The 57,281-nt window shown below is 62.7% G+C and carries 45 protein-coding genes and 6 pseudogenes (2 of these 51 running past the window's edge); 34 read left to right on the top strand and 17 right to left on the bottom strand.

Annotated features, from left to right (window positions below):
* Positions 1 to 501, bottom strand: the 5' portion of a protein-coding gene (locus N0Q91_RS27320) for a dihydroxyacetone kinase subunit DhaK (protein WP_100672462.1). It extends 492 nt beyond the left edge of the window; only the first 501 of its 993 coding nucleotides appear in the window; it begins with the start codon at positions 499 to 501; its stop codon lies off the left edge, out of view.
* A 390-nt stretch (positions 502 to 891) separates the two neighbouring features.
* Here N0Q91_RS27320 and N0Q91_RS27325 point away from each other — a divergent pair, with 390 nt between their 5' ends.
* The 4 genes from N0Q91_RS27325 to N0Q91_RS27340 all read left to right on the top strand — a co-directional run bounded on the left by N0Q91_RS27325 (position 892) and on the right by N0Q91_RS27340 (position 5,662).
* Complete coding sequence (locus N0Q91_RS27325) at positions 892 to 1,878, top strand: ABC transporter permease (RefSeq protein ID WP_100672461.1); 987 nt, start codon at positions 892 to 894, stop codon at positions 1,876 to 1,878.
* A gap of 79 nt (positions 1,879 to 1,957) precedes the next feature.
* Positions 1,958 to 2,959, top strand: coding sequence for an autoinducer 2 ABC transporter substrate-binding protein (locus tag N0Q91_RS27330; RefSeq protein ID WP_275598707.1), 1,002 nt, complete (start codon positions 1,958 to 1,960; stop codon positions 2,957 to 2,959).
* Between the two features lie 89 nt (positions 2,960 to 3,048).
* Positions 3,049 to 4,629 carry a sugar ABC transporter ATP-binding protein gene (locus N0Q91_RS27335; RefSeq protein WP_275598708.1) on the top strand — a complete coding sequence of 527 codons (1,581 nt, stop codon included), beginning with the start codon at positions 3,049 to 3,051 and terminating at the stop codon, positions 4,627 to 4,629.
* Between the two features lies 1 nt (position 4,630).
* A complete protein-coding gene (locus N0Q91_RS27340) occupies positions 4,631 to 5,662 on the top strand; it encodes an ABC transporter permease (RefSeq protein ID WP_275598709.1) in 1,032 nt (343 codons plus the stop codon).
* Between the two features lie 38 nt (positions 5,663 to 5,700).
* Here the strand turns inward: N0Q91_RS27340 and N0Q91_RS27345 are convergent, their stop codons facing one another.
* The 4 genes from N0Q91_RS27345 to N0Q91_RS27360 form a co-directional block, all read right to left on the bottom strand.
* Positions 5,701 to 6,918: a TIGR03862 family flavoprotein gene (locus tag N0Q91_RS27345; protein WP_275598710.1), complete on the bottom strand. Its 1,218-nt coding sequence runs from the start codon at positions 6,916 to 6,918 to the stop codon at positions 5,701 to 5,703.
* 170 nt (positions 6,919 to 7,088) lie between these two features.
* A complete protein-coding gene (locus N0Q91_RS27350; protein ID WP_275598711.1) occupies positions 7,089 to 8,084 on the bottom strand; it encodes a TRAP transporter substrate-binding protein in 996 nt (331 codons plus the stop codon).
* A gap of 28 nt (positions 8,085 to 8,112) precedes the next feature.
* On the bottom strand, positions 8,113 to 9,378 hold the full coding sequence (locus N0Q91_RS27355) for a TRAP transporter large permease (protein ID WP_275598712.1): 1,266 nt from the start codon (positions 9,376 to 9,378) through the stop codon (positions 8,113 to 8,115).
* Complete coding sequence (locus tag N0Q91_RS27360; protein WP_275598713.1) at positions 9,378 to 9,983, bottom strand: TRAP transporter small permease; 606 nt, start codon at positions 9,981 to 9,983, stop codon at positions 9,378 to 9,380. Before N0Q91_RS27360 ends, N0Q91_RS27355 begins: the two co-directional genes overlap by 1 nt.
* 87 nt (positions 9,984 to 10,070) lie before the next feature.
* Here N0Q91_RS27360 and N0Q91_RS27365 point away from each other — a divergent pair, with 87 nt between their 5' ends.
* Positions 10,071 to 10,730, top strand: coding sequence for a GntR family transcriptional regulator (locus N0Q91_RS27365; RefSeq protein WP_275598714.1), 660 nt, complete (start codon positions 10,071 to 10,073; stop codon positions 10,728 to 10,730).
* 21 nt (positions 10,731 to 10,751) lie between these two features.
* Here the strand turns inward: N0Q91_RS27365 and N0Q91_RS27370 are convergent, their stop codons facing one another.
* Positions 10,752 to 11,768 carry a substrate-binding domain-containing protein gene (locus N0Q91_RS27370; protein WP_100672452.1) on the bottom strand — a complete coding sequence of 339 codons (1,017 nt, stop codon included), beginning with the start codon at positions 11,766 to 11,768 and terminating at the stop codon, positions 10,752 to 10,754.
* A gap of 446 nt (positions 11,769 to 12,214) precedes the next feature.
* Between N0Q91_RS27370 and N0Q91_RS27375 the strand changes: the two genes are divergently transcribed.
* The 6 genes from N0Q91_RS27375 (at position 12,215) to N0Q91_RS27400 (ending at position 18,509) form a co-directional block, all read left to right on the top strand.
* Positions 12,215 to 13,486: an ABC transporter substrate-binding protein gene (locus N0Q91_RS27375; RefSeq protein WP_275598715.1), complete on the top strand. Its 1,272-nt coding sequence runs from the start codon at positions 12,215 to 12,217 to the stop codon at positions 13,484 to 13,486.
* Positions 13,487 to 13,572: 86 nt separating this feature from the next.
* On the top strand, positions 13,573 to 14,559 hold the full coding sequence (locus tag N0Q91_RS27380; protein ID WP_275598716.1) for a carbohydrate ABC transporter permease: 987 nt from the start codon (positions 13,573 to 13,575) through the stop codon (positions 14,557 to 14,559).
* Positions 14,559 to 15,389: a carbohydrate ABC transporter permease gene (locus N0Q91_RS27385; RefSeq protein WP_275598717.1), complete on the top strand. Its 831-nt coding sequence runs from the start codon at positions 14,559 to 14,561 to the stop codon at positions 15,387 to 15,389. Before N0Q91_RS27380 ends, N0Q91_RS27385 begins: the two co-directional genes overlap by 1 nt.
* Positions 15,390 to 15,398: 9 nt before the next feature.
* Positions 15,399 to 16,427 carry an ABC transporter ATP-binding protein gene (locus N0Q91_RS27390; protein ID WP_275598718.1) on the top strand — a complete coding sequence of 343 codons (1,029 nt, stop codon included), beginning with the start codon at positions 15,399 to 15,401 and terminating at the stop codon, positions 16,425 to 16,427.
* A gap of 202 nt (positions 16,428 to 16,629) precedes the next feature.
* Entirely contained in the window at positions 16,630 to 17,415 is a 786-nt protein-coding gene (locus N0Q91_RS27395) for a ThuA domain-containing protein (RefSeq protein ID WP_198516742.1), read from the top strand.
* A gap of 11 nt (positions 17,416 to 17,426) precedes the next feature.
* Positions 17,427 to 18,509, top strand: a complete 1,083-nt coding sequence (locus N0Q91_RS27400; protein WP_198516741.1) for a Gfo/Idh/MocA family protein — start codon at positions 17,427 to 17,429, stop codon at positions 18,507 to 18,509.
* Positions 18,510 to 18,621: 112 nt separating this feature from the next.
* Here N0Q91_RS27400 and N0Q91_RS27405 read toward each other — a convergent pair whose 3' ends face one another.
* Positions 18,622 to 18,978, bottom strand: coding sequence for an SPW repeat protein (locus N0Q91_RS27405; RefSeq protein WP_003525746.1), 357 nt, complete (start codon positions 18,976 to 18,978; stop codon positions 18,622 to 18,624).
* A gap of 406 nt (positions 18,979 to 19,384) precedes the next feature.
* Here N0Q91_RS27405 and N0Q91_RS27410 point away from each other — a divergent pair, with 406 nt between their 5' ends.
* Positions 19,385 to 21,043 (top strand): arylsulfatase, encoded by a 1,659-nt coding sequence (locus tag N0Q91_RS27410; protein WP_275598719.1) that lies wholly within the window; start codon positions 19,385 to 19,387, stop codon positions 21,041 to 21,043.
* 266 nt (positions 21,044 to 21,309) lie between these two features.
* On the opposite strand, the pseudogene N0Q91_RS27415 reads toward N0Q91_RS27410, so the two are convergent.
* A pseudogene (locus N0Q91_RS27415) lies at positions 21,310 to 22,419 on the bottom strand (BCCT family transporter); the annotation flags it as partial.
* A gap of 1 nt (position 22,420) precedes the next feature.
* On the opposite strand from N0Q91_RS27415, the pseudogene N0Q91_RS27420 reads away from it, so the two are divergent.
* From N0Q91_RS27420 to N0Q91_RS27435, 4 genes and pseudogenes are all read left to right on the top strand, one after another.
* Positions 22,421 to 23,193, top strand: a pseudogene (locus N0Q91_RS27420) (DUF2950 family protein); the annotation flags it as partial.
* A 227-nt stretch (positions 23,194 to 23,420) separates the two neighbouring features.
* Positions 23,421 to 24,379: pseudogene (locus N0Q91_RS27425) on the top strand (formylglycine-generating enzyme family protein).
* Positions 24,380 to 24,541: 162 nt separating this feature from the next.
* Positions 24,542 to 25,810, top strand: coding sequence for an alpha/beta hydrolase (locus N0Q91_RS27430; RefSeq protein WP_275598720.1), 1,269 nt, complete (start codon positions 24,542 to 24,544; stop codon positions 25,808 to 25,810).
* 157 nt (positions 25,811 to 25,967) lie between these two features.
* Positions 25,968 to 26,756: a hypothetical protein gene (locus N0Q91_RS27435; RefSeq protein ID WP_275598721.1), complete on the top strand. Its 789-nt coding sequence runs from the start codon at positions 25,968 to 25,970 to the stop codon at positions 26,754 to 26,756.
* Positions 26,757 to 26,860: 104 nt separating this feature from the next.
* On the opposite strand, the gene N0Q91_RS27440 is transcribed toward N0Q91_RS27435, so the two are convergent.
* Complete coding sequence (locus N0Q91_RS27440; RefSeq protein WP_102764070.1) at positions 26,861 to 27,454, bottom strand: TetR/AcrR family transcriptional regulator; 594 nt, start codon at positions 27,452 to 27,454, stop codon at positions 26,861 to 26,863.
* Between the two features lie 115 nt (positions 27,455 to 27,569).
* On the opposite strand from N0Q91_RS27440, the gene N0Q91_RS27445 reads away from it, so the two are divergent.
* The 5 genes from N0Q91_RS27445 (at position 27,570) to N0Q91_RS27465 (ending at position 30,036) form a co-directional block, all read left to right on the top strand.
* Entirely contained in the window at positions 27,570 to 28,787 is a 1,218-nt protein-coding gene (locus N0Q91_RS27445) for an MFS transporter (RefSeq protein ID WP_275598722.1), read from the top strand.
* Between the two features lie 91 nt (positions 28,788 to 28,878).
* Positions 28,879 to 29,376, top strand: a complete 498-nt coding sequence (locus N0Q91_RS27450) for a hypothetical protein (RefSeq protein ID WP_275598723.1) — start codon at positions 28,879 to 28,881, stop codon at positions 29,374 to 29,376.
* Positions 29,377 to 29,444: 68 nt separating this feature from the next.
* The gene (locus N0Q91_RS27455) at positions 29,445 to 29,624 is read left to right on the top strand and encodes a hypothetical protein (RefSeq protein WP_275598724.1); all 180 of its coding nucleotides are present in this window, start codon (positions 29,445 to 29,447) and stop codon (positions 29,622 to 29,624) included.
* Between the two features lie 10 nt (positions 29,625 to 29,634).
* On the top strand, positions 29,635 to 29,832 hold the full coding sequence (locus N0Q91_RS27460; protein ID WP_102764066.1) for a hypothetical protein: 198 nt from the start codon (positions 29,635 to 29,637) through the stop codon (positions 29,830 to 29,832).
* Between the two features lie 57 nt (positions 29,833 to 29,889).
* A complete protein-coding gene (locus tag N0Q91_RS27465) occupies positions 29,890 to 30,036 on the top strand; it encodes a hypothetical protein (protein ID WP_100672421.1) in 147 nt (48 codons plus the stop codon).
* 715 nt (positions 30,037 to 30,751) lie between these two features.
* Here the strand turns inward: N0Q91_RS27465 and N0Q91_RS27470 are convergent.
* From N0Q91_RS27470 to N0Q91_RS27495, 6 genes are all read right to left on the bottom strand, one after another.
* Entirely contained in the window at positions 30,752 to 32,965 is a 2,214-nt protein-coding gene (locus tag N0Q91_RS27470; RefSeq protein WP_275598725.1) for a xanthine dehydrogenase family protein molybdopterin-binding subunit, read from the bottom strand.
* Position 32,966: 1 nt separating this feature from the next.
* Positions 32,967 to 33,425: a (2Fe-2S)-binding protein gene (locus N0Q91_RS27475; protein WP_275598726.1), complete on the bottom strand. Its 459-nt coding sequence runs from the start codon at positions 33,423 to 33,425 to the stop codon at positions 32,967 to 32,969.
* A 273-nt stretch (positions 33,426 to 33,698) separates the two neighbouring features.
* Positions 33,699 to 34,655 carry an AraC family transcriptional regulator gene (locus N0Q91_RS27480; RefSeq protein ID WP_275598727.1) on the bottom strand — a complete coding sequence of 319 codons (957 nt, stop codon included), beginning with the start codon at positions 34,653 to 34,655 and terminating at the stop codon, positions 33,699 to 33,701.
* 106 nt (positions 34,656 to 34,761) lie between these two features.
* Positions 34,762 to 37,911 (bottom strand): efflux RND transporter permease subunit, encoded by a 3,150-nt coding sequence (locus tag N0Q91_RS27485; protein WP_275598728.1) that lies wholly within the window; start codon positions 37,909 to 37,911, stop codon positions 34,762 to 34,764.
* Between the two features lie 115 nt (positions 37,912 to 38,026).
* Complete coding sequence (locus tag N0Q91_RS27490; RefSeq protein ID WP_275598729.1) at positions 38,027 to 39,181, bottom strand: efflux RND transporter periplasmic adaptor subunit; 1,155 nt, start codon at positions 39,179 to 39,181, stop codon at positions 38,027 to 38,029.
* 90 nt (positions 39,182 to 39,271) lie between these two features.
* Positions 39,272 to 39,880 carry a TetR/AcrR family transcriptional regulator gene (locus tag N0Q91_RS27495; protein WP_275598730.1) on the bottom strand — a complete coding sequence of 203 codons (609 nt, stop codon included), beginning with the start codon at positions 39,878 to 39,880 and terminating at the stop codon, positions 39,272 to 39,274.
* A 166-nt stretch (positions 39,881 to 40,046) separates the two neighbouring features.
* Between N0Q91_RS27495 and N0Q91_RS27500 the strand changes: the two genes are divergently transcribed.
* From N0Q91_RS27500 to N0Q91_RS27560, 13 genes and pseudogenes are all read left to right on the top strand, one after another.
* On the top strand, positions 40,047 to 40,874 hold the full coding sequence (locus tag N0Q91_RS27500) for a phosphogluconate dehydrogenase C-terminal domain-containing protein (protein ID WP_275598731.1): 828 nt from the start codon (positions 40,047 to 40,049) through the stop codon (positions 40,872 to 40,874).
* Positions 40,875 to 40,943: 69 nt separating this feature from the next.
* Positions 40,944 to 41,886, top strand: a pseudogene (locus N0Q91_RS27505) (D-ribose ABC transporter substrate-binding protein).
* Positions 41,887 to 42,051: 165 nt separating this feature from the next.
* Entirely contained in the window at positions 42,052 to 42,696 is a 645-nt protein-coding gene (locus N0Q91_RS27510) for a DUF2291 family protein (RefSeq protein WP_275598732.1), read from the top strand.
* Entirely contained in the window at positions 42,693 to 44,243 is a 1,551-nt protein-coding gene (locus N0Q91_RS27515) for a sugar ABC transporter ATP-binding protein (protein ID WP_275598733.1), read from the top strand. The genes N0Q91_RS27510 and N0Q91_RS27515 overlap by 4 nt, the downstream gene beginning before the upstream one ends.
* A complete protein-coding gene (locus N0Q91_RS27520; protein ID WP_100672412.1) occupies positions 44,243 to 45,307 on the top strand; it encodes an ABC transporter permease in 1,065 nt (354 codons plus the stop codon). The genes N0Q91_RS27515 and N0Q91_RS27520 overlap by 1 nt, the downstream gene beginning before the upstream one ends.
* A 6-nt stretch (positions 45,308 to 45,313) precedes the next feature.
* Positions 45,314 to 46,347: pseudogene (locus tag N0Q91_RS27525) on the top strand (Gfo/Idh/MocA family protein).
* Positions 46,344 to 48,263, top strand: a complete 1,920-nt coding sequence (gene apnL, locus N0Q91_RS27530; RefSeq protein ID WP_275598734.1) for a D-apionate lactonase — start codon at positions 46,344 to 46,346, stop codon at positions 48,261 to 48,263. The pseudogene N0Q91_RS27525 and the gene apnL overlap by 4 nt, the downstream one beginning before the upstream one ends.
* A gap of 121 nt (positions 48,264 to 48,384) precedes the next feature.
* Positions 48,385 to 49,143: a Tll0287-like domain-containing protein gene (locus tag N0Q91_RS27535; RefSeq protein ID WP_100672409.1), complete on the top strand. Its 759-nt coding sequence runs from the start codon at positions 48,385 to 48,387 to the stop codon at positions 49,141 to 49,143.
* On the top strand, positions 49,140 to 51,893 hold the full coding sequence (locus N0Q91_RS27540; protein WP_275598735.1) for an ATP-binding response regulator: 2,754 nt from the start codon (positions 49,140 to 49,142) through the stop codon (positions 51,891 to 51,893). Before N0Q91_RS27535 ends, N0Q91_RS27540 begins: the two co-directional genes overlap by 4 nt.
* Before the next feature lie 24 nt (positions 51,894 to 51,917).
* Positions 51,918 to 52,283, top strand: a complete 366-nt coding sequence (locus N0Q91_RS27545) for a response regulator (protein ID WP_100672407.1) — start codon at positions 51,918 to 51,920, stop codon at positions 52,281 to 52,283.
* 8 nt (positions 52,284 to 52,291) lie between these two features.
* A complete protein-coding gene (locus N0Q91_RS27550; RefSeq protein WP_275598736.1) occupies positions 52,292 to 53,854 on the top strand; it encodes an adenylate/guanylate cyclase domain-containing protein in 1,563 nt (520 codons plus the stop codon).
* 123 nt (positions 53,855 to 53,977) lie between these two features.
* The gene (locus tag N0Q91_RS27555; protein ID WP_033046208.1) at positions 53,978 to 55,273 is read left to right on the top strand and encodes a hypothetical protein; all 1,296 of its coding nucleotides are present in this window, start codon (positions 53,978 to 53,980) and stop codon (positions 55,271 to 55,273) included.
* Complete coding sequence (locus tag N0Q91_RS27560; RefSeq protein ID WP_275598737.1) at positions 55,260 to 56,045, top strand: COG3904 family protein; 786 nt, start codon at positions 55,260 to 55,262, stop codon at positions 56,043 to 56,045. The genes N0Q91_RS27555 and N0Q91_RS27560 overlap by 14 nt, the downstream gene beginning before the upstream one ends.
* A gap of 88 nt (positions 56,046 to 56,133) precedes the next feature.
* Here N0Q91_RS27560 and N0Q91_RS27565 read toward each other — a convergent pair whose 3' ends face one another.
* Both N0Q91_RS27565 and N0Q91_RS27570 read right to left on the bottom strand, forming a co-directional pair.
* Positions 56,134 to 56,931: a potassium channel family protein gene (locus N0Q91_RS27565; protein ID WP_015008578.1), complete on the bottom strand. Its 798-nt coding sequence runs from the start codon at positions 56,929 to 56,931 to the stop codon at positions 56,134 to 56,136.
* A 126-nt stretch (positions 56,932 to 57,057) separates the two neighbouring features.
* A pseudogene (locus N0Q91_RS27570) lies at positions 57,058 to 57,281 on the bottom strand (inositol monophosphatase family protein); it runs 576 nt beyond the window's last position.

Genomic DNA, 57,281 nt, shown 5'->3' on the forward strand with positions numbered 1-57,281 from the left:
GGCGGCCGCCTTGGCCCCGCCGATCTTCCACATGAAGATTTCTCCGGCGACGCCGCGCCGCTTCTCGCGCTCTTCGGGCGGCGCGGAGCAGACGTCGTCATTGGCGACGACCGTCGCGACTTCGATCCCTGCCTTGGCCGCGAGCTTCACCGCCATCTTCACGTTCATGTTGTCGCCGGCATAATTGCCGTAGAGGCAGACGACGCCCTTGCCGCCGTTCGCTTCACGCATCGCGTCGTGAAAGCTCTTGGCCGTCGGTGAGGAAAAGAGTTCGCCGACTGCAACCGCGTCCAGCATGTTGCGGCCGGTGTAGCCAATGAAGGCAGGCTCATGGCCGGAGCCGCCGCCGGTCACGACACCCACCTTGCCGGCAACCGGCGCGCCCCTGGCGACGATGACGCGCGGATTTTCTCCGAGGCGAACGATGTCGGCATGCGCCTTGACGAAACCCTTGACGGTATCCTCGACGACTTCGTCCGGATTGTTGATGAAACGCTGCATGGCAGTCCTCTTTTGTCCGTCGCTGGCGATACGGCTCAGCGCAACACTACGTTGAATCTAACATCGTCTGCCGGAGCAGATCGGGGTCTGCCGGCGCGGTTCGCGTGCCAGGCCGGCTGGAAAATCTTGATCGAGAGCTCCTCCCTGATGACCAGCCGGATCAGCCGAACTGCGAATTTCCTACATAATTCAAACATGGCTCGACAAATGTCAACATTCACGTTAGATTGCCGGAAATTCGAGAGGGATGGAAGTGGTCATTTCCAAGATTTCCATTATTTCTCATGGACTTGGTCGTCATCCCCTGCGATCGCCCTCGGCGATCGGCTGGGGCGGCGGGAAGTCGACGGGGTGTGAAGCGCCCCTGAAATGCGGTGTGGGAGAGGCTGAATGAAAAGCATGTTTGCCGACCGGCAATTCAACTTTCTTGTGGCGACCAACGCTCTCGTGGTCGCGCTCGCTGCGGTGTTCGCAGGAGACACCTTTCTCAGCCTCTACAATTTCCAGTCGATGTCCGCTCAGGTACCGGAGCTTGCGCTGCTGGCTCTCGGCGTGATGCTTGCGATGATTGCCGGAGGCGGCGGCATCGATCTGTCCGGCATCGCGCTCGCCAATCTTGCCGGGGTAGGTTCCTACCTGCTGGTGCGCGATTGGGTTTCGGCCGATGAAGCGCCACTCGCTTTTTCGTGGCTGTTCGCGGTGGTGGCGCTGATCATCGGTCTCGCCGGCGGCTTGCTGAACGGTGCCTTGATCGCCTTCGCCGGGCTTACGCCGATCATCGCCACGCTTGGCACGCAGCTATTTTTCACAGGTCTCGCCGTTGCTTTCACCAACGGCTCCGCGATCACCCTCGGCTACATCGAGCCCCTCGACAATTTCGGCAATACCCCGGTACTCGGTGTGCCGATGTGCTTCACGCTCTTCGTCGCCATAGCGGTCCTGATCGGTGTCGTGCTCCGCTTCACGCCTTTCGGTTTCAAGCTCTACCTGATGGGCAGCAATGCCAAGGCCGCCCGTTACGCCGGCATTCCGCAGCGCCGGATGCTTCTTCTGACCTATACCGTCTGCGGAGTGCTTGCTTCCATCGCTGGGATCATCATCGCCGCCCGCACCTCAAGCGTGAAGTGGGACTATGGCAGCTCCTACGTCCTCATCGCCATTCTGATCGTCGTGATGGCGGGTGTACGGCCTGACGGCGGGTATGGACGCACGGTCTGCGTCGTCCTCTCCGCGACGGCGCTTCAGATGCTGTCCAGCCTGTTCAATTTCCTCGATATCTCGAATTTCTTCCGCGACTGCGCCTGGGGACTGCTTCTGATCGTGTTCCTGGCAACGTCGCGCGTCGATCTCCGCGCATATCTTTCGCCGCGACGCTGATCCCGAGGTCCCCAAACGGCGCAATGCCCCCCGCCGTCGATTTCTGGTCGGGCAAACAACAAGTGATGAGGAGACACTCATGTCTGTCTACAAGAAGATTGCCGCCTGCACGGTCGCTTTGGGTGCGCTTTGCGCTGCCCAGCTTGCGGTCGCGCAGGACGCCCCCTCCGTCGTTACCGTCGTCAAGGTGACCGGTGAGAATTGGTTCACGCGCATGGAGGAAGGTGTCGTTGCCTATGGCAAGGACAATCCAGCTGTGTCGACGAGTCAGATCGGACCGGCCAAGGCCGACGCGGCCCAGCAGCTTCGCCTCATCGAAGACCTCGTCGCGAAGAACGTCAGCGCAATCGCCGTCGTGCCGATGGACCCTTCCGCTCTCGAAGGCGTCTTCAAGCGGGCGATGAACCGCGGCATCAAGATCATCACGCACGAAGCCGACAGCCTGAAGAACACGCAGGTCGATATCGAGGCCTTCGATAACAAGGTCTTCGGCGCGCGTTTCAACGAGAAGCTGGCTGAATGCATGGGCAAGTCCGGCAAGTGGACGTCGTTCGTCGGGTCGCTCGGCAGCCTCACGCACGTGCAGTGGGCCGACGGCGGTGCGGAGAACGCCAAGAAATATCCGGACATGGAACTCGTTTCGGAGAAGAACGAATCCTTCAACGACGCCAACAAGGCTTACGAGAAGGCGCGCGAGATCCTGCGCAAGTATCCTGACATCAAGGGCTTCCAGGGTGGTTCGGCCATTGACGTGATCGGGATCGGCCGCGCGGTCGAGGAAGCCGGCCTCGTCGGCAAGGTTTGCGTCGTCGGCCTCGGTCTGCCGAAGGACACGGCCAAGTATCTCGAATCGGGTGCCGTCCAGAGCATCTCCTTCTGGGACCCGAAGGATGCCGGCTACGTCATGAACAAGGTCGCCCAGCTCGTGATCGAGGGCAAGGAAATCACGGACGGCATGGATCTCGGGGTGCCGGGTTACAACAAAGTGTCGGTGAAGAAGGGCCCCGGCGACGGCATCATCGTTGTCGGCGAAGCCTGGGTCGACGTCGATAAGTCCAACTACAGCCAGTATCCGTTCTGATCGCGCATCGAAGGGATACGCGGCTGCAGCCGCATCCGCCGGCAGGGATGGCCCTGCCGGCGAACTGACCGCAACTCCGGACCATGCCAATGCAGTCGACTATCATTGCCGAGAAGAAGATGCCCTCCGCAGAGACGCGGAGCGATACGACGCCTTTTCTGGAAGTTCGCGACCTGGAGAAGCGCTTTGGCGGCGTTCGCGCCCTGAAGGGGGTGAGCTTCACGATCGAGCGCGGACGTACCTACCATCTCATGGGCGAGAACGGATGCGGCAAGAGCACGCTCATCAAGATCATCTCCGGCGCCCAGCCGGCAGATGGAGGTGAGCTTGCGATCAACGGTAAAAAGGTCGAGGGCCTGACGCCGATCGGCGCCCTGGCAGCCGGCATCGAGACGGTTTATCAGGACCTGTCGCTTCTTCCCAATCTGAGCGTCGAGGAGAATGTCGCGCTGACGCAGCAGCTGGTTGCCTCCAACGGCAGCCTCGCGCGGCGTCTCGACCTTAAGGGTCTGCGGGAGACGGCCGTCCGTGCATTGAAGGACGTCGGTCTGCCGACGGAGCCCGCCTTCCTGGCGACACCCGTCGAAGAACTCCCCATCGCAACGCGCCAGCTCATTGCCATTGCCCGCGCGATCGCTTCCGATGCCGGCCTGGTCATCATGGATGAGCCGACGACCGCTTTGACGCGGCGCGAAGTGGACAACCTCATTCGCGTCGTGCACGGCCTGCACGCCAAGGGCGTGTCTGTCCTTTTCGTCACGCACAAGCTCGACGAATGCAAGGCGATCGGCGGGCAGGCGATCATCATGCGGGACGGCCTGAAGGTTGCCGAATGCGACGTCGCCACTCAGTCGAAGACCGAACTCGGCTTCTGGATGACGGGCAAGAAACTCGACGACACGCGTTATCGCGTCGATTCGCATGGTGACGAGACGCTGCTCTCGGTGGAGCGGCTCGGGGCCGCCGGCTTCGACGATGTCAGCTTCACGGTCTCCAAGGGCGAGATATTCGGGATTACGGGACTTCTCGATTCCGGGCGAAACGAGCTTGCGCTTTCGCTGGCCGGCGTGGAACCGGCGCGGCGGGGCTCGGTACAGCTCGCAGGCAGACGGGCCGATCTGTCGTCGCCCGCCTCTGCGATCGAGGCCGGCATCGGCTATGTTCCGGAGGACCGCCTGTCTGAAGGGCTTTTCCTTGGGAAATCCATCCGCGAGAATATCGTCATGGCGGTCCTCGATCGACTGCGGGGCGCTTTCGGCCTGCTCGACAGCCGCCGGGCGAAGGCTCTGGCACAGAAAACGGTCGACGATCTGCAGGTTGCGACTCCGGATATCGACAACCCCGTCATGTCCCTTTCAGGCGGCAACCAGCAGAGGGTTCTGATCGGCCGCTGGCTGACGATCGAGCCGAGCCTGCTCATCCTGCATGGCCCAACCGTCGGCGTCGACGTCGGATCGAAGGACACGATATTCCGCGTCATTCAGCGCCTTGCAGGAGACGGCATGAGCGTCGTCATCATCAGCGATGATCTGCCCGAGCTTCTGCAGAACTGCGACCGCGTGATGGTGATGCGCAAAGGTCGGGTCGCCGATATCTTTCCGGCCGAAGGGCTTGAGGAAGACGCAATCTACAAGTCGATGATGGCCGAAGACGGCCAGGGAGTTCAATAACATGGCCGATGTCGCAGCGACCCCCGTCAGCGGGACCGAGGGAGTGCCCGCCGCAGTCCGGACCATGCGCTGGTTTATCCGCCACCCTCCGGCCGTTACCTTCCTCCTCGTCGTGATCGTCTGCATCGTCGTGGGCACGATCAACCCGGACTTCTGGCAGGTTTCCAACCTGTTCGACATGGCACGCTCCACCGTCGTGCGCGGCCTCTTCGCGCTTGGCGTTCTCGTCGTGCTGGCATCCGGCGGGCTCGACGTCTCGTTCACGGCCATTGCTGCGCTGGTGATGTACGTCATCACCATGCTGGTCACGAATTATGCGCCGGATCTGTCCATCTGGCCGATCCTTGGCATCGCAGCCGCCGGCGGCGCGATCCTCGGCATCTGCAACGGCTTGCTGGTCCACGCATTGAAGGCGCCCTCACTGATCCTGACGATCGGCACGCAATATGCGATCCGCGGGTTTCTGCTGACCTTCATCGGAACGGCACTGTTCATGAACATCCCCGAATCCATGGACGCTTTCGGAAAGCTCGCGCTTTTACGGCACGAGGGGGCGAATGGTGCAGTCTCGACTTTGCCCGCCTATTTCCTCGTACTGGTCGTCGCTGCACTCGCCACCTGGTATATCCTCAAGCGGACCCTTATAGGCCGGGCTATCTATGCGGTTGGCGGAAACGCCAGTATCGCTTCGCGTCTCGGATACAACCTGCGCACTGTCCACGTGTTCGTCTTTGCCTATGCCGGTCTGCTCGCCGGGATCGCGGGTATCATGCACGTGTCGAGCAATCGTCTCGCCAACCCTTTCGATCTGGCGGGGTCGGAGCTGGACGTCATTGCCGCGGTCGTCCTTGGTGGCGCGCGCATCACCGGAGGCTCGGGTACGGTGCTCGGAACACTTCTCGGGGTACTGCTGATCACGCTCGTCAACAATGTGCTGATCCTCGTCGGCATCCCGAGCACGTTTCAACTTGCAATCATCGGGCTCTTCATTGTCGCCGCCGGTGCCATGTTCTCCATCAGACCGAAAAGCTGAGCGCTGACGGATGTGAAGACGTGCTGCGATCCGCAGTGTTACTGAAGGCCATCGGCGAGCCATGCTTCGACGCCGCGGGCCGCAGCACGGCCCATGGCGAGGCACGCGGTGAGGAGATAGCCGCCGGTCGGCGCCTCCCAGTCGAGCATTTCTCCGGCGGCGAAGAGGCCGGGGAGCGCCTTCAGCATGTAGCGGTCATCGATGGCGTTCAGGCGGATCCCGCCGGCCGATGAGATCGCTTCGGCGATCGGCCGTGTTGCGAGCACCGGAACGGGCAAGGCCTTGATCACGGCAGCGAGTTGCTCCGGCGCGGCTCGTGCCGCCTCCGTCGAGAGTTCGCGCAGCAATGCCGCCTTGACAACGTCGAGCCCCGCGCCCTTGCGCAGGCGGTTGGAGAAGCTCGCCTTGCGGTCTTGTCGCGCGAGATCCCGCGCGAGCCTGTCGGCCGTGCGGCCGGGTGTGAGGTCAAGGAGGAGCGCCGCCTTGCCGTCCCGGTCCAGCCGGTCGCGCAGGCTTGCCGCATGGGCGTAGACGAGGCTGCCTTCGATGCCGTGGCGGCTCACCACGAATTCGCCCGGGATCGTCCCCGCATCGGATGTTGCGGTAACGCCTTTCAGCGGTTGGCCGGCAAAACGCTCGCGGAAAACCTGCGTCCAGGCGACGTCGAAACCGCAATTAGCAGGGCGGAAATCGCTGATCGGCACGCCTCTTGCCCGCAGCAACGGCACCCAGGCGGCGTCGGAGCCGAGCCGTGGCCAGCTTGCGCCGCCAAGCGCCAGGAGAGCCGCGTCGCAACGAACGACCGTCATTTCTTCCGGCGTATCGAATACGTAGCCGTTCTCCGTGAAACCCGACCAGCGATGGCGTGTTAGAAGCCGGACGCCCTGGGCCTCCAGCCGGCGGAGCCAGCTGCGCAACAGCGGCGAGGCCTTCATAGCCTTCGGAAACACGCGGCCGGAAGAGCCGACGAAGGTCTCCGCGTCAAGTCCGGCTGCCCAGGCGCGCACGTCATGCGGGGTAAAGGCATCAAGGGCCGGGCGCAGGCTTGCCGAAGCATCGCCGAAGCGCGCTGCGAAGTCCCGGTACGCTTCGGAATGGGTTATGTTCAGGCCGGATTTTCCCGCGAGCAGGAATTTGCGCGCCGCGGTCGGCATAGCCTCGTAGACGGTCACCGCATGGCCCGAGCGGGACAAGACTTCCGCGGCCATCAGACCGGCGGGACCGCCGCCGATAATTGCGATTTCTTTTCTTTCCATCTGTGGACCACCCAGGATCTCCTCAGGCTCTCTTGGCCTGCGGCGGGCCAGGGCGCAAGCAGATTGAGGCGATTTGCGTGCCAAGCGGCTGGCGGGATGGGGAAAGGGTGCGCGGTTTTCGCGAACCAAATGGGGAAGGCGGCGCGGGCCGCCTTCCCCATCCGAGAGCGTCAGAGCGTTGCGCCGACCTTGCGAAGTTCGGCGAGAACCGGTGCCTTCGGCAGCCAGATCTTGTCGTATTCGGCGATGATCCGTCCGGCATCGGCGACGGTGACATCCTTGATCGGAATGCCTGCGCCGGCGAATTTTTCGAGGAGGGCCGGCTCGTTGGCGACGGTCGCGTCGATCTGCTCGTCGAGCGCTGCCTTGGTAAGGCGGGCGATGATCTCCCGGTCGGCCTCGGGAAGGGTCTGCCAGACGCGACCGGAGGCCAGCGCGACGCAGGGCATGAAGATGGCGTTCATCTTCAGGATGGTCTTGGACACCTTGTCGAAGCGCTGGTTCCAGGAGAAGTCGAGGTCCGCCTCCAGACCGTCCACCTGGCCGTTCGACATTGCGTCGAAAACGGCCGGTGTCGGGATCGGCGTCGGCGCTGCGCCGAGCAGCTGGTAGAAATCGCGGTAGGCGGGCGTCGTATTGATGCGCAGCTTCATGCCGTTGATGTCGTCGAGCCCGGCGATCTCCTTAGCCGAGAAGACGACGCGCATGGTGGTGATGCCCCAGGCAAGGCCGACCGTTCCGGTCTCGGCCGGAAGGACGTCGAGGAGCTTCATGGCGACCGGCTCGCGCACGAGCTTGGCGACCTTGGCAGTCGAATCGACGACCCAGGGCGCGTTGATCGCGGCAACGGCGGGAATGCGCGAGCCGAGTTCGGCGGTCATGATCCAGCCGAGATCGAGCGCGCCGCTCTGCATCTGCTGCAGCATCGCGGCCTCGTTGCCGAGCTGGCCGGCCGGAAAGACCGAGATCGACAGGCGACCGTTCGTCTCTGCCTTGAGGGCTTCGCCCACCTTGAGTGCGGCATTGTTCCAGGGATGTCCCGGCGGCGTGACGATGCCGAGGCGCAAGGTGCGCGTTTCCTGCGCGCGCACGAGCGACGGCGTGGCGAGCGAGAGGGCTGCGCCGGCGGCAACGCCGCCAAGGAAGGTTCTGCGGGAAAATGTCATGGAAGATCCTCTGGCTGGTTCGTTGTGGTTATCGGGCGAAGAAGGTCGAGAGCGAGGGAATGAGCGACAAGAGCACGAGCATGAGACAGGAGACGAAGAAGAAGGGCAGCGTCACCAGGAACATCTTGCCGGGCTTTGCGCCGGTCACCGCGGCCGCCACGAAGAAGCAGAGCCCGACGGGAGGCGAGAGGAAGCCGAGCACGAGGTTGACGACCACGACGACGCCGAAATGGATCGGGTCGATGCCGTAGACCTCGGTCGCGATCGGCAGGAGGATGGGCACGGTCATGATGAGTCCGGGGGCGCCGTCGATCACCGTGCCGATGACGAGCAGGATGACGTTGACGAGCAACATGAAGGTGACCGGATCCGAGGCGACGGTCTGGACCCAGCCGGCGACCTGCTGCGGCACCATGCCGTAGACAAGTACCCAGGAGAAGACCGCGGCGGCCGCGACGAGGAAGAGGACCACGGCCGAATAGATCCCGGCGCGCAGCATCATTCGAGGAAGATCGGAGAATTTGAGCTCGCCGATCCAGAAGCGGCCGACGAGCACCGCTGCAACGGCGCCGACGGCTGCGGCCTCCGTCGCGTTGGCGAGGCCGGAGAGGATCGAGCCGACGATGACGAAGGGGATGAGAAGCGTAGGCAGCGCATCCAGGACGATACGGGTGCGCTCCTTGAGCTTCATGCGCTCGCCGCGCGGATAGTTGTAGACGCAACCCATCGCCGCGATGACGAGGCAGAAGGCTACAGTCAGCAGAATTCCGGGCACAATTCCTGCGGCCAGCATATCGCTTACCGGAACCTGCGCGAGCACGCTGTAGACGACGAACATGATCGACGGGGGGATGATGGGACCGAGCATGCCCGAATAGGCGGTGAGCCCGGCGGCGAAGGTCTTGTCATAGCCCTTCTTCTCCATCTCCGGCACCATCATCTGCGCCATGACGGCAACCTGCGCCGTGGCCGATCCGAGTATCGAGGCGACGAACATGTTGGCGAGCAGGTTGACATAGGCAAGCCCACCGCGCATCGCGCCGACGAAAGCCATCGTCATGTCGATGATGCGCCGGGTGATGCCGCCGCCGTTCATGATCTCGCCGATCAGCACGAAGAGCGGAATGGAGATCAGCCCGTAATTGTCGACGCCGCCGACGAGCTGCGTCGGAAAGCTCTGGAAGAGCAGGGGATTTCCGGAGGCGAAGATATAGACGATGCTGCCGAGGCAGAGGCAGACGCCGATCGGAACGCCGACGAGCATGAAGAGGAGGAAGGCGGCGGTGGTGACCATCAGTTCACTCCCTCGGCGCTCGAAAGTTCGCGCCGCTCACGCTGAGGCGACAGACCCAGGTCTTCGACGAGATTGGCGGCGCAATGGACGGTCATGGTCACGGCGAAGAGCGGAATGACGAGGCTGATCGCCCAGATCGGCCAATTCAGCGTCTGGCTGCGCTCGGTATAGAGAAAGTTGAAGCTCTCGGCCGCGAAGGCCTTAGCGTCGAAGCCGGCGCGGATGATGCCGACGGGGTCCATCCACATCCAGCAGAATGTCGCAAGCGCAAGGGCGAACAGGAGGACGAGCAGTGTCGAGGCAGCGCGCATCCAGCGCGCCGCCGCGGGCGGCAGGTAATCCGTCAGCAGCGTCACGGCGAAATCAAGTCTGAGACGCGTCAGCGCCGAGCCTCCGAGGAAGGCGAGCCAGACCATGGCGTATACGGCCGATTCATCGACCCAATAGAGCGGATGTCCGCTGTAGCGGGTGACGACGTTCAGGAGGATGAGCGCGAGAAGCACGCACATCAATCCGGCAACAGCGCGCTTTTCGAAGGCGAGCATGGCTTCGGAGAGAGAGACGATGGCGCGCGCATAAAGCGGCGGCGCGACTGACTGGTTCATGACTGTTCCCTGGGTTCCGTATAAAGTAAATTTTATACATTCTTCGAGTCAATATCATTTTTGGCGGTATTCCTGTAGCGAGCGTCCATGGTGTCACATCTCAAACATCGCACCCTCTCCGGGGCATTAATCGAGGAAATCCGGCAGGCGATTCTCTCCGGGCGCTATCCGGCCGGCAGTCAGCTGCGCCAGGATGCGTTGGCCGAAACCTACGGCGTCAGCCGCATTCCGGTGCGCGAGGTCCTGTTTCAGCTCGAAGCCGAAGGGCTGGTCAGGATCGTCCCGCAGAGGGGGGCGATCGTCTCCGAACTGTCGCTCGCCGAGATAAACGACGTTTTCGAGCTGCGGGCGCTTCTGGAACCGCGGCTCTTCCGCAAAGCGGCGCCGCTTCTCGATGGCGACGATTTCGCACGGGTGGAGGAGGTTCAAAACCGATTCCTCAGAGCGACGGCCGCAGGAGAAATCGACTCCTATGGCCAGCTCAATGCCGAGCTGCACCTGGCCCTCTACCGGCGCGCCGAGATGCCCCGGACACAGCAGATCGTCGCGTCCCTGCTGCAGACGAGCGACCGCTACACGCGCGTCCAGCTCTCAAGCGTCGCAGCGATGACCCGAGCGATGGAAGAGCATGCCGAGCTGATCCGCCTCTGCCGTGCGGGCGCTTTCGAGGAGGCGGCCGGCTTCCTGGTCTTCCACCTCAAGGCCGTGCATGAGGACCTGCTGTTCCGGTTGAAGGGACGCGAGTAGAGCCCCGCCAGAGAAGGATGGTCAAGCCTCCGGCGCCCGACCGGTCGACTCGCGCAGGATCAGCTCGACCGGCCAGAGCTCATGAATCTCCGTGGCGGGCCGTCCGGTGAGCAGCTGCAGGGTGAGGTCGGCCGAGCGCGCGCCGGCGGCGCGCAGGGACGACCGGCTCGTCGAAAGGGACGGGACCATGTTGTCGGCCGTGAGATAGGGGAAGACATCGTCATGGGCGATGACGGAGATGTGCTGCCCGACCACAAGGCCGACCGAACGCACGGCGCGATAGACGCCGAGCGCCGTCATCATCGAGCCGGCGACGAAGGCCGTCGGGCGGGGGGACTGCTCGAGGAAGGAACGGGCCGCGCGAAAACCGATCTCGTCGGTGAACTGGCCATGCGTGACGAGGCGCGGATCGAAGGGCAGCCCGCGCTGTTCAAGCGCCTCGCGATAGCCCTTGTCGCGGTGGTGCGTGAAAGTGAGACCGTCGCGGCCGTTGATGAGTGCGATCCGTCTATGGCCGAGGTCTAGGAGGTGCGAGGTGGCGCGGCGGATCGCGCCTTCGTTGTCGATATCGAGCCAGGCGTGCGGCACGTCGGTCTCGGAGCGGCCATGGACCAGAAAGGGAATGCCGAGCTTGTGGAGCAGCAGAATGCGCTCGTCGTTCGGCCTCGGTGAATGGATGATCACGGCGTCGACCCGTCCGCTCGTCGCCAGCCGGCTATAGAGCTGGAGCTCGGCTTTCATATCATGGTCGGCAACCGGGCTCACGAGAATGTCTATATCCTCGCTGTCCAGCCGTTCGGCCATGCCGCTCATGAATTCGGAAAACTGGAATTCGTTGCGGCCCATAACGACGCCGATCGCGCCTGCGCGGCCCGTAACGAGGCGCACGGCGTTGATGTTCGGCCGGTAACCGAGGCGCACAGCCTCCTCGGCAACGCGCTTGCGGGTCTTCTCGCTGACTTCCGGATAGCCGCTCAGAGCACGGCTTACCGTCGTTGGAGAGAGCCCCAACTGTTGGGCGAATTCCTTAAGCTTCACTGTTCTTCCCTGCGCCCCTTCTGCGTATTGTCCGGGGATCGCTTCCGAAGCAAGTCACGCAGCAAATCGAAAAGCTGCATTCGCTCATTTTTGCGCATCGCTTCGATGCTCGGCCCTGCAGACATTCGCGGCCGGACTATACCCGGTTTGCCGGCAGTCACAATCGGTGCCTTTACGTCGCGGACATGATCCAAATCGTTTTAAATTCCTGTGGATGAAGTATTCTTGCAAACTGGTTGAGCGCCGAGCCGGGTTGTGGCGATGCGGCGTTGCGCGTTGGGTTAACGTTCTGATTATACGCCAAAAAATCCGAAATGGCCATGGCATTTATTTCCGCTTCGACCTCGGCTTGACAGCAGATTGTCCTTCTGACAGCTTCTGCGCACCCAAACCGTTTTCGAATTGCTGAGGAGCCTGCGGAATCGGGGGGAGTTTTGGAGGGACCAATGAACGTGAAGCCATTTGTAAGGACGCTGATTTCCTGCGCGGCGATCGTCGGCGCAATCGACCTTGCTGCGGCCGCTGAACTGTCTATGGCGGCCAATTCGACCGGCAAGAATCTGAGCTTTCTGCGGGACCAGATCGCCAAGTTCGAGAAGGAAACCGGTCACAAGGTCAACCTCGTGACCATGCCGGCTTCGAGCAGCGAGCAATTCAGCCAGTATCGACTCTGGCTTGCGGCCGGCAACAAGGATGTCGACGTCTACCAGACGGACGTCATCTGGGCTCCGCAGCTCGCCGAGCAGTTCGTCGACCTGACAGAGGCGACGAAGGATGTGGTCGGCAAGCACTTCCCCTCGATCATCCAGTCGCAGACGGTCAACGGCAAGCTCGTCGCTCTGCCCTTCTATACCGACGCGCCGGCGCTTTATTACCGCAAGGACCTGCTCGACAAATACGGCAAGACGCCACCCAAGACCTGGGACGAACTGGCGGCGACGGCGAAGGAGATTCAGGACAAGGAGCGTGCCGCCGGCAGTGCCGATATCTGGGGCTTCGTCTTTCAGGGCAATGCCTATGAGGGGCTCACCTGCAACGCGCTCGAGTGGATCAAGTCGTCCGGCGGCGGTCAGATCGTCGAGCCCGACGGCACGATCTCCGTCAACAACGAAAAGGCGGCGGCGGCCGTCGAGAAAGTCAAGGAATGGATCGGCACGATCGCGCCCAAGGGCGTGCTTGCCTATCAGGAAGAGGAATCACGCGGCGTCTGGCAGACCGGCAACGCAGTCTTCATGCGTAACTGGCCCTATGCCTACGCGCTCGGCAACGGCGACGACAGCGCCGTAAAGGGCAAATTCGAGGTGGCCCCGCTTCCGGCCGCCACGGACGGCGATCAGCCGTCCTCGACACTCGGCGGATGGAACCTCGCGGTCTCGAAATATTCCGACGAGCAGGAGGCGGCGATCGCCTTCGTCAAGTTCCTGGGCTCGGCCGAAACCCAGAAGGTGCGCGCCATCGAGCTTTCGAACCTGCCGACGATCGCGGCGCTTTACGACGATCCGGAAGTCGCGGCCGCCCAGCCGTTCATGCCGCATTGGAAGCCGATCTTCCAGAGCGCCGTGCCGCGCCCCTCGGCCGTGGCAAAGGTGAAGTACAACGAAGTGTCATCCAAATTCTGGAGCGCCGTGCACAACACGCTTTCGGGTAACGGAACGGCGGCGGAGAATCTCGAACTTCTCGAAGTCGAACTGACGGAACTCAAGGGCGACGCCTGGTAAATCGCGAGACCCGGACGGCAGCTCTGCCGTCCGGGTCAAGATCAAACGGCACGGGCGGGACCCGCGCCAACCGGTAGGCTCACGTCATGACTGATCTCTCCCTCGCGGATCGGCCGGCTGCGCTTGCGCATGGCGGCAGGATAGGCTCGGACCTGCAGGCGCAACGGGTCCGTTCGGCCTGGCTCTTTCTCGCGCCAACCTTCCTCGTCCTGGCGCTCGTTGCCGGCTGGCCGCTCATCAGAACCATCTATTTCAGTTTCACCAACGCGTCGCTGACCAATCTGTCGGGCGCCGAATTCGTCGGCTTCGCAAATTATCTCTCATGGGTCACCCTGAAGAGCGGGCGGACGATTTACAGGGGCCTGCTTGCGGATCCCGCCTGGTGGAATGCGGTCTGGAACACGCTCAAATTCACGGTTCTTTCGGTCAGCATCGAAACGGCGCTGGGCCTTGTCGTCGCTTTGGTGCTCAACGCCCGGTTTCCCGGTCGCGGCCTCGTCCGTGCCGCGATCCTGATCCCATGGGCGATCCCGACCATCGTCTCCGCGAAAATGTGGGCCTGGATGCTCAACGACCAGTTCGGCATCCTCAACGACATGCTGCTCGGCCTCGGTCTGATCGGCGAGAAGATCGCCTGGACCGCCAGCCCCGACACAGCCATGATCGCCGTACTGATCGTGGACGTGTGGAAGACGACGCCCTTCATGGCGCTCCTGATCCTCGCCGGCCTGCAAATGGTGCCGGGCGATATTTATGAGGCGGCCAGAATCGACGGAGTCCATCCGGTACGTATCTTCTGGCGGGTCACCCTGCCGTTGATCCGGTCGGCGCTGATGGTCGCGGTCATCTTCCGCATGCTCGACGCGTTGCGCATTTTCGACCTCATCTATGTGCTGACGCCCAACAACGCGCAGACCAAGACCATGTCGGTCATGGCGCGCGAAAACCTTTTCGATTTCGACAAGTTCGCCTATGGGGCGGCCGCCTCGACCATGCTGTTCCTGATCATCGCGACGATTACGATCCTCTACATGTGGCTCGGCCGCCTGAATTTGAGCGGAGGAGAACGCTGATGGTCGTCGCGATCGCAAAGCGGGCCGCGTTCTACGCGCTGGTTGCCGTCATCATCCTCGTCGCAGTCTTTCCCTTCTATTACGCGATCCTGACGAGCCTGAAGTCCGGCACGGCGCTGTTTCGTATCGACTACTGGCCGACGGATATTTCGCTCGCCAATTATGCCGACATCTTTTCGCACGGAACCTTCGTGCGCAATCTCGGCAACTCACTCCTCGTCGCCACGCTGGTGGTTGCCATATCGCTGCTTCTTGCCGTGACCGCAGCCTATGCGCTTGCCCGGGTACGCTTCCGCGGCCGCGGTCTGCTTCTCCTGACGATCCTGTCGGTCTCGATGTTCCCGCAGATCGCCGTTCTTGCAGGTCTCTTCGAGCTCATCCGCTTCGTCGGGATCTTCAACACGCCGCTCGCGCTCATCTTTTCCTACATGATCTTCACGCTGCCGTTTACGGTCTGGGTCCTGACCACCTTCATGCGAGACCTGCCGATCGAGATCGAAGAGGCGGCGATCGTCGACGGCGCCTCGCCGTGGGTGGTGATCACCCGCGTCTTCATGCCGCTGATGTGGCCGGCGCTGGTGACGACCGGGTTGCTGGCCTTCATTGCGGCATGGAACGAGTTCCTCTTCGCGCTGACATTCACGTCGTCGAACACGCAGCGCACCGTGCCGGTCGCGATCGCCCTGCTTTCGGGCGGCAGCCAGTTCGAGATTCCCTGGGGCAACATCATGGCGGCATCCGTGATCGTCACCGTGCCTCTCGTGGTCCTCGTGCTGATCTTCCAGCGGCGGATCATTTCCGGCCTGACGGCCGGTGGCGTCAAAGGATAGGAGAACAAGATGGCAGAGCTTCAATTGCGCGATATCCGCAAATCCTTCGGCGCCTTCGATGTGATCAAGGGCGTCAGCATGGAAATCAGGTCGGGCGAGTTCATGGTCTTCGTCGGCCCTTCCGGATGCGGCAAGTCGACCCTCCTGAGACTGATCGCCGGGCTCGAGGAAATCACCTCCGGAACCCTTGCCTTCGACGGCCAGATCGTCAATCGGCTGACGCCTTCGCGCCGCGGCATCGCCATGGTCTTTCAGTCCTATGCGCTCTATCCGCATATGACGGTCTACGAAAACATGGCCTTCGGGATGCAGCTCGCAGGCAAGGACAAGCAGCAGTGCCGCAAGCGGGTCGAGGCGGCGGCGGAAATGCTGCAGCTCACGCCCTATCTCGAACGCCTGCCGCGCCAGCTTTCGGGCGGGCAGCGCCAGCGCGTCGCGATCGGCCGTGCGATCGTTCGCGATCCCAAGGTCTTTCTGTTCGACGAGCCGCTTTCGAACCTCGACGCGGCGTTGCGTGTGGCCACCCGGCTCGAAATCGCCAAGCTTCACCGCAGCATGCACAAGACGACGATGATCTATGTGACACATGATCAGGTCGAGGCGATGACGCTCGCCGACAGGATATGTGTCCTGAGGGACGGTCTCGTCGAACAGATCGGCACGCCGCTGGAGCTTTACGAGACGCCGAATTCGGTGTTCGTCGCCGGCTTCATCGGTTCGCCGAAGATGAATTTTCTTTCCGGCGCCTTCGCAGAGCCATACAAGGCGGACACGATAGGCATCCGCGCGGAACACCTGGAGATCGAGGAACAGGGAGGTGAGTGGAGTGGGACCGTCATCCATTCGGAGATGCTCGGTTCCGACAGCTATATTTATCTCGACATCGGGACCGGCGAGCCGGTGATCGTCCGCGAAAGCGGCATCGCCAAGCATCAGCCCGGGCAAACGATCAGGATCTCGCCGGCCGCCGGCCAGGTTCACCGCTTCGATGCGGGCGGCCGGGCCCTCGGGCGGACGGAAATGCGGGGTGCGGCCTAGAACGCAGCCACCCGATTTCGCTCGGAAAGTTTCGAAACCAAGGCTGATCCGAAGGATTTCGGATCATTCCAAAGCCTCAAACGTTAGGGCAGAAAAGGGCGGGGACCTGTGTGGTTTTCCCGGCCCGGCTCCGCGCCCACACTTCAAGTCACGGACGGTCGGCATCCGGCAGCGGGTGCCCCAAATCACGAGGAGAATGACCTTGTCTATCAATGCCATCGTGTGGGGTGAAAACATCCACGAGCAGACGAATGCGGTGGTTCGGGAGATTTACCCGGACGGCATGCACAACACGATCGCAGCCGCACTCAATTCCGACCCGGGGATCGATGCGACGACGGCGACGCTGCAGGAGCCGGAACACGGACTCAGCGAGGCGCGGCTCGCCGCCGCCGACGTGCTCCTGTGGTGGGGCCACAAGGATCATGGCGCCGTCGACGACGCCATCGTGGAGCGCGTCGCCAAACGCGTTTGGGAAGGCATGGGTCTGATCGTTCTCCATTCCGGCCACTTCTCCAAGGTGTTCAAGCGGCTGATGGGCACGCCCTGCGCGCTCAAGTGGCGCGAGGCTGGAGAGCGCGAACGCGTCTGGGTCGTCAATCCGCGCCACCCGATCGCCGAAGGGCTCGGCGAGAACTTCGTCATCGAGAACGAGGAGATGTATGGCGAGCAATTCTCAGTGCCGGAGCCGCTGGAAACGGTGTTCATCTCCTGGTTTGCCGGCGGCGAGGTCTTCCGATCGGGCCTCACCTGGCGGCGCGGCGCGGGCAATATCTTTTATTTCCGCCCCGGGCACGAGACTTACCCGACCTATCACGACGCGACCGTACACAAGGTACTGCGGAACGCGGTGAAATGGGCGTACAACCCGCAGGGCACCTATAAGGCCATCCATGATGCGCCGAACGTCCCGGTGGAGAAGGCGCTGGAGCCGATCGTCGAGCGCGGCCCGAGACTGCACCGGGCCGGCGAAGCCGGCTATCGATGAAGGGGGCCGCCATGCGTTTGCTAATTCTCGGAACCGGCGGCATGGCCAACAGCCATGCGAAAGCCTTTGCTGAGATCGAAGGCGTCGAAATGGTCGGCGCCGTCGACGTGGACCCGTCCCGTGCCAAGGCCTTTGCCGTCACGCACGGTATCGAAAACACCTTCACCTCTCTCGACGAGGCGATCGCCTGGGGAGAGTTCGACGCGGCCACCAACGTGACGCCCGACAAGGCGCATCACCCGACGACCCTGGCGCTCATTGCCGCCGGCAAGCATGTGCTGTGCGAAAAACCGTTGGCAGAAAACTATGAGAAGGCCGCCGAGATGGCTGCCGCAGCCGAGCGGGCCGGCCTCGTGACCATGGTCAATCTGACCTATCGCAACGTCGCTCCGCTGCAGAAGGCGCGTGAACTCGTGATTGCCGGCGAAATCGGCCGGGTGCGGCATCTGGAGGCTTCCTATCTCCAGAGCTGGCTGGTGTCGCGGGCCTGGGGCGATTGGGCAAGCGAGTCGAAATGGCTATGGCGGCTGTCGACGAAACACGGATCCAATGGCGTGCTTGGCGATGTCGGCATCCACATTCTCGACTTCGCCGGCTACGGTGCCAACAGCTCGGTCGAGCGGGTATTCGCGCGCCTGAAAGCCTTCGACAAGGCGCCGGACAACCGTATCGGCGAGTACGACCTCGACGCCAATGACAGCTTCGCCATGACGGCGGAGTTCGAAAACGGTGCGATGGCCGTGATTCATGCCAGCCGCTGGGCGACAGGCCATCTCAACGAACTGAGGCTCAGGCTGCACGGCGACAGGGGAGCCTTGGAAGTAATCCATACGCCTGATGGTTCGAGCCTGCGCGGCTGCATGGGGCCCGATGTCGAAAAGGCCGTTTGGCGCACCGTCGATGCCGGCACCGTGCCCACCAACTACCAGCGTTTCGTCGAGGCTGTGAAGGCCGGCCGAACCGTCGAGCCGGGTTTCCGCCATGCCGCGGACCTGCAGCGAGTGCTCGATCTCGCCATCGAGACGGAGCGCTCACGCCGCGAACTCGGCGTACCGGACATCGACGCGGTGGTGCAGGAACGCGCTGTGGGGTGATAAGCGGCAGGACCGCTGGACCCCGCGCGCCGCGTTCAACCGATGCGGCGCGCTTTAAATCCACTTGAATCGTTCATGACCCTGGTCGATCCGACGCTGGAGTCATCGTCATCTAGGCGTGTGAATGGTGACGATAGTCCCAGACCGCCCAGGCTGCGATTGCGGCGACGAGCACGCCGAGAATGACATGGGTCCACATCGCGTTCACATTTCCCATGAAGCCGAGCAGCCAGGGAGAAACGATCAACCACAGGCCGATTATCATATTGGCCCATTCCTCCCATTCGGCGAAGGCCGAAAGGGTTGCGACCGCAAGGGCGCCGAGCACGATACCGGCGATCCAGGCGTTCCACGTCGGCGCGGCTTCAGCCGCAAAGCCGATGACCCAGGGAGAGAGGAACAGGCACGCTGCCAAGACCAGATTTGCCCAATCCTGGCTTCTTCTTCCTGCCATCAGAGTGTTGGGCATGACAACCTCCACATATGAAGTTTGGCAAAGCGTCACCACTCGCGTGCAGCTTACGTTGCAACTCCGTTCGCCTCCGATCGCACGGTTTTGTAACGCTTTGAATTGCTGCCGTAATTTTACTCGCAAACCGCGGGTGTTTCAAGGAATCCATCAAGACGCGGAGTTTTGACGCCCGCTAGGGCTTCCATAGAGCATGACCAGCTCATGGAAACTGCAGTGACCGCCTGCTGCGCCTTCGTGCGTCCTTTCGGATGTTGTAGAAAATCAAAACGGCGGCGCAACGTCCGTCGCGTTGCCCCTTGGTCCAACTTCTCTCGCCAGATGCTTCGGCCGATAATCATGCGGGCTCCAGAGTGCGCGGATCCCGCATGGCTTCGAACGTACAAGTTTAATCAAGGAGTGAAGCATGGGCCTTCCAGATGCTGAAAAGCGCAAAAATGCGCAAGAATCGATCTCTATAGATCGTCGGAGCCTCCTGCTGGGCGGTACGATCCTTGCAGCTGCTGCTGCGGCAAACGGGGCCGTGGCCGTGGGCAGCGCGAAGGCTCAGGAGCAACCGGCGGCGAACACCGGCAAGCCGCCGAACGTCCTCGTCATCTTCGGCGACGACATCGGCATTCCGCAAATCAGCGCCTACACCATGGGCCTAATGGGTTATCGCACGCCGAACATCGATCGTATCGCCGCCGAGGGCGCGATCTTCACCGATGTTTACGGGCAGCAGAGCTGTACCGCAGGGCGCGCCTCCTTCATTCTCGGCCAGGAACCGTTCCGCACGGCGCTGCTGACGATCGGGATGCCCGGCGACCCGCACGGCATTCAAGACTGGATGCCGACCATCGCCGACGTCATGAAGTCCAATGGATACGCAACCGGCCAGTTCGGCAAGAATCACCTGGGGGACCGCGACGAGCACCTGCCGACGAACCACGGCTTCGACGAGTTCTTCGGCAACCTCTACCACCTGAATGCCGAAGAGGAGCCGGAAGGCTACTTCTACCCGAAGGACGAGGAGTTCCGGAAGAATTTCGGGCCACGCGGAGTCATCAAATCGAGCGCGGACGGTAAGATCGAAGACACCGGAGCGCTCAACACCAAGCGCATGGAGACCGTCGACGAGGAGTTCCTCGCGGCCGCGAAGGATTTCATCGATCGCCAGGCAAAGGCCGACAAGCCGTTCTTCTGCTGGTTCAACTCGACGCGCATGCACGTGTTCACCCATCTGAAGCCGGAATCCTTGGGCAAGACGGGCAAGGGCATCCACGCAGACGGCATGGTGGAGCATGACGGCCATGTCGGCCAGCTTCTGCAGCAGCTCGACGACCTCGGCATAACCGAAAACACGATTGTGCTCTACACCACCGACAACGGCGCCGAGCTCGCTTTGTGGCCGGATCGCGCGATGACCATGTTCCATGGGGAAAAGGGCACAACCTGGGAAGGTGGTTTCCGCATTCCCATGATGGTGCGTTGGCCGGGCGTGGTGAAACCGGGCACGCAGATCAACGATCCAGTGACCCTGATGGACTGGATGCCGACCTTCGCGGCCGCCGCCGGTATCCCCGACGTCAAGGAGCAGATGAAGACGGGCTTCCAGTCTGGCGACAAGAACTTCAAGGTCCATCTCGACGGCTACGACCTCACCGCGCTCCTGGAGGGCGAGTCCAAGAAACCGCCCCGCGAAGCGGTCTACTATTTCGACCAGGGCGGCAACCTGAATGCGATCCGGTGGAACGATTGGAAACTCAGCTTCGCAATCAACAGTGAAGGCAACATCGCCACGGCCACCCGTGAGACGCCGAGCTGGGCCAATATTACCAATCTGAGAATGGATCCCTATGAGCGAGGTGCGAAAGAAGGGGGAGGGGCCATGGATTTCATCGCCCGAAACATGTGGCTCCTGGTGCCGATCCAGGGCAAGATCAAGGAGTTCTTCGAGGACTTCGACCAGTATCCCTACCAGCCGGGCAGCACTCTGAATGCCAGCGGGATCAGCTATACGTGGCTGAAACAGCAGGCCGCGCTCAATCGGCTCGGAGAGTTGGAAAGCCTGGCGCCGCGTTGATGCACGTCTTCTGAGCCCGCGGCTATCTCCAGTAAGGTGGGCAATGCAGACGAGTAACGAGGATCGCATATTCCAGCCATATTGCGATCTTCGGGAAAGGCGGGGGAAGCCTCCGCCTTTCCTTTTCGGACTTCCTGGCAATGTTCTAACCTTTTGGTCCACGCACTTCCGGACGGAAAACCGTGACACACTTTTCCTGGAGGTGCTCTATTGCTCTTCGGGCGAGGTCGCCACAGCGAGGACTCCGGGGACCGTACGAAGCCCGTTTATCGTTCGAACTGAAACAAAACATCGTTGATGATCTGGTTGTCCGCCATTCCCATGATGTCATAGCCGCGGCTACCGTCCGAAAAGAAGGTGCGCGCCTCGTAGCGGACGTCTGCAACGGGTGCGTCATGCGCGGTGAAGGCCGGAAGTTTGTGTTCCGACACCCCATAGACGAAATCGCGATGGCCTTCGGCCGGAACCGTCAGGGTCAGTGCTCCCGTTTCGGCATCCCGATCGACCGAAGCCGGCCGAGACCGGCGCGTCAGTTCCCTGGCCACTGCATCCAGTGCCGGGAGCACGGAGGCGTGCAGGAATTCCTCCACCGTCCGCTTATCCGGCGTGCTCAAGGTCATCGCCAGGCGCCGCTGCCAAGGCACACCGGACGCGGGATAGGCTCTTGGACCGACTGAGCCGGGTGATTGTGTGCGGGGCGAGATCGGCCCACATCCCGACGAATAGCGACCAAACCAGAATGAGCATCACGAAGCTGAACGGCAGTGCTGTGGAGATCGTAGCGGATTGGAGTGCCGTCAGCCCGCCGGTGGAGAGCAGAACGGCCGCCACGATACCGCTGAGCGAACACCAGAAAATCCGCTGAAGAGCAGGTGTCGCCGTTTCTCGCCGGACGCAATCGTGTCGATCACCAGCGAGCCGGAGTCGCTGGAGGTCACGAAGAATATGCTGACGAGCAGAACCGCGAGCGTCGAGGTTACCGCGGGCCACGGCAGATATTCGAAGAACTGGAAAAAGGCGACCGAAAGGTCCGCCTTCACGTCACGCGTCAGTTCGCCGTTGGCGATCGTCGTGTCCACGTAGATCGCCGTGTTTCCGAAGACCGTCATCCAGAGGAAAGTGAACATGGCGGGTACGAAGAGGACGGCGGTGACGAACTCTCTCACGGTACGCCCGCGGGAAATGCGCGCGATGAACATGCCGACGAAGGGTGACCAGGAAATCCACCAGGCCCAATAGAACAGGGTCCAGCTGTCGATCCACGGGCGCGGCTCGTAGGCATAGATGTTGAAGGTTCGCAAAACCAGGCTATCGAGGTAGAGACCGATGTTCTGGACGAAGTCGTGCATGAGCGTGCCCGTCGGTCCGACCACGACCGTCACCGGCGGCGATTTCGACAAGCTCGCAGTGCTGGTCGGGCTGGACCCGGCCAAGACAAGGTCGAGCGAAGGGGTGATGGAGACCTATGCCGACATACAGGAGGGTGTGAAGGAGAAGGTCGTCGTCGAGGATGTGGAGGGCCGCAAGGTCCTCGAGATCGGCGACGAGCTGTGGCCGTTTCCCTTCCCGATCTCGAAGGGGGACGACGGCAAATGGGCTTGCGACACCTTTGTCGGACTGGAGGAGATCGCCAACCGGCGGGTCGGTGACAACGAACTGGCGACGTTAGCCACCATGCGCGCCTATGTCGGAGCGCAGGAGGAGTATGCCCTCGGCGACCACGATGGCGACGGCGTCCTGGAATACGCGCAGAAACTGATCAGCGACGAGGGTACGCAGAACGGGCTCTATTGGCCTGCAGAGAAGTTCGAAGGGGAGGAGAGCCCTGCAGCCGCGGCTCTGGCAGAGGGCGATGCCTTGGAACGGGCGAAGGCCGGCCAGGGCTATCAAGGTTATCGCTACCGAATCCTGACCAGTCAGGGCGACAACATCGCGGGCGGCAAGTTCGACTATGTCATCAACGGCAACATGATCGCCGGCTTCGCCCTGGTGGCCTGGCCGGTGAGATACGGCGTCTCGGGGTGAAGACTTTCGTGGTCAACCGCAATGGCATCGTCTACGAGGCGGATCTCGGGGAAGAAACCGAGAAGACTGCCGCCGACATCCGCACATTCAACCCGGGCGACGCTTGGGCGATCGCCGAAGACTGAGGGCGCGAACCCCGGTGCGCCGGGCTTGCCGGAACGGCGCCGCAGCAGCCGTGTGATGCGAAGGGGTGCGATGCGTCGGCAACAGCAAGGAATTTTATGCCGCCTGCAGCCCTTCCATCGAAAGGCGAATGCGGACAATATCGCGGGCTTGGTCCAAGATGCCCTGCATGAATTGGGCTGCTAGCCGTCGGCGGAAGATCCAGGAACCGGTTTCAGTGAGAATGCCAATGACGTCGTCTTTGCACACCGCGGCCGAGGTTCAACCCGCGGCGGAAATGGTCTGGATTTCCGGTGCGACCTTCATGATGGGGTCGAACGACCATTATCCCGAGGAAGCGCCCGTGCACCCGGTGACGGTCGACGGGTTCTGGATGGACGAGACGCCGGTCACGAACCGTCAGTTCCTGGAGTTCGTCAATGCGACCGGACATGTGACCTTCGCAGAAAAGCGGCCGCGCGCAGAAGACTATCCCGGCGCCCCGCCGTCCAATCTGAGAGCAGGCTCGCTCGTCTTCACGCCGCCGAAACGCCCGCTGAGGGGAAGCGACATATCGCAATGGTGGATATTCACCCTCGGCGCCAACTGGCGGCACCCGCTCGGGCGCAAGAGCAGCATCGGAGCGATTCTGGACCACCCGGTCGTCCATGTCTCCTATGAGGATGCAAAGGCCTATGCCGCATGGGCCGGCAAGGAGTTGCCCACCGAGGCCGAATGGGAACTCGCGGCGCGCGGCGGTCTCGATCAGGCCGAGTTTGCCTGGGGGGACGAATTCGCCCCGGGCGGAAATCACATGGCCAATACCTGGCAGGGCAGCTTCCCGGTGGAGAATTCGCTGGAGGACGGCTTCGCGCGGACGTCGCCGGTGAGGTTCTACCCGGCGAACGGCTGCGGGCTCTACGACATGATCGGCAATGTCTGGGAGTGGACCACGGACTACTGGTCCATGCGCCACCCGGAGGCGGCTGCGAAGCCGTGCTGCATTCCGAGGAATCCGCGCAATGGGGATGTGGAGGCCAGCATCGATCCCGCGGCAAGAGTGAAGGTTCCGCGCCGCGTCCTCAAGGGGGATCGCATCTCTGCGCGCCCAACTATTGCCGGCGGTATCGTCCCGCAGCCCGGCACGCTCAGGAGACGGACACGACGACCAACCATGTCGGTTTTCGTTGTGTCAGGCGCGTGCGCTGAGATGGGTGACCGGGCATCCGTGCTGGCGGGGATCCGTGCTGGCGGGGATGCGCAGTTTGAATGGGATCGTTACACGGGTTTCAATCTTGCCGTGTAAGGGTCTAGGTTGCAGGTCGAATGTGAGGGCGGCGCGACGGCGCCCGGAGGTTGTGAGGCGTTGTTTTGTTGAGTGTAGGTTCGTGCGGAGGGCGGCTCCGCGTTGCGAAAGCCGGGGGCGCGGCTCTGTCGGGGTTTGTCGCGCTCGCCCTTCTGGCCGGCTGCGGAGGTCACCCGAAAGGCGTGATGACTCCGGTGGCTCTGGCGCAGCCATCTACGACGTCTCAGGTCGACATGCTGGTCGCCACGACCCGTGAGCCCTCGGGAGACCCCGCGACCCTGTTTTCGGGTGAGCGCAGCCCGACGCTTTCGATGACCGACGTGGCGGTCTCGATCCCGCCGGACTCGCGCCGCAAGCCGGGCACGGTGCAGTGGCCGCGCAAGCTGCCGCCCAGTCCGGAGACGGATTTCGCCGTGACGCGGGTGCGCGAACTGGCATCGGATGACGAGGCGCGCAGCTGGTTCCAGATGCACAATGAGGGCGGCCACGTGCTTCTCTTCGTTCACGGCTTCAACAATCGCTACGAAGATGCGGTCTTCCGGCTGGCGCAGATCGTGCACGATTCCGGTGCGCAGGCGACGCCGATCCTGTTTACCTGGCCGTCGCGGGCACGGGTATTCGACTATAATTACGACAAGGAGAGCACCAACTACTCCCGCACGGCGCTGGAAGATACGTTGCGCACGCTTGCGAATTCTCCGCATGTCAAGGACGTCACCATCCTCGCACATTCCATGGGAACCTGGCTGACGATGGAAGCGCTGCGCCAGATGGGAATTCGTGACGGAAAGATCGCGCCGAAGATCGAGAACGTGATCCTCGCTTCGCCCGATATCGACCTCGACGTCTTCGCCAAGCAATGGGTCGACATGGGCAAGGCGCGGCCGAAGTTCACGGTCTTCGTTTCACAGGACGACCGCGCGCTGGCGGTCTCGCGGCTGATTTCCGGGGACGTGTCGCGGCTCGGCGCGATCGATCCGACTGCCGAACCCTACCGTACCCAACTGGAACATGCCGGGATCACCGCAATTGACCTGACCAAGGTCGAGACGGAGGACGGCCTGCATCACGGCAAGTTCGCCGAAAGTCCGGAAATCGTGCAGTTGATCGGGCAGCGGATCATCAAGGGCCAGACGCTGACCGATTCCGAAATCACGCTGGGCGACGGAATCACCGCCGTCGTCGCCGGCACCGCCAAGAATGTCGGGAACGTTGCGGCCGCCACGATTTCCGCGCCCGTCAATATCATCGAACAGAGCGGGACGCGCCGCAAGAAGGTCAACCTGGAGGAGACGCTGACAAGCGCCGAGACAAGCGAAAACCCGACCCAGTGACTTAGAATGTCTCCCGGCCAATTATGGCATGATTTTTGTGCGGACTGCCTGGTTTCAGAGAGTTGTGGCGTTTTAGTATTTCACTGAATCGCTTGAGGATTGAAAGACTTTGTCGAGCCGCGGCCGATCGTGACGGCGGGCGATATCGGAGGATGTGATGACTCGTTTCATAGCGACTCTGGCTTCCATCGGAGCCTGCCTGCTTGCCGGCGCTGCCACGGCGGCGGACATCTATTCTCCGGTGGCACCGGAAACCCAGCAGGTCACCACGGAGAGCGGCTGGACGTTTTCCTTCGCGCCCTACTTCTGGGCGGCGGGGCTTTCGGGGGATATCGAGCAGTTCGGCTTGCCTGCGGTCGACGTCGACGCGAGTTTCAGTGATGTCTTCGACCACCTGGATTTCGCTGCGATGGCGATCGCCGAAGCGCGCAACGGACCCTACAGCATCTTCGGGGACGCGATGTACATCAAGCTTTCCGGCCAGGGCGGCACGCCGAGGGGCATTCTCGCCGACGATGTCGAGCTTTCGACGGAGACCTTCGCCGGCACACTCGGCGCTGGCTACGCGATCTATGAGGACAGCGCTGCACGGCTCGATATCGTCGGCGGCTTGCGTGTTTGGTCCGTCAAGAGCGAGCTCTCCTTCCAAGGGGGCGTTCTCGACGGTGTGTCGAGGACCGACGATGCGACCTGGGTGGACGGGATCGCCGGCTTTCGCGGGACCTATTCGTTTACGCCCGAGATCTACATGACTGGGTGGGGCCTAGTCGGCGCCGGTGGCGCGGATCTCGACTGGGATGTCGCCGCGGCTATCGGTTACCGCTTCAGCGATACCGTTTCGGCGCTTGCCGGTTACCGCGCGCTGGGTGTCGACTACAGCAATGACGGATTCGTCTTCGACGTCGTAGAGCAGGGGCCGATCCTCGGGCTCGTGGTGCGCTTTTAGAGCACATCCAGGAAAAGTGTGTAACGGTTTTCTGTCCGGAAGTGCGTTGGATCAAATGCTCTAGAGCGTTCCGGCGCTTTGCTGGAACACTGAAACCGGGCCAGTCAGCCCTTTCCGGTCCTCAGACCTTCGAGCAGTGCCCGAAAGCCTTCAACGGCCTTTTTCGACGTTTCCTGCGGGTCGTCTGAATTGGCGATCCATAGCGCTGCATGGCTGCTCGCTCCGTTGATAAGACGGGCTGCAGCTTCCGTGTCGACGTCGATGACCGCCCCCTCGGCCTTGAGGCGAGCCAGGCTTCCCGCCAGCGCCGCTATGCAGCCTTCGTTCATAGGCCATTGCGATATATCGCCAAGCACCGCCGGTCCATCACGGAACATGATGCGCTGAATTTCCGGTTCGAGAGCCATGCGGATATAGGCGACGCACTCGTCCACGAACCCCTGCCAGCGCGTCGGTGCTTCCGAAGAGACCTTGTTCAGGCGCGCCGTCATCTCGGCGTCGATCTCCCGGATCACCGCCTGCAGCAGCCCCTTTTTGTCACCGAAATGATGGTAGAGCGCACCGCGGGTCAAACCGGCCTCGGCGGTGAAATCGTCCATCGACGAGTCCGCATAGCCGATGGTGCCGAAGGAATGCCTGGCGGCCGCGATCAGTTTCGCGCGGGTCTCGGCGATCATTTCCTTTCGCGGTCTGTTCATGTCGTCTCCCGTTTCGCATACGTCTCGTATTTTATTTGACATACGGCGCGTATGCAACTAACTAGATGACATACGCGGCGTATGTCATCTAGCACCATCTTCCAAGGAGCGTCTCATGTCCAATCCCTATGGGAAAATTTTCAGGGCGCCGGGAGCCAAGGGCTTTTCGGCAGCAGGCTTCTTCGCACGACTGCCGATTGCGATGGCACCGATCGGTATCGTCGCAATGCTGTCGCAGACCCACGGCGAATACTGGCTGGCAGGCGCGGTTTCGGCTACCTTCGCCCTCACCAATGCGCTCGTCGCGCCCCAGATATCGCGCCTGGTCGACCGCCTCGGCCAGACCGCCGTAGTCGTCCCGACGACGATCGTGTCAGTCGCCGCATTCCTGGCGCTGATCATCGCAGCCAACCGGGACTGGCCCGCATGGACTTTGTTCGCATCTGCCTTCTTCGCCGCCATGATGCCCAGCATACCCGCCTTGGTCCGCGCCCGCTGGACCGAGATCTTCCGCAATCAACCCGAGCTGAACACAGCCTTCGCCTTCGAATCGTCGGCAGACGAGCTTGTCTATATCTCCGGCGCCTCGCTGTCGGTCGGCCTCGCCGTCGCTCTGTTCCCGGAAGCCGGCATGCTGACGAGCACGCTATTCCTCGCGCTCGGGACGGCGGCTTTCATCCTGCAGCGCTCGACCGAGCCGAAGGTGCGCCGATTGGAGGCCGGCGTCTCGCAGGCCTCGGCAATCCGTCAGCGTCCCGTGCAGATCATCACGCTTGCCCTGATTTTCGTCGGTTCGATTTTCGCCACGGCGGAAGTCAGTGCCGTCGCGATCACCAAGGAACTCGGAGAGCCGCAGGCTGCCAGTCTCGTCATCGGCGTCTATGCGGTCGGTTCCTTCCTGGTGGGCCTGGCGCTCGGTGCCCTGAACCCCGCCATGCCCCTGCACAGGCAGCTCCTGATCGCCGTGAGCGTCATCGCCATAACGTCGGTGCCTCTTCTCTTCGCGGACACCGTGCCGCTCCTCGCCTTGGCGGTATTCGCCAGCGGCATCGCGATTTCGCCCACCTTCATCACGGCATTCGGGCTGATCGAGCGGCGCGTACCCGAGTCGATGCTGACGGAGGGCGTTACCTGGGTGATGACCGGCATCGGCATAGGCATGGCCTTGGGCGCGTTCGTCTCCGGCTGGGTCGTCGACAATTTCGGCGCGCAGAACGGTTTCTGGGTGTCAGTGGCCGCCGGGGTGGCGACCGTGGTGACGATAGCGGCCGGCCAGCGCAGCCTTGCGGGCGGCGGAGCGCTCCCGGCAGCGGTTCCGCAGCCGGCAGAGTAGAGCACCGCCTTCTGGCCGGAACAAAGAGGCGGGCCGCCGGTTCATCCGTCGGCCTGTCACGATCGGCTTGTCACGATTTCGGGAGAGACGGATGGCACGAGTATCACTCATAGCCGCCAGCGGATTATGCGCGGGCCTCGCCGCCCTTGCGGCGCTGGCGGTCGCGGCCGAGCGCCGGAACAGGAGCCCGTGGCGGCCGATCAACGCGACGAGCCACTGGATACACGGCCCGCGCTCGGGGTCGGTATTGCGTCCCGATCTCGCCCACACCGGCACCGGCTTTACAACGCACATGCTCGCCTCGTTCTGGTGGGCGCTCCCGTTCTCGGCAATGATCGGGCGCAGCGCGCGGCCTTCGCCCTCTCGGGTCGTCGCCGCAGCGGCAGGCACTACCGCTCTTGCAGCCCTCGTCGATTACGGTCTGGTCCCCAAGCGCCTCACGCCCGGCTGGGAGCTCGCTTTGCCGAAATCGGACCTGATGATGGCCTATGTCGCCATGGGTTTCGGCCTTGTCCTGGGAACATACCTGCATGCCGCAGTTGCCGGCACGGTCCTGCCTTTCGACGACCAGGAACAACGCCCGTCCTGACAGGTTAGGGCCGCATATCCGCAAGACGCTGGCGCTAAACACGCCACGGCACAGTGAGGAGGTCTCGAATGAGCAGCCGACCACCACCCGTCCCGTCGGACAACCGCAGCCACAAGGGAGCCGGAGAGTCTGGAAACGTATCCGCCGGGGCGAAGAAGCCCGACTTCGCAGAAAATCCGGAGAAGAAGGGGCAGCAGGGCAACACCAAGGTCAATACGACCCATCAGGGCTATCAGCAGGACAGATGAGGCAGAGCGCATGTCCACCTCCAAGAAGACACCGGCAAGCATCCGCCAGGGCGGTCCCGGCGCCTCCCACGAAAATGCGAAAGCTCCGCTCGAAATAGAGAAGCCGCCGGCCGATTCCGAGCGCCGGACGCGCAGCAAGGTTTCCGGAGGCGGAGGCGAGCACGACCGCCACCACAGCCACGATTCGCGCCGCAAGGGCGGACACTGATCCGGCAACACCCGGCTGCGCGTAATCCTATGACCGCAGGATGAACAAATCCGTCGCATGGACGTTCTGCTTGACCCGCAACGGGTGGAGGAGTTCGCCATGCGACGCGGTCTGCGCCATCACCCTACGATCGACCTGATCGTGTTCATCGCCGCCCTCGGCCTGGTTTCCGCCATCATGATCGCGTCCCTGTTCTTCGGTTAGCCCGCGCGCGCGGACGCGCAGGCGGTTCCGCTTCGCGAATCACCCGATGCATCGCGCCGCCTCGAAGCGGAGCCTGGGCCGGTTGCGGCGCCACCGGAGCGGGCGTAATGCGTCGCAGACCGAAAGACCAATAATCATCAACGATTTCCGTATCATGGGGAGTGATGCCGATCAGCCTGTGCGTGTCGTGGCGGCGCCAATGCGCAACTCTTATTTGCCTATAAGGAATGTTTCGTCGCCAACTTTCAAGGTTCGAGCCGGCCGAGTTCCCGCCTGCTGCTGGCGCTGGGTGCCGCCTTGGGGCGGCACGGCAGCCGACACGCTTTTAGGCATCCAGACCCACCAGCTTGGTAACGGCCAGGGCCATGCGATGCTCCTTCCCACAGGAACCGCATCCTGCGTGGCGATATCTTCAACCGCGATCGCGCAATGAACATCGGCGGTGCCTTCCAGGCGGCGGCGCTGCGGAGGAGGCATCTTCCGCAGCGCTCGGCGGCGCCCCTGGGGAGGGGAGAGAGCGAGGGACGCCGCCCGGGGTCGGCTTCGACGGAGGGACGAGAGCCCATCCGCTCTTCTGAACGTGTCGCCTCGAGGAAGCGACGGCGCCTAACAGGCTGCGGTGCGGGTGCTTCCGAGAAATGGAGCTTTCCGCAAATTCTTCGGCGTAACTTGGGCGCGGGAAGATACCGGCCGCGCTGGCGGCCGGCATGAGCGCTCAGGCGTTGAGCGACTTTGCAAAGGGCAGGACGCGGATCCGCTTGCCGAGCGCCTTGAAGGCCGCGTTGGCAACCGCAGGCCCGATCGGCGGAACGCCGGGTTCGCCGATCCCCGACGGCGGGTTGGCAGAGGCGAGGATATGGACCTCGACCTTCGGCATCGCGTCGATCCTGAGCGGTGTGTACATATCGTAATTGCCCTGATCGACCTGGCCTTCCGTGAGCGTGATTTCCTCGCCCAGGATGGCGCTCAGCCCGAAGCCGATCCCGCCCTCGACCTGAGCACGGACCTGATCCGGATTGATCGCCAGGCCGCAGTCGACGGCCGCAACGACGCGCTCGACCTTGATGCCCTCGCCTTCGATGGAAACTTCGGCAATCTGAGCCACCACCGAACCGAAGCTCTCGGCGACCGCGACCCCGCGGAAGCGGCCTTCGGGCAGAGGCTTCTGCCATTCGGCTTTTTCCGCCGCCAGCTTGAGAACGGTCGCGTGGCGCGAGCCGGGTTCGAGCATCGACAGGCGGAACTCCAGGGGATCCTGCCCGGCAGCCTCGGCGACCTCGTCCAGGAAGGCTTCGGCTGCGAATGCCGTGTGCGTCGAACCGACGGAGCGCCACCAGAGGACCGGAACGCGAACGTCGGTGGTCGTAAGCCCGACGGTCTGGTTCTGGATGGCATAGGGCAGGTTGTTTGCTCCTTCGACGGATGTCGGGTCGACCCCGTTCTGGACCATCCCGTCCCAGGCTGTTTTCGCCACGATCGACTGACCGACGATGTGATCGCTCCAGGCAACGAGTTTCCCGCTTGCGTCGATGCCGGCCTTCAGGCGATGCACATAGGCCGGCCGATACCGCCCGGCGCGCGTATCGTCTTCCCGGGTCCATTGCACTTTGACCGGTGCACGAAAACCGAGAGCCTTCGCCACATGGACGGCTTCGGCCACGACGTCGCCGTCGAATACCGCACGCCGGCCGAAGCTGCCGCCGGTCTTCATGACGTTGAGCCGGACCTTTTCGACCGGTACGCCGGCAATTTCGCTGGCGAGTTTCTGGTAGACGTCGGGGAGCTGATGCCCGCCCCATACCTCGATCGTGCCGTCTTCGTTCCTGCGTGCGACCGCATTCAGGGGTTCCAGGGCGGCATGCGCGAGATAGGGGAACTCGAACGTCGCTTCGATGACCTTTGCGGCCGATGCGAATGCGGCGTCGGCATCCCCGTCCTTGCGCGCGAATGCGGCCGGTGTCTTGCCGGCGAGGTCGCGATAGGTGGACATGAGCTCGGGCGTGCCCCGTTTTTCGGCGTCCGTTTCGTCCCACTCGACGGTGACCGCTTCCCGGCCCTTGATCGCGGCCCACATATGTTCGCCGACCACCGCCACGCCGCGCGGCGTTTCCACCACGTCGACCACACCCTTGATGGCGCGGGCGGCCGTAGCGTCGAAGGACTTGACCTTGGCGCCGAAGAGGGGCGGGTGGATCATCACCGCCGTCAGCATGCCCGGCAGCTTCACGTCGATCGTGTATTGCTCGGTTCCGTTTGCCTTCCGGGCGCTGTCGAAGCGCTTCAGCTTGGCGTTGCCGATGAGCTTCCAGTCGCCCGGTTCCTTGAGCTTTACGTCGGTCGGCACCGGCATCGTGGCCGCTTTTGGCGCAAATGCGCCGAAACCGCCGCTCTTGCCGGAGGGATGGGCAAGGGTGCCGTTCTCGACGGTTATCTCAGCCGCGTCGACGCCCCACTCGGCCGCGGCTGCAGCAACCAGCATCGCCCGGGCTGCGGCACCTGCCTTGCGGTAACGTTCCCAGGAGGTAGACATGGAGGTCGAGCCTCCCGTGCCCTGCATGGTCCCGCCAAAGGCGATATTGCCATAGGCCGGTATATTGCCGGCCGCGCCCTTGACATCGATCGTGGACCAGTCGGCGTCGAGTTCTTCCGCCACCAGCGTGGCGACGCCGTTATAGGAACCCTGACCCATTTCGAACTGGGACGAGAGCACGGTCACCTTTCCGTCTGCTCCGATCATCAGGTAGGGAGAAAATGCGTGTGAGCCGCTCTCCGTTTCCGCCTCGCCCGCAAATGCCGGGGAGGCGGCGAGAACCCGGTATCCGACGGCAATGCCGGTCCCGGCCGCGAGCGCGCCGAGCAGGAATTGTCGCCGCGACGTTTCCATCCGGGCGGCAGGACGGGCGATCGATTGCATCAGTTTCGATATCATGTCAGGCCTCCAGACGCTTCGCGGCTTCGTGAATGCCCGCGCGGATACGATGGTAGGTGGCGCACCGACAGAGATTGCCGGACATGGCGGCGTCGATGTCGGCATCCGTCGGTTTGGGATTGTTGGCCAGAAGGTCCGTAGCGGACATGATCTGGCCGGACTGACAGTAGCCGCATTGCGGAACGTCGAGATCGGCCCAGACCGCCTGCACCGTCTCGGCAACCTTTCCGTTCAGGCCCTCGATCGTCGTCACCTCGGCTCCTTCGATGTCGCCGATGAAGGTTTGACAGGACCGAGTGGGCGAGCCGTCGACATAGACCGTGCAGGCGCCGCATTGCGCCATGCCGCAGCCGAATTTCGTGCCCGTCAACCCGACAAGGTCCCGGATTGCCCACAGAAGCGGCATATCCGCCTCGGCCTCGATCTTGTGGTCGACGCCGTTGATCTTAACAGTCACCATGGTGTTCTCCTCGCGTTTCGGCGCGTGAAGCGGATGCCGCTGCCACATGCCGGACTGACGCTGGCGCGGATGTGGAAAGGTCTTCCGCCCACATTCCGCTCAAGCTCTTGGAATTACTCACGCTCACGAGTCAGGCAACCTGACCTAAGACCATGAACGAGACCTGGAGCTTAGAAGACCATTCGCCGGGCTGGTAGATTCAATCCTGCCGAATTATTGCCCATTCCTGCCAGGTTGACGGGATCGTGATCATCGCACCGGGTGGGACAGCAATCATCCCGCGGAGTTCCGCCTGGTCGAATCGTTGGAATTCAGAATCGCCCTGATGTCGCGCAGCGGCGGATGGCCGAATGCCCGGCGGTACTCCCGGTTGAACTGGGTCGGGCTCTCGTAGCCGACCTGCAGCGCCGCCGTTGCCGCATCGAGCGACTTGGAGAGCATCAGTTCCCGTGCGTGATGGAGTCGCAGATGCTTCTGGAACTGCAGGGGGCTCATCGCGGTCATGGCTCGGAAGTGGTGGTGCAGCGTGGAGACGCCCATATTGGCGATCTCGGCCAGTTCTTCCACGCGAAGCGGTTTGGTGTAGTTTTCCTTCAACCATAGGACCGCCTTGGCGACGCGGTTGCTGTTCGTGCCCGCGAGCGCGAAGCGCCGGAGCCGCGCGCCCTGCTCGCCGGTGAGAAGCCGATAGAGGATCTCGTTCTGGATATGGCCGGCCAGGAACGGAATGTCGGCCGGCGAGCCTGCAAGCGAAATCAGCCGGAACAGGGCATCGAAGAGCTCGCGCGTCGCGGTGCCGACAGCCACACCAAGGTCGCGCTCGGGAATGTCGGTCGGGTGTATGTCGTGATCGGCAATGATGCGCCGCACTTTTTCCATGTCCAGACGCAAGGCCGCTGCGACATAGGGCTCCCCTTCGCTTGCCGCGCAGATCTGCGCAGTTACGGGAAGGCCGATGGCGGTGAGGAAGAAGCAGCCTTCATCGTAGACGAGCGTCTCGTTGCCGACGCGGACATTCTTGCTTCCCTTGATGATGAAAGAGAGGCTTGGCTCGTAAACGCTCGAAAAGGGGCCCGCCGGCTCGACGATGCGATAGAGCGAGAGGCCCGGAACGGGATGCGCGAAGGAAAGCCCGTCCCAGGGCAGTTTCGACAGCCTGTCGAGAATCTGCGCGCGAAGGGCTGCGGTCTCTTCGCGCAAGTCCCTTTGCGGGAACATGATCGTGCTCATTCCTGCTCCTGCCTCTGATCCTGTCCGATCATGGGGATCGAAACCCGGTGAGATTATCACATTATTCCGAATTCGACAGAATTGGGCAAGAGTGGCCGATCTCCACTTACTCTGCCGCAAGCGGCGCCGGGTAGCGCTCCTGTTCGTCCGAATCGTCCTGCGCGTCGGCAGGCTCCGGGTCCGTTTTGCGCGATTTCGGCTCCTTGCCGAAGAAGAGCGCATAACCGGCCGGCAGAACCAGGATCGTCAGAACGGTGGCAACCAGTATCCCGCCCATCATCGCATAGGCGAGCGGTCCCCAGAAGACGCCGCGGGAGATCGGGATCAATGCCAGCACCGCGGTGAGCGCCGTCAGCATGATCGGTCGGAAGCGGCGCACCGCAGCGCCGATGATCGCCTCGGAACGTTCCATCCCGGCCGCGATGTCCTGGTCGATCTGGTCCACCAGAATGATCGAGTTGCGGATGATGATGCCGAGCAGCGCGATGACCCCCAGGATGGCGACGAAGCCGAAGGGTGCTCCGCTGATGAGCAGGGCCGCCGCCGCACCGATGATCCCGAGCGGACCGGTTGCGAGCACCAGCATCGCCTTGCCGAAATGCTGGAGCTGCACCATCAGGAGGATGACGATCACCACCAGCATGATCGGCGCCTTGGCGGCGATCGAGGCCTGGCTCTCGGCGCTGTCTTCGGCGCCGCCCTGGATCTCCACCTTGTAGCCGGGCGCAAGACCCTCCCTCAGTCCCTTGAGCTCGTCGAAGAGCTGCATCGCCACGTCGTTCGGCTGCACGCCGTCAGGCAGCGTTCCGCGCACGGTGATCGTGGGCAGCCGGTCGCGCCGCCACTCGATACCCTGTTCCATGACGGGAACGACCTTGGCGATCTGCGAGACCGGGACGAAGCCGCCGAAATCGGTGGGCACATAGACCGACTGGACGGCAGAGAGCAGGTGGCGATTGCCGCCGGGTTCCCGCGCCACGATGGAGACCGTTTCCTCGCCGTCGCGGAAGCTGTCGAGCGGGACGCCGGACATTGCCGCCTGCAACATCTGGCGGATGCGCTGCGACGTGATGCCGAGGGCGCGGGCGCGGTCCTGGTCGATCACCAGCTTCATCGCCGGCACAGGTTCGAGCCAGTCGTCATGAATGGCGCCGAGCAGCGGGTTTTCCTGAAATTTCGTCTTCACCTGGTCGGCGATCCGACGGACTTCCTCGCGGTCGGGGCCCATCACCCGCATCTGCACGGGCCATCCGGTCGGCGGTCCCAGGAACAACCGGTCGACCTTGGTGCGGATGGAGGGGAAATCCTCGGCCAGTATCGTGCGCAGCTTGACGATCAGCCGCTCGCGGGCCGCCTCATCCTTTGCCATGACGAGGAGCTGCGCGAAGTTCGGATTGCGAAGCTGCTGGTCGAGCGGCAGGAAGAAGCGCGGCGCGCCTTCGCCGATATAGGTGGCGATGAAGCGCTTGTCCTCATCGTCCATCATCCGCTCCTCGAGCGCCTTCGCCTGCTTTTCGACCTCCTTGATGCTCGTTCCCTCCGGCAGCCAGAGATCGACCAGAATTTCCGGGCGCGAGGACTGCGGGAAGAAATTCTTCGGAATGAACTGAAATGCCCAAAGGCTCGTCACGAAGATGGCAAGCGTCGTCAGGAGCACGACGACGCGATGGCGCACTGCCCAGCCGACGGTCGCCCTCAGGCGGCGATAGAAGCGCGTATCGAAGACGTCGTGATGGGTGCCGGCGTGGTGGCGCTGCTTCAGGATCATATAGCCGAGCCAGGGCGTGAAATAGACAGCCACGAACCAGGAGACCACCAGGGCGATGCCGACGACGTAGAAGAGCGAGCGGACATATTCGCCGGCGGTCGATTCCGCGAAGCCGACGGGGATAAAGCCGGCGGTGGTGATCAGAGTGCCGGTCAGCATGGGAAAAGCGGTCGAGGAATAGGCGAAGCTTGCCGCGTCGATCTTTTCCAGCCCCTCTTCGAGTTTTCGCTCCATCATTTCGACCACGATCATCGCGTCGTCGACAAGCAGGCCGAGAGCGATGATCAGCGCCCCGAGCGAGATGCGCTGAAGGTCGATGCCCAGCTCGTACATGATCGCAAAGGTGGCCGCGAGTACGAGCGGAATGGCAATCGCGATCACGAGACCGGAGCGCCAGCCGATCGACAGGAAGGAGACGATGAGGACGATGATCAGCGCTTCGATGAGCGCGTGGCTGAACTCGGTTATCGCTTCGGTGACGACTTCCGGCTGATTGGAGACTTGATCGACCGACACGCCGTAGGGCAGGGCGGACTCAAAGCGATGGTAGGTCGCTTCCACTGCCTTGCCTACGTCCGTGACGTTGAAGCCCTTTGCCATGACGACGCCGATCTGGACGCTGTCGTGGCCGTTGAATCGGAATTTCCGTGCATAGGGATCTTCCAGCCCGGAGGTCACGGTCGCGATGTCGCCGAGCCGGATGGTCCGGTTTCCCGCCCTCAGCCGCAGTTCACGGATGTCCTCGACCTTGGTGACGTCTCCTTCGACGGAGATGCGCACCGAGCGCGTACCGGTGTCGACAGAGCCGGCATGATCGACATTGTTCTGACCGGCGATCGCATTGCGCAGGTCGTTGAACGTCAGGCCGCGCTCTGCGAGAACCTTGGAGGAGAGGTCTATATAGATTTTCTCGGGCTGGTCTCCGAGGATCACGACCTTCTCGACGCCTGGTGTCGTCAGCAGCATGTCGCGCCCTTCGATCGCGAAGCGCTTCAGTTCGGGATAGCTGAAGCCGTCGCCGCTGATCGAATGCAGGGTGATAAAGGTGTCGCCGAACTCATCGTTGAAATAGGGGCCGAGCACGCCCTCGGGCAGCTCGTTGCCGATGTCGCCCACCTTCTTGCGCACCTGGTAGAAGGCGTCGGCGACCTCGTCTGCGTCGGTGTCGCCCTCGATCTGGACCGTGATGATGGCGCTGCCGGCGCGCGTATAGGAACGGACGAAATCGAGATGCGGCGTTTCCTGCAGCTTGCGCTCGATCTTGTTGACGACCTGATCTTCCATTTCCTGGATGGAAGCTCCCGGCCATACGGCTTGCACCACCATGACGCGGAACGTGAATTCCGGATCCTCGCGTTGCCCCATGCGCAGGAGCCCAAGCCCGCCGGTGATGATGATCAGCGCCAGTAGGAAGCGCGCGATGCTCGGATGCCCGATCGCCCAGCGCGAAAGATTGAACGGTTTCTTGTCCTCGGTGGAGGCGTGCATGGCCGTCGTCCCGTTCTACTGGTGGAGGTTGAAGCACTTCCAGGAAAAATGGGAACCGGTTTTCCGTGTTAAGTGCATAGTTTCAAAGTGTCAGAGCGCTTCTTTGCTGCGAGCTCTAACGGAGAATTTCGGGCGTTTCGGCCCGGGCGGACTGCTGCTCGGCCGATTGCTGTTCGCCCGCCTGAAGTCTCACCTTCAGATCCTCGGCCATGAACTGTGTGCCTGCGGCAACGACGAGGTCGCCGGCGCCGAGGCCTTCGGCGACCCGCACACCGTTATCGGCGAAATCGGCGAGCTTGATCGGGCGCGCATGGACGGTCGAGAAGTCACGGTCAACGATCCAGACGATATTCTGGCCGTCCTTCTTCGACAGCGCGCTCAGGGGGATGGAAACGAACGGCGCCGAGCTTTCCGCAGCCGCCTCGACCGTCGCCGTCATGCCGAGAAGCACGCGCTTGTCGTTCGGCAGGCTGACGCGTACGGAAAAGGTGCGCGAGCGCGGATCGGCACTGCCGGAGACTTCGCGCACATGTCCGTCGAGCACAAGCATGTCGTTCGACCAGAAGCGCACCCCGACCGGTTTGCCGGGCTTGAATTCGGCAATATCCGTTTCCGGCACTGCGATTTCGACTTCCTTCTCGCCGTCGACCGCGACGGTCACGACGGGCGTTCCGGTGCCGACGACCTGGCCGATATCGGCGTTGACGATCGTGACGATGCCGTTCTGGTCGGCCTTGAGGTCCGTATAGTTTACCTGGTTCTTCGCCTGGCTCAGCGACGAAGCCGCGGCGTCTCGCGTCGAGACCGCCTGATCGTAAAGAAGGGTCGCCTGATCGAGTTGAGCCTGGGAGGAAAACGATTTGCTGAAGAGCTGTTCGGCCCGGAGTTTCGCAAGCGCTGTCGTCCGGACCTGCTTTTCGGTGGCAAGCAGGTCTGCCTCTGCGCTCGTGACCGCAAGCTGATAGTCGGTGGCGTCGATACGGGCGAGAATGTCACCCGGCTTGACCCGGTCGCCGATATTGACGAGCCGTTCGGTGATCTTGCCGCCGACGCGGAAACCGAGATTCATCTCCGTGCGCGCTCTGACCGAGCCGGAATAGTGAAGCTCCCGCGGCTCGCCGGCCGGAGCAATCTCCACGACCTTGACCGGGCGTATGGTCTCCTTCGTCTCGACTTTCTCATCCGAGCAGCCGGAGAGAACGGCAGCGAGCAGAATCACGGTGAGGAGACGGGCGGCGAACGGTCGGTTGAGGGCGCTTCCTGAAAACATCGCTCTTACTCTCCTTGGCCGCTCTGCGGCGGCGCGGCGTTTTTGTGCATGGCTTCGCCCCGAAACCGCTCACATGTTGGAGCGGCAAGCTTATTTTTTCAGCGCCCGGATCGCGAACTCGATGAGCTCCTCGGGTGTCGCGCGGTTTTCCTTGGCGAGACACTGGGCGACGATCTGCGGATGGCAAAGGGTGACGAGACTGGCGCCGAAGCATCTGGCGGCGATAGCTGGGTCCTGTTCGGCGAACTCTCCGGCTTCGATCCCCTCGCGGATAATAGCTGCGAGGAGCTCGTCCAGACGGCCGATATGTTTCTCGATCACGTGCCAGTCGCGCTCGATCGCCACGACGACCATTTCATGGACTTTCTGTTCGTCGAGCATTGTCTCGACCGTGAGCTTGTGCTGCCCCAGCCCGTAGCGCCTCAGCCGCTCGGAAGCGCTGAGCGGCAGACGCGCGATTTCCAGCGCCTGCTGGTAGCTTGCCCCGAGCATGCGCGAGCAAAGCGCCTGATGAATTTCCGTCTTCGACGCGAAGAAACGGTAGATGTTGGCCGGCGACATATCCAGCTCGCGCGCGATATCGGCGACGTTTGTCTTGGCATAGCCGTAGTGGCGGAACAGCCGCTCCGCCGCTTCAAGAATACGCGTCACGTTTTCCTGGCGGGCTGCTTCGGCGGCGTTGTCTGCGAGATCGCTCATCCTGTCTCCTGCTGATGAGTGACGAATTTCGAATTTCGTCAGTGATAATCCGAACACCGTTACTTGTCAACTGCAGACTGCTTTGCGATCACCGCCGCTGATATGCTCATTGACTCATTATACCAGTTCGGCTATTCGGAACGTCGAGATAGCTGAGGAGTTGCGAATGACATCGATTGCCCTGTTCGGCGCCGGCGGGAAGATGGGCTGCCGCCTGGCCAAGAACCTCAAAGGCTCGCGTTTCGACGTGCGCCATGTCGAGGTGAGCGAGGCGGGCAAGGCGCGGCTGGCCGACGAACTCGGGCTTCAGGCCGTCGCTGCCGATGAGGCGCTGGACGGTGCCGAGGTGGTCATTCTGGCGGTGCCGGATACGGCGATCGGCAAGGTTGCTTCCGCGATTGTGGATAGACTGAAGCCCGGAACGATGGTCATCGTCCTCGATGCGGCGGCACCCTATGCCGGTCATCTGCCGGAGCGCGGCGATCTTACCTATTTCGTTACCCATCCCTGCCACCCGCCGATCTTCAACGACGAGACGGACCCGGCGGCCAAGCGCGACTTCTTCGGCGGAGTCGCCGCCAAGCAGCACATCGTCTCCGCGCTGATGCAGGGGCCGGAAGAGGCCTATGCGCTCGGCGAGGAGATCGCAAAGGTCATCTGGGCGCCGGTAATGCGCTCGCACCGGGTGACGGTCGAACAGATTGCGCTGCTGGAGCCGGGCCTCTCCGAAACGGTCTGCGCCTCGCTGCTGGTCGTGATGCGCGAGGCGATGGAGGAGTGCGTCAAGCGTGGCGTCCCGAAAGAGGCCGCGCGCGACTTCCTGCTCGGCCACATGAACGTGCTCGGCGCCGTGATCTTCGACGAGACGCCCGGCGTTTTCTCCGACGCCTGCAACAAGGCCATCGAATTCGGCAAGCCGATGCTCATGCGCGAGGACTGGAAACGCGTCTTCGAGCCGCAGGAGATCGCCGACAGTATCCGCCGCATCACCTGATCGCGCGAACGGAATACCGGAGCCTGTGAGGACAGCTCCGACGTTTTTTCAACCTGGGAGGAAAAGCAGATGAAACTGACACGCAGAATGACCATCGCCGCTTTCGCGGCGGTATTGGCGGCGAGCTCCGCCATTCCGGCCTATGCGGCCGATCTCATCGCCATCATCACGCCGTCGCACGACAACCCCTTCTTCAAGGCCGAAGCAGTGGGTGCCGAGGCCAAGGCGAAGGAACTCGGCTACGAAACGCTGGTCCTCGTGCATGACGACGATGCGAACAAGCAATCGCAGCTGATCGACACCGCGATCGGCCGCGGCGCCAAGGCGATCATTCTCGACAATGCCGGCTCTGAAGCGTCCATCGCGGCCGTCCAGAAGGCGAAGGATGCGGGCGTGCCGTCCTTCCTGATCGATCGTGAGATCAATGCGACCGGGGTCGCCGTCTCGCAGATCGTCTCCAACAACTATCAGGGCGCGCAGCTCGGTGCCGAGGAATTCGTGAAGCTGATGGGCGAGTCCGGCAATTATGTCGAGTTGCTCGGCCGCGAAGCCGATCTCAACGCCGGCATCCGTTCGAAGGGCTACCACGACGTCATCGACGAATATCCGGAGATGAAGATGGTCGCGCAGCAGTCGGCGAACTGGAGCCAGACCGAGGGCTACAGCAAGATGGAGACGATCCTTCAGGCCAATCCCGACATCAAGGGCGTTATCTCCGGCAACGACACGATGGCCATGGGCGCGATCGCCGCATTGCAGGCGGCCGGCCGCAAGGACGTGATCGTCGTCGGCTTCGACGGCTCGAACGACGTTCGCGAACTCGATCAAGTCCGGCGGCATCAAGGCCACCGTCCTGCAGCCGGCCTACGCCCAGGCGCAGATGGCGGTGCAGCAGGCTCACGAATACATCACCACCGGCAAGGCGCCGGCGGAAGAAAAACAGCTCATGGACTGCGTGCTGATCAACAGCGAAAACGCCGACCAGCTCGAGACCTTCGCGCTGGCGGATTGATCGGCTCCAGGGAGTTGCAGCGGGAGCGGGCGAAAACCGTCCGCACCCGCTAAGCCTTCGAATCTGCGCACCGTGCTTACCGAAAACCGGTTCCGCTTTTCGGGCCGATGCGCTGGGCACGCGGCCGATACGCTGCGCGCCTGTCCTGTCATGGAGTGAATTTCGATGCCGAAGTTTAAGGTCGCGGCCGCATTTGTGGTTGCGGGCGTGATGGCACTCTCGGGCTGCAAGATCATCAAGACGCCGACTGCCGAAGAGGCCGCCGAGGCTGCCTCCGGCGGCTTCAATCCCAATCGCATGGTCGCCGAGATCTGGGACGCCGAAGTGCTTCCCTATCTCGACAGAAAGGCCGGTCCGTTCGTCGAAGTGACAGCTCTCGCCGAGAGCGATCCGCAGGCGGCGGGTGCCAAATACGGCCACAAGGAAAAGCAGGGAAGTGCCCCCTGGACTTTTGCGGCGCGTCTCTCCGGCACCATCGTCAAGGCCGAGACGAAGTCGCGTTCGGCCTATGTGGAAGTCGATGCGAACGGCGACGGCAAGGCCGACGCACGCGTGCAGATCGGCCCGGCGATCCGCGGCACGGCGATCCGCGACAGCCTCGACTTCGTCAACTTCAACGAATTCAAGAACCAGATCGAGTGGGCGCAGTTCGGCAAGGCCTTCAACACCCATGTCAACGGACTGGTGCTGGAAAAGCTGTCCCGCGACGGACTTGTCGGCAAGAAATTCGACGCTGTCGGCGCTTATCCGCTGCCCGCCAAGGGCCAATTGCCGCTGTTCGTTCCGGCTCAGCTGACGGTGGGTGGATGATCATGCACCCAGCAGACGTCGACAATTGCGTCCTGCGCCTCGAAGACGTGACGAAGGTCTATTCGGGCATCGTTGCGGTGCGCCATGCGAACCTTTCGCTCCGGCCCGGCGCCGTGAACGTGCTCGTCGGCGAAAACGGTGCCGGCAAGTCAACCCTGATGCGGATCATCGCCGGCGTCGAGAAGCCCTCGCTCGGCCGCATCCTGCTCGACGGCCAGGAGGTGGAATTCCATTCGCCCGCCGACGCGCAGCGCCACGGCATCGGCATGGTCTTTCAGGAACTCAACCTGTTCGGCAACCTCTCGGTTGCCGAGAACATCTTCGCGACCCGTGAGCTGACCCGGGGCATTCGCGGCATCGATCATCGCGCGCAGGTCGAGAGGGCCACCGGGTTCCTCGACAGGCTCGATGCCGGGATCGATGCCGAGACGCTCGTCGAAGACCTGCCGATCGGGCAGCAACAGCTGGTGGAGATCGCCAAGGCGATCTCGCTCGATACGCGCATCCTTATTCTCGACGAGCCGACGTCGGCCCTTTCGGCGGCGGAGGTGGATGTCCTTTTCAAGGTCATCCGCGAGCTGAAGGCGCAAGGGGTAGCGATCGTCTACATTTCTCACCGGCTCGAAGAGCTGATGCGGATCGGCGACTACATCACCGTGCTCAGGGATGGACAGATCACCGGCCACGCCATGGTCAAGGACATCGACACCAGATGGATCGTCCGGTCGATGATCGGCTCGGACGCGAAGGACTTCGCCAAATCGGTCGACCACCGCCTCGGGGAGGAGGCGTTCCGCGCCGAGGAGATCTGCCTGCCGCGCCGGACCGGCGGGCTCGCGGTCGACCATGTCTCGATCTCGGTCCGTGCGGGCGAGGTGTTGGGTATCTACGGGCTGATGGGGGCCGGCCGCAGCGAGTTCTTCGAATGCGTCATGGGTCAGCACCCGCATTCCTCGGGGCGGATCTTCGTCGGCGGGACGGAGGTCGACGCCAGCGACACGTCGGGCAGGATCGCTGCAGGATTGGCGCTCATTCCGGAAGATCGCCAGCGCGAGGGTCTCGTCCAGGCGCTTTCCATCGCCAGCAATCTGACGCTTGCGAGCCTCGACCGCTTCGTGCGCTTCGGCTTCCATATTGTCGGCGCGCGGGAGCAGGCCTCGATCGTGGCGGCCATCCGCGATCTTTCCATCAAGGCACCCAACCCAGACTTCGAGGTGACCTCGATGTCCGGCGGTAACCAGCAGAAGGTCGTCATCGGCAAGGCCCTGATGACCAAACCGAAGGTGCTGCTGATGGACGAACCCAGCCGTGGCATAGATGTCGGCGCCAAAGCGGACGTCTTCCGCACCATGCGCCGGCTTGCCGGCGAGGGGCTCGCCATCCTCTTTTCCACCTCCGACCTCGAAGAGGTCATGGCGCTCTCCGACCGCATCGCCGTCATGAGCAACGGACGGCTGGTCACGGTCATCGACCGCGCGGACGCGACGGAAGAGATGATCGTGAAGGCTTCGGCCGAGGGTCATAAAACGACAAGGGAACACGCCTGATGACGACGGCAACGACAACCACCAACGCAACCGACGCGACGAGCGGCTCGGTGCTGCTCACATTGATGAAGCTCAGGACGTTCATCGCCCTCTTTGCGGTTATCGCCTTCTTCTCGATCTTCGCACCGAACTTTCTTTCGACCGCCAATCTGATCCTGATGTCGAAGCATGTGGCGCTCAACGCCTTCCTGGCCATGGGCATGACCTTCGTCATCATCACCGGCGGCATCGATCTTTCCGTCGGTTCGATCGTCGGGCTCTGCGGCATGGTGGCCGGCGGGCTCATCCTCAACGGCATCGATCTGCAGTTCGGCTACACGGTCTATTTCAACGTCGTCGAGGTCTGCCTCATCACGCTCGCCGTCGGGATCGTCATCGGCGCGGTCAACGGGCTCCTGATCACCAAGCTCAACGTCGCACCCTTCATCGCCACGCTCGGCACGCTTTATGTCGCGCGTGGCTTTGCCCTGCTTTCATCGGGCGGCCAGACATTCCCCAACCTCGTCGGCAAGCCGGAACTCGCGACGACGGGCTTTGCCTTCCTCGGTTCCGGCCGGCTTCTCGGTCTGCCGGTTTCGATCTGGATCCTCATCGTCGTGGCGCTCGCGGCCGCGTACGTGGCCAGATACACGCCGATCGGCCGGCATATCTTCGCCGTCGGCGGCAACGAGCGTGCCGCCCGCATGTCCGGCATCCGGGTCGACCGGGTGAAGATGTTCGTCTATATGTTCTCCGGCTTCTGCGCGGCGATCGTCGGACTGGTCATATCGTCGGAACTCATGGCCTCGCACCCGGCGACGGGCAATTCCTTCGAGCTCAATGCCATTGCCGCAGCGGTTCTCGGAGGCACGTCGATGTCCGGCGGCCGCGGGACGATTGGCGGCACCATCATCGGCGCCTTCGTTATCGGCATTCTTTCCGACGGTCTCGTGATGATGGGCATCTCGTCCTTCTGGCAGATGGTCATCAAGGGGATCGTGATCATCGTCGCCGTCGTGGTGGATCAGGCGCAACGCCGGCTGCAGCAACAGGTCACGCTGATGCAGCTTGCGAAAAAGGGGTGACGGGGCATGACAGATCTCAAAGGCGCGCTGATCGGCTGCGGGTTCTTCGCAGTCAACCAGATGCACGGCTGGCGTGACGCCGAAGGGGCACGCATCGTTGCGATCTGCGATCGCGACCCCGAGAGGCTGAAGGCGGTTGGCGACGCGTTCGACATTCAGCGGCGCTACACCTCGGCCGAGAACCTTTTTGCCGATGGCGGCTTCGATTTCGTCGACATCGCGACGACCGTGGGAAGTCACCGGGCGCTGGTGGAAATGGCCGCACGACACGGGGTCGCGACGATCTGTCAAAAGCCGATCGCGCCCACCATGGAGGACGCCAAGGCAATGGTCTCGGCTTGCGCGAAATCAGGCGTGGCGTTCATGGTTCACGAGAATTTCCGCTGGCAGTCGCCGATACGGGCGGTAAAGGCGGCGATCGACAGCGGCGCGATCGGCGAGGTGTTCTGGGGTCGGATAAGCTTCCGATCGGGTTACGACGTCTTCTCCGGCCAGCCCTATCTCGCCACGGGCAAGCGCTTCATCATCGAGGATCTCGGCATTCATGCGCTCGACGTCGCGCGCTACATCTTCGGCGATGCGACGGCGGTGACCGCGCGCACGCGCCGAGTCAATCCCGCGATTGCCGGCGAGGACGTCGCGACGATGCTCCTGGACCATGACGGGGGATCACATCGATCGTCGACTGCAGCTACGCGACCAGGCTGCCGATCGAGCCCTTTCCCGAGACCCTCGTGGAGGTGGACGGGAGCAAGGGCACCTTGCGGCTAACGCAGGGCTATCACCTTGCCGTTCACGCGAAGGGGGCTACCAAGCTGACGAATGTGGAACCGCCCGTCCTTTCCTGGGCGTCGCCTCCCTGGCACAACATTCAGGAGAGCGTCGCGCTGATCCAGCAGCATTGGATCGAAGCCTTGCGGGCCGGACGCGAGCCGGATACGTCCGGCCGCGACAATCTCGAGACCTTCGCCCTGGTCGAGGCCTCCTATCTGAGCGCGGCGGAAGCGCGAACCGTCTCACTCGCGGAGGTTCTCGGATGACGGTCTCCCGTGCCTTTCTCCTCTTCGGCACCGACGAGAAGGAGCCGGAGGCGCGCAGGATCGAGGCGGGCCGCTTGAGCGCCGATTTCGTTAGCGGCAATCTGCGCACGATCCGCTTTGCCGGCAAGGAGGTACTCAGGGCCATCTCCTTTCTCGTCCGAGACCGGGATTGGGGTACCTGCGAGGCGGAAATCGGCGACCTGACATTTGAGGAGGGCCGGGCCGGGACAGTCGTTCGGTACTCCGCCAGGTTCCGGTCGCCGGACGGGGCTCTTCTCGATTGCAGCGCGACCATCGACCTGAAGCCCGACCGCCTCGTCTTCGGCGCGCGCTTCACGCCGGATCGCGATTTCGAAACGGCGCGCGCCGGCTTCGCCGTCCTGCATCCGATCGTCGGCCTTGCCGGGCGGCCGGTCGAGGTGGAGCATGGAGACGGCACGGTCGAACGGTCGGTCTTCCCGGACCTCATCGAGCCCTGGCAGCCGTTCATGGACATCGCGGCAATTACTCACGAAGTGTCGCCCGACATCAAGGCCGAGTGCCGCTTCGCCGGCGACGTGTTCGAGATGGAGGACCAGCGAAACTGGACCGACGGCTCCTACAAGACCTACGTGCGCCCGCTGGAACTGCCCTGGCCCTATCTGCTGAAGGCGGGTGAGACGGTGCACCAGGGCGTGACGCTTTCGATTCTCGCGGCTGAGGACACCGTCGAGCCGGAAGAGCGCAGGCAAGGCAAAATTCGCCTTTCGCTCAGGCGCGATGCGGGAAGGTTGCCGGAGATCGGCATCGGCCTGCGGCCGGACGCTGCAACCGAAGAGCTGGACAATGCGGGGCTTCTGAAGCAGCTCGGCGCACGGCATCTCGTCTGCCATTTCGATCCGGATGCCGGTCACGGTCTGGCTGACCTTCGGCACTTCCGAGGCGTGGCCGACGCGTCGGGCTGCGCGGTGACGCTCGAATGTTTCGTTCCATGCAAGCGACCCCTCGATGCGGAACTCGGCGAGATCGCGCAGCTTGTGCGCCAGAGCGGCCTCGACCTCGCAAGCCTGGCCGTCTCTCCCTCGGTCGACCGGCAGTCGACGCCGCCCGGTAGCGTCTGGCCGGAATGCCCGCCGCTCGAAGACATCTATGCGGCCGCTCGGAAGGCATTTCCGGGCGCGCCGCTCGGCGGCGGCATGTTCAGCTATTTCACCGAGCTCAACCGTAAGCGGGTGCCCGCCGAAGGACTTTCCTACGTCACCCACTGCACCAGCCCGATCGTCCATGCGGCCGACGACACGAGTGTGATGCAGACCTTCGAGGCGTTGCGGGATGTAACCCGGTCCGTCCGCGCGATCTATGGCGCGAAGCCCTATCGCATAGGTCCCTCCACGATTGCCATGCGCCAGAACCCCTATGGCAGCGCGACGAAGGACAATCCGTTCGGCAAGCGGATCGCCATGGCGGCGCGGGACCCCCGACATAACGCGCTCTTCGGCGCTGTCTGGACGCTTGCCTATGCCGCGACGGTTGCCGATGCGGAGCCCGAGCTATTGACGCTTTCGACGCTTACGGGACCATTCGGGCTGATCGCCGGGGCCGGGGAGCCCGTCGAAGCCGGTCGGACGAGACCGCTGTCTCATGTGCTGACTTGGCTCGCGCAGCTGTCGGACGGCATGCGGATCGCGGTCGAAACATCCGCGCCCGAATGCGTTGCCGGCCTTGGTGCGGTGTTGAATGGAACGACCACCTTGTTGCTTGCCAATCTTACACCCGATCTGCAACGGGTGATGCTTCCCGAGGCCGGCGCGCTTAGCCTTACGCTTCTCGATGAGAGCTGGTTGCGCGATGGCGCGGAGGAACCGGAGGCGAAAGCGCACCAAAGCGACAGCCTCGACCTGCCCGCTTATGCGGCTGCCCGCATCGATATGCAGTGATTCACGTCGGTCCGATGAAGGCTTGAGCGCGAAAGCGCGAGAGCGACGACTTCTGAAGACTCCTTCCACGCGCCCTCCTGTGGTATCCTCTCGGCTTGCGCTTCCTCCTGGGGGTAAGAAAATGGAAGCTCTTGCAGCCCTGGCGCGAAACTGCATCGTCACGCTATTGTGCGGTTGCGCGCTCTTCGCACCTTCGCTTGCTGCCGAGGAGGCCGATGACGTCGCGACCGGGACGCGGCTTGCCGAATTATTGCGAGCCGCCCGAAACGTTCTTTCGAATTACCAGTCGCTCATCAATGACCCGGCAATCGGAGACAAGAAACTCGACGGTGAGCGGTTCACGGCCGAAGCGATCGCCCTTTATGGCGAGCGCACCGGCCATCCGTTGATCTCGGATGATCTCGGCGATCGCGACCGCAAGCTTCTCCAGGCGCAGATCGAGGCGATGCGGGAAGTCGTGAATGAAGAGCAGGACGACATAAACCGCCCCGGGATCGGGTTCAAGGGTTTCGTCCCGGCCATTTTCGCGCGTCTGATGAACGAGAAATTTGCCGTCAAGGCGGGCAATGAGGCGCTGGTCCGCGTGACGGCGCCGGAGGTTCTGGTGCGCAACCGCAAGTCGCTTCCCGATGCCTGGGAGGCCCGGGTCATCAACGAGGTCTTCTCGGATCCGCAGAGGCCGAAGGGTGAACTCTATACGGAAGTGACGCAGGTGAACGGCCGCCCGGCGTTCCGGATGCTGCTGCCGGAATATTACACGGAGTCCTGTCTTTCCTGTCACGGTTCGCCGAAGGGTGAAATCGACGTCACCGGCTATCCGAAGGAAGGCGGCAAGGCCGGCGATCTGGGCGGTGCCATCAGCATCGTCTTGTTCAAATGAGCGCGCTTGGGCATGAGCTCCGGTCGACACAGGCCGCCCGGCCCGCGAAAAGGCTCGACAGCCGGATCACCGATCTGCCGATCTCTGCCCGCGTGGCCGCGCTCACAGCGGCCGGCCTGATCAGCCTTGTCCTTTCATCCCTGTTTCTCACGCAGGCGCTTTATCGCAGTGCCGAGCGCATGGCCGAAACCAGGGAGCTCTTCGATCGGGCGGCATCGGCCGCATCGGCCCATGTGGCATTCGGCGATCTCAGATATTGGCTGACCGATCTCTCCGTCAGTCTGCTGATGAACTCACAGCGCAACGCCGACGAGGCCCGCGAACGGTTGCAGGAACAGTTGGCGGGCCTTGCAAAGCACGCGCCCGAGGCGGTGGAGGCAATTCGTACGGAAGTCGACGCTTATGTCGAAACGGCTCTGCAGGCAGCCGACAGTTACACCCAGGACAACCGCATCGTCGGCAACGCCTTGCTGGCAAAGGCGCGCACCCACAGCGGCAAGGTCGATGCGGATCTCAACAGGCTCGTGGAACAGGTAAAGGCCGAGGCGGAAGCTGCCCGCAACGAGGTCGTCGTGCAAACCGAGAAGACAGCCACGACCGCGGCCATCCTGGTGGGCGGCGTGGTGTTGATCGGTTCGCTGCTGACGCTCCTCGTCCTGCGCTCTATCGTCGGCCCGCTGCGGCGCCTCAATCGCGTCATCGGCGACCTGACGGAGGGACGTTACGACGTCGATATCCCCGAAGAGGGCGGCGACGAACTGGGAGCGATGGCAAGGACGCTTTCGCTCTTCCGGGAAAGCGCCATCGAAAAGAAAAAACTCGAAGACGAAGCGGAGCGGCAGCGGCGGACGATCGCAGCCGCGCTCGAGGTGATTTCGGATGGCTTCGTCCTCTATGACTCCGAAGACAGGATCCTGGTCGCCAACAGCAAATATTGCGAAATCTTCCCGAGCCACAAGCCGAACACGCTCCGCGGCAGGAGCTTCCGCGAAATCGTGGAGCAGAACCTCGAGATGGGCCAGGTGGATCTCGAAGGCAAGTCGCCGCAGGAGTGGGTCGACGAGCGCGTAAGGCTGCATCGGGACCCTGCCGGCCTCGTCGACGAGAAGCGGTTCGGCGACAAGTGGGTCCGCATCAGCAAACGCAAGATTCCGGACGGCGGAACGGTCGCCGTCTACACCGACATCACCGAGCTCAAGCAGCGGCAGGTCGAACTCGAGCGCGCGAAGAGCCACGCCGAGTTGGCAAACGAGGCCAAGAGCCAGTTCCTCGCCTCCATGAGCCACGAGTTGCGCACGCCCCTCAATGCGATCATCGGCTACAGCGAGATGCTGATAGAGGAGGCACGCGATCACGAGGATGAGGAGCTCGTTCCGGACCTCGACAAGATAGCGTCCGCGGGTCGCCATCTTCTTTCGCTCATCAACGACATTCTCGACCTGTCGAAGATCGAGGCGAACAAGATGGAGGTTTTCCTCGAGACCTTCAGCGTTGCCGATTTGCTCCGTGACGTTGCGGCGACGGTCGCGCCGTTGATGGCCAGGAACGGAAACGAGTTCACGCACGACTTCGAAGCCGATCTCGGCGAGATGCATTCCGACCAGACCAAGCTGCGCCAGAACCTTTTCAACCTGCTCAGCAATGCGGCCAAGTTCACGAATGGCGGGCGAGTGACCCTGAGGGTCCGGCGGGAGCAAAGATCGGACCGCGACTGGCTTGTGTTCCAGGTCTCCGACACCGGCATCGGCATGTCACCGGAGCAGCAGGAACGGCTTTTCAATGCCTTCACCCAGGCCGATGCCTCCACCACCCGAAACTACGGCGGCACGGGCCTGGGCTTGAGCATCACGCGCAGCTTCTGCCGCATGATCGGCGGCGTCGTTACCGTCGAAAGCGAATTCGGCAAGGGTTCCATGTTCACCATGGAGGTGCCGGCGCAGTGCGAGAGAGAGGCCGACGGGCCGTCGGCCGCACCCGTACCACAGGTCGGGTCGGGCCGCACCGCACTCATCATCGACGACGAGCCGGCTGCCCGCAGTCTTATCGCAAAGGCACTGGCGGAAGCGGGCCTCGCTTCGATCGAGGCATCGAACGGACAGGAAGGATTGGCTGCCGCACGCAAGCATCGGCCAGACGCGATCATCCTCGATATCATCATGCCGCATCAGGACGGCTGGTCGGTCCTGCGCGCTCTGAAGAACGATCCCGAATTATGTACGATCCCGGTGATCCTGGCGACGATCCTGGCGGACCGCGAGCTGGGTCTTTCGCTCGGCGCGGTCGAATATCTGACGAAGCCGATCGATACCGACAAGCTGGTCCGGACGATCGAGACATTCGGGAGCGGCAAGCACGACGTTCTGGTCGTCGACGACGACCAGGCCTCCCGCGAGTTTCTCAGGCGCATTCTGGTCAAGAGAAAGTGGACCGTACACGAAGCGGGCGACGGCATCCGCGGACTGGAAATGATGAAGCGGATTCTGCCGCGTCTCGTCCTGCTCGACCTTCTGATGCCGGAAATGGATGGGTTCCAGACGCTCAGCGAAATGCAGAGGATTCCGGAGCTGCAGAACATTCCGGTGGTGGTGGTCACGTCGAAGGACCTCTCCGCAAACGAGCTGAAATGGTTGCGCGACCGCGCCGTCGCTGTCGTGAACAAAGGCGCAAACAGCCGCTCCCAACTGGTCGCGGCACTCGAACGTCAGATCGGAACGGGCGCTTCGGTCGGCAAAGCCCTCGCGGACGGCTGAACATATGCAGGAGGAGAGCCGCAAATGACGAGAATCCTTCTGGTGGAAGACAATGAAATGAACCGCGACATGCTTTCCCGGCGGCTGTCTCGCCGGGGCTTCGACGTGCTGATTGCTGAAAACGGAAAGGCCGGCGTCGAACTTGCCGCATCCGAAAAGCCGGACCTGATCCTCATGGATATGAGCCTGCCGGTGATGGATGGCTGGGAAGCGACACGACGGATCAAGGCCAATCCGCTGACATCCGGAATACCGGTCATCGCCCTGACGGCGCATGCAATGGCGAGCGACCGGGAGATGGCGCTTGAAGCCGGCTGCGACGATTACGACAGCAAGCCGGTCGACTTGCCCCAACTCGTTCGCAAGATCGAGCGGCTGCTCGCGGTATAGGTGGGAAAATGACCACCGGCAACGACTTCCAGCACCAGGCGATCGCCGCTCACGTGGCCCAGCGATTGGCCGGCCCGGCGCGGGCAATCCTGGGTTTCCAGGAACTGCTGATCGAGCAGGCGCGGGATCTCGGTTTGATCCACATTAAGAGCGATCTCGACCGGATCGGTGCTGCAGCAAGGCAACTGAACGGCTTTATCGATCGCCTTCTCGAGGGCACTGCCTGCGCTCTGGAGGAAGGAGAAGCGGAGGCGGAGGCAAGACTCCGCCACGACCTGCGCACGCCGCTCAACGCCATCATAGGCTATTCCGAAATGATCCTCGAAGAGGCAGGCGATGCGCCGGAGCATGCGCTGAAGGAAGACCTCCATGTAATACTGTCGGCGGCGGCAGAGCTCCTGAGGCAGGTCGACGCCATCGCCAGTCTTTCGCGCGGGGAAACGGTCGAGATGCTTCAACCGGGGGAACGCGCCGAAATCGACGCGGCAGGGCTCGAGCGACTTCTGTTCAAGGCACAAGAGATTGCATGGCCGGAGCAGGGGGGCAGGATCCTCGTCGTCGACGACGTGGCCAGCAATCGTGATCTCCTGTCCCGGCGGCTGCGGCGCGAAGGTCACCGCGTGGTCACCGCCGAATCCGGACTGTCCGCGCTGGCGAAATTGGCCGAGGGCGAGTTCGACCTCATCCTGCTCGACATTCTGATGCCGGACATGAACGGCATCGAGATGCTGTCGCGATTGAAGTCCGAGGAGCGATGGAAGCACGTACCGGTCATCATGATCTCGGGTTTGAGTGATGTCACGGCGGTAGCCCGCTGCATCGAGGCCGGCGCCGACGATTATCTGACGAAGCCTTTCAATCCGATACTTCTGCGCGCGCGGATCAACTCCACGCTCGAGAAGAAGCGCTGGCTCGACCGGGAGCATCGCTACCTCCAGGAGATAAAAGCGGAAAAGCTGCGGGCGGATTCCCTCATTCGCGCGATCCTGCCCGACCAGATCGTTGCGCGGCTGCAGGATGGCGAAGAGATCATCGCCGACCGCTTCGAAGAGGTCTCCATTCTATTTGCCGACATCGTCGGCTTTTCGCCCATTGCAGCAAGATCGACTGCTTCCGATCTGGTCAGGCGCCTGGACGGAATGTTCAGGAGGTTCGATCTGCTTACGGAGCAGCACCATGTCGAGAAGATCAAGACTATAGGAGACGCCTATATGGCCGCCTGCGGGATTCCGGAGCCTGCGCCGGATCATGCCGACCGGGTCGTGGCCCTCGGAAAGTCCATGCTTCGATCCTTGCAGGACACGGAAGCCGGGCCCGACCGTTTTCGGGTTCGGATCGGAATCCATACGGGGCCGGTCGTCGCCGGACTGATCGGGCGGCTCCGGTTCGTCTACGACGTTTGGGGAGAGACGGTGAACATAGCGAGCCGGCTCGAATCCCAGGGGGTGGCCGATTGCATACAGATCTCCGAGGCCACGAGGCGCGCGCTGCGCAGTCAATGGACGCTCGAGCGCCGTTGCGCTCTGGAGCTGCGAGGCATAGGCGCAGTCGAGAGCTACCTCGTTCGATGACGCCTCCGGTTCCCCGGGGAGGTTCTTTCCGGCATCCCGGCTCTTCACCCTGCGGGCAGCCTTTATTCCGCCCGTTTCTTCATTCTCTGTTAAGGAATACATTCCTCTGAGGAGATGGTGCTCATGGCCCTCGGCGCATCCCAACGTTTGCATGACGGCGTTGCGGCCGTGGAAACCATGACGCGTTTTGCACTTGCGGTGCTGGCGCTTGCCTCGGGCGTCTATACCTATCTCGGCGTCCGCAGCATTCTCGACGGCTCCCCGACGTCGGTCTTCTTCGCGGCGATCATCTACTCGGCCTCGGTTTCCGTCGGCATCTACGCCTTCTGGTCCTATATGGCCCGCTTCTATCCGCATGTGACCAACCATACGGGCCGGGCCGCCATGCTGGGCGTGATGGCTCTGGGTGCGGCGATGATCATCGCCATGTCGAGCTGGCTCAATGCGGCGGCACTGGCAGGTTCCGCCGCGCTCGAACAGCATCTCGCGGAAACGGTGGAGGATTACACCGCCGACCTGGACCAGGCGCATCAGAACGCGCTTGCGGCCCAGAGCCTGCTGCCCGATATCCAGCGCGCATCCGAACGATTCGCCCAGCTTGCCGCTTCGGAGCGGCAATCGGGCGCGCTCACCGGCACGACGGGGTCCGGAAGCGTGGTGCAGCTTCTGTCGCAAATGTCGGCGCAGATGAAGGATCTGGAAAACGGTATCAACGCCTCCCGCGAACAGGTGACGATACTCTTCAACCAGGGCCAGAAGCGGCTCGAGACGATGCGGACGCTGGTTTCCGCGCCGGGTGCGGTCGCACCACGCGCCGATCAGTTCTCCTCGGAAGTGGTGGCGCTCACAGGCGTCATAACGTCGCTCGGGCAGACTTCGATCGCGCCTTCGATCCGCCGCGCCGCAGACGACCTGTCGCTCGGCTTCATCGCACCCGTGGCCGACGGCGGCGATGCCGATCTCGTCAATCGCCAGGACCGGGTGATGGAGACTGTACGAGCCTCGGTGGCAGCGCAATCCAAGGTTCTCTCCGAAGCGGCTGACGAAATACTGGCGCGTGCGCCGGTGGCGGAGCGGCGTTTCGTTCCGCTTTCATCCGCTGAGGCGGTGCTGCGCTATGCGACCGATTTCATTCCCGCCTGGGCGGGCGCCATTTCCATCGACCTGCTGCCGGGCGTGCTGGTCTTCATTCTGGCCGCAGTTCACAGCGCCATCCGCAAGCAGGAGGAGAAGCTGCCCTTTGCCGAGCGCATCACGGCGGCCGAGCTCCTGCAGGCCTTGGAAGTGCAGCGCGCCGTGACGGCGAATGGCGGGCAACTCGGCGACATAGTCGCTCAGGCGGAAGCGGAGGAGCCGAACAACATCACCAGCCTCGACCCGAGGACGCGTGCAAAGGATCGGTCGCATGAGGATCGATGAAGCGATCAAGGCGCTGGTCCGGATCGACGACGGTGTGCTGATGCGCGGCGCCTTCTTCGCGATGCTGGCGGCCGCGGGGGTCTTCCTGCTGATCGACCTGCGCGAAATCTCCGCGATGAATGCCGGACTGCCCGGTTTCGATCCGATGCTCGAGGATCGGCCGGTCCTGCCTCCGGCATTGACCGAGGCTGCGCCCAACGGCCCGCCAGTCCAACCGGGAAGCTCCGACGAAGTGCTGCGCCAGCCGATGAGGTTCGATCTCCGATCCGGGGGCGTCCTGCTCGCCGAGGGCACGATCGACCTCGGCGCCGGTTCGCGCTTCGCCGAGGAGATCGAAGCGCGCGGCGAATATGTGAGGATCGTGGCCCTCAACTCGCCCGGTGGTTCGGTGGACGATGCGCTCGCGATGTCGAAACTGATCCGCGAGAAGAAGCTCGATACCAAGGTGGCATCGAAGGCGCTCTGCGCGTCATCCTGCCCGATCGTTTTTGCCGGGGGTGTCGCGCGTGTGGCGGAAAAGGACGCACTGATCGGCGTGCATCAGGTTTTCAGCCGCGGCGAGGAACGGCCGACACCGGCCCAAGCCATGTCCTTCGCACAATCCACCACGGCCAGAGTCGCCCGCCATCTCGATACGATGGGAGTAGGCCCCGGCCTCTGGATCAACGCTCTCGAAACACCGCCGGACCGGCTCTATTACCTGACTGAAAAGGAGATGGTTGATTTTCATCTGACCACGGAGCCGGTCGCGACAGCCAAGACGAAGGGTTAGGTGCAGCGGTTTTCGGGCGGAGATGTGTAATATTTAAAGGCGTTTCACGTCTTCATTGAAACACTGAAAGCCTCACGTCTCGTACATCTCAGTCACCCTCATCGGGTATGTTGAGCAGATGACCGCAGGCCTTGCAGTGGACGGCGTCGGTGTCGTGCCTCTGCAAGCCGCATTGAGGGCAGGGGAAACTAACCTTGTAGGGCCTGACAACGGCCTGCGCGAGCCTTACGAACAGCGATATGCCGACGATCATCGTGATGACCGAGGTGAGCTTGCCGAGCGTGCCCGGCAGGGTGATGTCGCCGAAGCCCGTCGTGGTGATCGTAGCCACCGTGAAATAGAGTGCGTCGACGAAACCTTCGCCGCCTTCCCGGTGATAGAAGAACGTCGTGTAAACGAAGCCGGTGACGACGAAGAGGAATACGAGAAAGTTCAGGCAGGCACGGAAGACATCCTGCAGATGCGACCACCCGGCGCGGCGAAGACCTTCGAGCAGGAGCGGACTCTTGCCGATCGCCCAGATGCGCATCACCCTGAGGAAGGCGAAGTTGAACAGCAGGTCGGGGAAGAGAAGCGTGCCGAGAATGACCACATCGATCCAGGTCATCGGCCGCCGGAGGAAACGCTCGATCGAAGGCGCGGCCAACGCTCTCGCGATGAGCTCGCAACCGATCCATGCGGCGATGATGTAGTCGATGATGAGGTAGGACGGACCCGCTCTCAGATAGGGGCCGAGGATAAAAAAGGCGAGGATGCTGAGGTCGATGATGGCAAGCAGCGCTTGCCAGCGCAACGCCCACGGGTCCCGCCCGCGTTCCAATCGCTGAAGCGCCAGCCTTGTCGAATTCAACTTCGAATGCGCCCGCGGCTGGTCAGTCATATCCATGGAGCTGAAATAGGGGACGCCGAATCCCGGGTCAAGGAGCATGCCTTGGCTGTTCGGGACGTGGCGAGCTCAAAGTTGCAGCCGTGCCGTTCAGGCAGCAGTCCCAATTCAGCATGGGCGCGAGTGTCAGACGCCCGCAAGCTTCCTCAGGTCGTCGACTGCGCCGGGCGCGGCGGCAAGGACGATCGAGCCGCGGGTCAAACTTTCTCCCTCAGTGGGGAAGGGCAGGTGCCAGCCGCCCGCTTCCTGGACGAGACAGTAGCCGGCGAGACAATCCCATGCGTGCATATAGGGCTCGTAATAGCCCACCAGACGGCCGGCGGCGACATAGGCAAGCATGAGTGCGCCGG

This window comes from Sinorhizobium prairiense (assembly GCF_029201645.2).
GTDB lineage: Bacteria > Pseudomonadota > Alphaproteobacteria > Rhizobiales > Rhizobiaceae > Sinorhizobium > Sinorhizobium meliloti_A.

What these genes read in the sequence shown, in the direction of transcription:
- N0Q91_RS27345 (WP_275598710.1), bottom strand. Translation starts at nt 6,918, where the DNA reads ATGGAAAGAAAAGAAATCGCAATTATCGGCGGCGGTCCCGCCGGTCTG.
- N0Q91_RS27545 (WP_100672407.1), top strand. Translation starts at nt 51,918, where the DNA reads ATGACGAGAATCCTTCTGGTGGAAGACAATGAAATGAACCGCGACATG.
- N0Q91_RS27380 (WP_275598716.1), top strand. Translation starts at nt 13,573, where the DNA reads ATGACTGATCTCTCCCTCGCGGATCGGCCGGCTGCGCTTGCGCATGGC.
- N0Q91_RS27410 (WP_275598719.1), top strand. Translation starts at nt 19,385, where the DNA reads ATGGGCCTTCCAGATGCTGAAAAGCGCAAAAATGCGCAAGAATCGATC.
- N0Q91_RS27460 (WP_102764066.1), top strand. Translation starts at nt 29,635, where the DNA reads ATGTCCACCTCCAAGAAGACACCGGCAAGCATCCGCCAGGGCGGTCCC.
- N0Q91_RS27375 (WP_275598715.1), top strand. Translation starts at nt 12,215, where the DNA reads ATGAACGTGAAGCCATTTGTAAGGACGCTGATTTCCTGCGCGGCGATC.
- N0Q91_RS27385 (WP_275598717.1), top strand. Translation starts at nt 14,559, where the DNA reads ATGGTCGTCGCGATCGCAAAGCGGGCCGCGTTCTACGCGCTGGTTGCC.
- N0Q91_RS27500 (WP_275598731.1), top strand. Translation starts at nt 40,047, where the DNA reads ATGACATCGATTGCCCTGTTCGGCGCCGGCGGGAAGATGGGCTGCCGC.
- N0Q91_RS27365 (WP_275598714.1), top strand. Translation starts at nt 10,071, where the DNA reads ATGGTGTCACATCTCAAACATCGCACCCTCTCCGGGGCATTAATCGAG.
- N0Q91_RS27445 (WP_275598722.1), top strand. Translation starts at nt 27,570, where the DNA reads ATGTCCAATCCCTATGGGAAAATTTTCAGGGCGCCGGGAGCCAAGGGC.
- N0Q91_RS27435 (WP_275598721.1), top strand. Translation starts at nt 25,968, where the DNA reads ATGACTCGTTTCATAGCGACTCTGGCTTCCATCGGAGCCTGCCTGCTT.
- N0Q91_RS27360 (WP_275598713.1), bottom strand. Translation starts at nt 9,983, where the DNA reads ATGAACCAGTCAGTCGCGCCGCCGCTTTATGCGCGCGCCATCGTCTCT.
- N0Q91_RS27495 (WP_275598730.1), bottom strand. Translation starts at nt 39,880, where the DNA reads ATGAGCGATCTCGCAGACAACGCCGCCGAAGCAGCCCGCCAGGAAAAC.
- N0Q91_RS27480 (WP_275598727.1), bottom strand. Translation starts at nt 34,655, where the DNA reads ATGAGCACGATCATGTTCCCGCAAAGGGACTTGCGCGAAGAGACCGCA.
- N0Q91_RS27510 (WP_275598732.1), top strand. Translation starts at nt 42,052, where the DNA reads ATGCCGAAGTTTAAGGTCGCGGCCGCATTTGTGGTTGCGGGCGTGATG.
- N0Q91_RS27450 (WP_275598723.1), top strand. Translation starts at nt 28,879, where the DNA reads ATGGCACGAGTATCACTCATAGCCGCCAGCGGATTATGCGCGGGCCTC.
- N0Q91_RS27455 (WP_275598724.1), top strand. Translation starts at nt 29,445, where the DNA reads ATGAGCAGCCGACCACCACCCGTCCCGTCGGACAACCGCAGCCACAAG.
- N0Q91_RS27520 (WP_100672412.1), top strand. Translation starts at nt 44,243, where the DNA reads ATGACGACGGCAACGACAACCACCAACGCAACCGACGCGACGAGCGGC.
- N0Q91_RS27515 (WP_275598733.1), top strand. Translation starts at nt 42,693, where the DNA reads ATGATCATGCACCCAGCAGACGTCGACAATTGCGTCCTGCGCCTCGAA.
- N0Q91_RS27405 (WP_003525746.1), bottom strand. Translation starts at nt 18,978, where the DNA reads ATGCCCAACACTCTGATGGCAGGAAGAAGAAGCCAGGATTGGGCAAAT.
- apnL (WP_275598734.1), top strand. Translation starts at nt 46,344, where the DNA reads ATGACGGTCTCCCGTGCCTTTCTCCTCTTCGGCACCGACGAGAAGGAG.
- N0Q91_RS27550 (WP_275598736.1), top strand. Translation starts at nt 52,292, where the DNA reads ATGACCACCGGCAACGACTTCCAGCACCAGGCGATCGCCGCTCACGTG.
- N0Q91_RS27540 (WP_275598735.1), top strand. Translation starts at nt 49,140, where the DNA reads ATGAGCGCGCTTGGGCATGAGCTCCGGTCGACACAGGCCGCCCGGCCC.
- N0Q91_RS27350 (WP_275598711.1), bottom strand. Translation starts at nt 8,084, where the DNA reads ATGACATTTTCCCGCAGAACCTTCCTTGGCGGCGTTGCCGCCGGCGCA.
- N0Q91_RS27465 (WP_100672421.1), top strand. Translation starts at nt 29,890, where the DNA reads ATGGACGTTCTGCTTGACCCGCAACGGGTGGAGGAGTTCGCCATGCGA.
- N0Q91_RS27440 (WP_102764070.1), bottom strand. Translation starts at nt 27,454, where the DNA reads ATGAACAGACCGCGAAAGGAAATGATCGCCGAGACCCGCGCGAAACTG.
- N0Q91_RS27330 (WP_275598707.1), top strand. Translation starts at nt 1,958, where the DNA reads ATGTCTGTCTACAAGAAGATTGCCGCCTGCACGGTCGCTTTGGGTGCG.
- N0Q91_RS27475 (WP_275598726.1), bottom strand. Translation starts at nt 33,425, where the DNA reads ATGGTGACTGTTAAGATCAACGGCGTCGACCACAAGATCGAGGCCGAG.
- N0Q91_RS27470 (WP_275598725.1), bottom strand. Translation starts at nt 32,965, where the DNA reads ATGATATCGAAACTGATGCAATCGATCGCCCGTCCTGCCGCCCGGATG.
- N0Q91_RS27390 (WP_275598718.1), top strand. Translation starts at nt 15,399, where the DNA reads ATGGCAGAGCTTCAATTGCGCGATATCCGCAAATCCTTCGGCGCCTTC.
- N0Q91_RS27335 (WP_275598708.1), top strand. Translation starts at nt 3,049, where the DNA reads ATGCAGTCGACTATCATTGCCGAGAAGAAGATGCCCTCCGCAGAGACG.
- N0Q91_RS27400 (WP_198516741.1), top strand. Translation starts at nt 17,427, where the DNA reads ATGCGTTTGCTAATTCTCGGAACCGGCGGCATGGCCAACAGCCATGCG.
- N0Q91_RS27325 (WP_100672461.1), top strand. Translation starts at nt 892, where the DNA reads ATGAAAAGCATGTTTGCCGACCGGCAATTCAACTTTCTTGTGGCGACC.
- N0Q91_RS27355 (WP_275598712.1), bottom strand. Translation starts at nt 9,378, where the DNA reads ATGGTCACCACCGCCGCCTTCCTCCTCTTCATGCTCGTCGGCGTTCCG.
- N0Q91_RS27535 (WP_100672409.1), top strand. Translation starts at nt 48,385, where the DNA reads ATGGAAGCTCTTGCAGCCCTGGCGCGAAACTGCATCGTCACGCTATTG.
- N0Q91_RS27485 (WP_275598728.1), bottom strand. Translation starts at nt 37,911, where the DNA reads ATGCACGCCTCCACCGAGGACAAGAAACCGTTCAATCTTTCGCGCTGG.
- N0Q91_RS27490 (WP_275598729.1), bottom strand. Translation starts at nt 39,181, where the DNA reads ATGTTTTCAGGAAGCGCCCTCAACCGACCGTTCGCCGCCCGTCTCCTC.
- N0Q91_RS27340 (WP_275598709.1), top strand. Translation starts at nt 4,631, where the DNA reads ATGGCCGATGTCGCAGCGACCCCCGTCAGCGGGACCGAGGGAGTGCCC.
- N0Q91_RS27565 (WP_015008578.1), bottom strand. Translation starts at nt 56,931, where the DNA reads ATGGATATGACTGACCAGCCGCGGGCGCATTCGAAGTTGAATTCGACA.
- N0Q91_RS27560 (WP_275598737.1), top strand. Translation starts at nt 55,260, where the DNA reads ATGAGGATCGATGAAGCGATCAAGGCGCTGGTCCGGATCGACGACGGT.
- N0Q91_RS27555 (WP_033046208.1), top strand. Translation starts at nt 53,978, where the DNA reads ATGGCCCTCGGCGCATCCCAACGTTTGCATGACGGCGTTGCGGCCGTG.